This window comes from Streptomyces sp. NPDC051907 (genome assembly GCF_040681075.1).
GTDB lineage: Bacteria > Actinomycetota > Actinomycetes > Streptomycetales > Streptomycetaceae > Streptomyces.
Genome location: NZ_JBFAYB010000083.1, coordinates 1 through 43,062, shown reverse-complemented (window position 1 = coordinate 43,062; position 43,062 = coordinate 1). Strand labels below are relative to the sequence as shown.

At 69.8% G+C, this 43,062-nt stretch carries 31 protein-coding genes; 18 read left to right on the top strand and 13 right to left on the bottom strand.

The annotated features are described in order from the left end of the window. Positions 1-1,169, bottom strand: a 1,169-nt coding sequence (locus AB0M39_RS31810) for an FtsX-like permease family protein (protein ID WP_365369852.1), incomplete at its 3' end; no start/stop codon positions are given. Beyond that, positions 1,166-1,873, bottom strand: coding sequence for an ABC transporter ATP-binding protein (locus AB0M39_RS31805; protein WP_365369850.1), 708 nt, complete (start codon positions 1,871-1,873; stop codon positions 1,166-1,168). The genes AB0M39_RS31810 and AB0M39_RS31805, both read right to left, overlap by 4 nt. A 228-nt stretch (positions 1,874-2,101) precedes the next feature. Here AB0M39_RS31805 and AB0M39_RS31800 point away from each other — a divergent pair, with 228 nt between their 5' ends. Then, positions 2,102-3,394 carry a histidine kinase gene (locus AB0M39_RS31800; protein ID WP_365369848.1) on the top strand — a complete coding sequence of 431 codons (1,293 nt, stop codon included), beginning with the start codon at positions 2,102-2,104 and terminating at the stop codon, positions 3,392-3,394. Beyond that, positions 3,391-4,161 carry a response regulator transcription factor gene (locus AB0M39_RS31795; protein ID WP_365369846.1) on the top strand — a complete coding sequence of 257 codons (771 nt, stop codon included), beginning with the start codon at positions 3,391-3,393 and terminating at the stop codon, positions 4,159-4,161. Before AB0M39_RS31800 ends, AB0M39_RS31795 begins: the two co-directional genes overlap by 4 nt. Positions 4,162-4,239: 78 nt before the next feature. Here AB0M39_RS31795 and AB0M39_RS31790 read toward each other — a convergent pair whose 3' ends face one another. Both AB0M39_RS31790 and AB0M39_RS31785 read right to left on the bottom strand, forming a co-directional pair. Next, positions 4,240-5,430 carry a damage-control phosphatase ARMT1 family protein gene (locus tag AB0M39_RS31790; RefSeq protein WP_365369844.1) on the bottom strand — a complete coding sequence of 397 codons (1,191 nt, stop codon included), beginning with the start codon at positions 5,428-5,430 and terminating at the stop codon, positions 4,240-4,242. A 211-nt stretch (positions 5,431-5,641) separates the two neighbouring features. Next, positions 5,642-6,112 (bottom strand): hypothetical protein, encoded by a 471-nt coding sequence (locus AB0M39_RS31785; protein ID WP_365369842.1) that lies wholly within the window; start codon positions 6,110-6,112, stop codon positions 5,642-5,644. A 136-nt stretch (positions 6,113-6,248) separates the two neighbouring features. Here AB0M39_RS31785 and AB0M39_RS31780 point away from each other — a divergent pair, with 136 nt between their 5' ends. Beyond that, positions 6,249-7,253 carry an alpha/beta fold hydrolase gene (locus AB0M39_RS31780; protein ID WP_365369840.1) on the top strand — a complete coding sequence of 335 codons (1,005 nt, stop codon included), beginning with the start codon at positions 6,249-6,251 and terminating at the stop codon, positions 7,251-7,253. Between the two features lie 89 nt (positions 7,254-7,342). Here the strand turns inward: AB0M39_RS31780 and AB0M39_RS31775 are convergent, their stop codons facing one another. Next, positions 7,343-8,536 carry an FAD-dependent oxidoreductase gene (locus AB0M39_RS31775; protein WP_365369838.1) on the bottom strand — a complete coding sequence of 398 codons (1,194 nt, stop codon included), beginning with the start codon at positions 8,534-8,536 and terminating at the stop codon, positions 7,343-7,345. Between the two features lie 103 nt (positions 8,537-8,639). On the opposite strand from AB0M39_RS31775, the gene AB0M39_RS31770 reads away from it, so the two are divergent. From AB0M39_RS31770 to AB0M39_RS31755, 4 genes are all read left to right on the top strand, one after another. Beyond that, positions 8,640-9,263 carry a TetR/AcrR family transcriptional regulator gene (locus AB0M39_RS31770; RefSeq protein WP_365369836.1) on the top strand — a complete coding sequence of 208 codons (624 nt, stop codon included), beginning with the start codon at positions 8,640-8,642 and terminating at the stop codon, positions 9,261-9,263. Between the two features lie 224 nt (positions 9,264-9,487). After that, positions 9,488-10,900 (top strand): MFS transporter, encoded by a 1,413-nt coding sequence (locus tag AB0M39_RS31765; RefSeq protein ID WP_365369834.1) that lies wholly within the window; start codon positions 9,488-9,490, stop codon positions 10,898-10,900. Positions 10,901-11,001: 101 nt separating this feature from the next. After that, positions 11,002-11,766: a response regulator transcription factor gene (locus AB0M39_RS31760; RefSeq protein ID WP_365369832.1), complete on the top strand. Its 765-nt coding sequence runs from the start codon at positions 11,002-11,004 to the stop codon at positions 11,764-11,766. Beyond that, complete coding sequence (locus tag AB0M39_RS31755; RefSeq protein WP_365369830.1) at positions 11,763-13,178, top strand: HAMP domain-containing sensor histidine kinase; 1,416 nt, start codon at positions 11,763-11,765, stop codon at positions 13,176-13,178. The genes AB0M39_RS31760 and AB0M39_RS31755 overlap by 4 nt, the downstream gene beginning before the upstream one ends. Positions 13,179-13,219: 41 nt before the next feature. On the opposite strand, the gene AB0M39_RS31750 is transcribed toward AB0M39_RS31755, so the two are convergent. Beyond that, positions 13,220-14,188, bottom strand: a complete 969-nt coding sequence (locus tag AB0M39_RS31750; RefSeq protein WP_365369828.1) for a TAXI family TRAP transporter solute-binding subunit — start codon at positions 14,186-14,188, stop codon at positions 13,220-13,222. 55 nt (positions 14,189-14,243) lie between these two features. On the opposite strand from AB0M39_RS31750, the gene AB0M39_RS31745 reads away from it, so the two are divergent. After that, a complete protein-coding gene (locus AB0M39_RS31745; RefSeq protein ID WP_365369826.1) occupies positions 14,244-14,600 on the top strand; it encodes a YciI family protein in 357 nt (118 codons plus the stop codon). Here AB0M39_RS31745 and AB0M39_RS31740 read toward each other — a convergent pair. Further along, the gene (locus AB0M39_RS31740) at positions 14,536-16,200 is read right to left on the bottom strand and encodes a sigma-70 family RNA polymerase sigma factor (protein ID WP_365369824.1); all 1,665 of its coding nucleotides are present in this window, start codon (positions 16,198-16,200) and stop codon (positions 14,536-14,538) included. The two genes, AB0M39_RS31745 and AB0M39_RS31740, sit on opposite strands and share 65 nt — an antisense overlap. A 224-nt stretch (positions 16,201-16,424) precedes the next feature. Then, entirely contained in the window at positions 16,425-17,393 is a 969-nt protein-coding gene (locus AB0M39_RS31735) for a dihydrodipicolinate synthase family protein (protein WP_365369822.1), read from the bottom strand. A 381-nt stretch (positions 17,394-17,774) separates the two neighbouring features. Between AB0M39_RS31735 and AB0M39_RS31730 the strand changes: the two genes are divergently transcribed. After that, positions 17,775-19,658, top strand: coding sequence for a hypothetical protein (locus tag AB0M39_RS31730; RefSeq protein WP_365369820.1), 1,884 nt, complete (start codon positions 17,775-17,777; stop codon positions 19,656-19,658). Between the two features lie 667 nt (positions 19,659-20,325). Beyond that, entirely contained in the window at positions 20,326-21,825 is a 1,500-nt protein-coding gene (locus AB0M39_RS31725; RefSeq protein WP_365369818.1) for a hypothetical protein, read from the top strand. A gap of 146 nt (positions 21,826-21,971) precedes the next feature. Here the strand turns inward: AB0M39_RS31725 and AB0M39_RS31720 are convergent, their stop codons facing one another. Next, on the bottom strand, positions 21,972-22,907 hold the full coding sequence (locus AB0M39_RS31720) for a hypothetical protein (protein ID WP_365369816.1): 936 nt from the start codon (positions 22,905-22,907) through the stop codon (positions 21,972-21,974). A gap of 445 nt (positions 22,908-23,352) precedes the next feature. Beyond that, positions 23,353-24,819, bottom strand: a complete 1,467-nt coding sequence (locus AB0M39_RS31715) for a sigma-70 family RNA polymerase sigma factor (RefSeq protein ID WP_365369814.1) — start codon at positions 24,817-24,819, stop codon at positions 23,353-23,355. 755 nt (positions 24,820-25,574) lie between these two features. Here AB0M39_RS31715 and AB0M39_RS31710 point away from each other — a divergent pair. The 4 genes from AB0M39_RS31710 to AB0M39_RS31695 all read left to right on the top strand — a co-directional run bounded on the left by AB0M39_RS31710 (position 25,575) and on the right by AB0M39_RS31695 (position 31,505). Next, positions 25,575-26,471, top strand: a complete 897-nt coding sequence (locus tag AB0M39_RS31710) for a hypothetical protein (protein WP_365369812.1) — start codon at positions 25,575-25,577, stop codon at positions 26,469-26,471. 584 nt (positions 26,472-27,055) lie between these two features. Then, positions 27,056-28,561, top strand: a complete 1,506-nt coding sequence (locus AB0M39_RS31705; RefSeq protein ID WP_365369810.1) for an alpha-lytic protease prodomain-containing protein — start codon at positions 27,056-27,058, stop codon at positions 28,559-28,561. A gap of 216 nt (positions 28,562-28,777) precedes the next feature. Then, positions 28,778-30,295, top strand: a complete 1,518-nt coding sequence (locus AB0M39_RS31700) for a S8 family serine peptidase (RefSeq protein ID WP_365369808.1) — start codon at positions 28,778-28,780, stop codon at positions 30,293-30,295. A 151-nt stretch (positions 30,296-30,446) separates the two neighbouring features. Then, positions 30,447-31,505, top strand: a complete 1,059-nt coding sequence (locus AB0M39_RS31695; RefSeq protein ID WP_365369806.1) for a hypothetical protein — start codon at positions 30,447-30,449, stop codon at positions 31,503-31,505. Here AB0M39_RS31695 and AB0M39_RS31690 read toward each other — a convergent pair. Beyond that, positions 31,502-33,502 (bottom strand): carbohydrate binding domain-containing protein, encoded by a 2,001-nt coding sequence (locus AB0M39_RS31690; protein WP_365369804.1) that lies wholly within the window; start codon positions 33,500-33,502, stop codon positions 31,502-31,504. The genes AB0M39_RS31695 and AB0M39_RS31690 overlap by 4 nt on opposite strands. A gap of 182 nt (positions 33,503-33,684) precedes the next feature. Next, positions 33,685-34,734, bottom strand: coding sequence for a LacI family DNA-binding transcriptional regulator (locus AB0M39_RS31685; RefSeq protein WP_365369802.1), 1,050 nt, complete (start codon positions 34,732-34,734; stop codon positions 33,685-33,687). A gap of 486 nt (positions 34,735-35,220) precedes the next feature. Between AB0M39_RS31685 and AB0M39_RS31680 the strand changes: the two genes are divergently transcribed. Genes AB0M39_RS31680 through AB0M39_RS31665 form a run of 4 tightly spaced genes read left to right on the top strand, consistent with a single transcriptional unit; the run spans position 35,221 to position 40,662 of the window. Beyond that, the gene (locus AB0M39_RS31680; protein WP_365369800.1) at positions 35,221-37,488 is read left to right on the top strand and encodes a glycoside hydrolase family 95-like protein; all 2,268 of its coding nucleotides are present in this window, start codon (positions 35,221-35,223) and stop codon (positions 37,486-37,488) included. Positions 37,489-37,544: 56 nt separating this feature from the next. Continuing rightward, positions 37,545-38,834, top strand: a complete 1,290-nt coding sequence (locus tag AB0M39_RS31675; protein ID WP_365369798.1) for an extracellular solute-binding protein — start codon at positions 37,545-37,547, stop codon at positions 38,832-38,834. After that, positions 38,831-39,736 (top strand): sugar ABC transporter permease, encoded by a 906-nt coding sequence (locus AB0M39_RS31670; protein WP_365369796.1) that lies wholly within the window; start codon positions 38,831-38,833, stop codon positions 39,734-39,736. Before AB0M39_RS31675 ends, AB0M39_RS31670 begins: the two co-directional genes overlap by 4 nt. 23 nt (positions 39,737-39,759) lie before the next feature. Continuing rightward, a complete protein-coding gene (locus tag AB0M39_RS31665) occupies positions 39,760-40,662 on the top strand; it encodes a carbohydrate ABC transporter permease (protein ID WP_365369794.1) in 903 nt (300 codons plus the stop codon). 74 nt (positions 40,663-40,736) lie between these two features. On the opposite strand, the gene AB0M39_RS31660 is transcribed toward AB0M39_RS31665, so the two are convergent. Further along, positions 40,737-42,653 (bottom strand): glycoside hydrolase family 97 catalytic domain-containing protein, encoded by a 1,917-nt coding sequence (locus AB0M39_RS31660; RefSeq protein WP_365369792.1) that lies wholly within the window; start codon positions 42,651-42,653, stop codon positions 40,737-40,739. Positions 42,654-43,062 lie beyond the last annotated feature (409 nt).

Below are 43,062 nucleotides of genomic sequence, written 5' to 3'. Positions count from 1 at the left end.
GCAAGGCGCCCGCGCCCCGCCGAAGCGGTGCGCCCGACGGCGAGCGCGTCGACCGTGCGCAGCCGGCCGGCCCGCCAGGCGCTCGCCCACGCGGTTGCCGCCACCAGGCCGAGCACCCCGGCGATCACCACGAAGTCGACCCAGGGGGCGATGGCCAGGGACGAGGCGCCGTAGACCTCTTCGGTCTCTGCCAGTACGGGCACGGCAAGCAGATGGCCGGAGGCGACGCCGAGGGCCGTGCCGACCGTGGCCGGGATCAGCGCCTGGCCGACGTAGGCCCGTACGACCTGGGCAGGGGTGAAGCCGACGGCCTTGAGGATGCCGATGCGGCGCGTTCCCGTGCCGACGGCCGACGCGACGACGTTGCCGACGATGAGCACCGACATGACCAGGCCGAGGGCGCCGAACGCGATGAGGAACGGGACGTAGAGGGCGGTGTCGCGCTCGGCGCTCTTCTTGACGGTGAGCCAGGACTGCTCGCCGACGGCCGCTCCCGGGGCCAGGGTCGCCGTCACGGCCTCGCGGCCCGCGCTGATCTGCGCGGCGGTGTCCGCGTCGGCGAAGCGGTAGAGCATCTGGAGACCGCCGCCGCCGGGCGCGGTGAGCGCCGGCATCTGGGACGGAACCACCCAGGCGTCGGCGGTCTCGGTGACCGAACGGGCCACACCGACCACCGTCAGCGTCGGGTCGCCGGGCAGATCGGGGAAGGCGATCTCCACGCCCATGGTCGGGATGAGCGCGGATCCGGCGGACAGCACGATCTCGCCGGGGCGGGTGGGCCACCGCCCGTCGAGCAGCGTCACCTCGTCCACGGCTCGACCGGGATCGCCCCGGCCCACCACGGTCATCGGCCACCCGGGGTTTTTCCACCCGTCCGGCCGCGGGGTGAGGGTCGCCGTGCGGAACGGCCCGGCCGCGCTGCTCACCCCTTCGGCGTCCCGGGATCGCGACAGCTGCGCGGCACTCGCCTTGCCCGCGTCGAACTGGAGGGACAGATGCGCGCCCTGCTGCCTGGCGAAGGCGTCCTCGAAGGGCGCGCTGGAGACCACGAGCAGCGATCCGCCGAGGATGGAGGCGGCCACCGCCATCATCGTGGCGAGCCCGACGACCAGCGTCTGCACCCAGCGGCGTCCCACCCCCGAGCGCACCACCGTGCCGAGCGCGCTCATCGGACGTTCTCCGGGGCGGCGGTGTGCGAAGGAGCGTCCTCGGCGATCCGGCCGTCGGCGATCCGAACCGTGCGGTGCGTGCAGGACCGGGCCAGAGCCAGGTCGTGGGTGACCACGACGATGGTCTGGCCCTCGGCGTTGAGGTCGGTGAGCAGCCTGCTGACGTCGTGTCCGGCAGCCGTGTCCAGGGCCCCGGTCGGCTCGTCGGCCAGCAGCAGCGGCGGCCGGTTCATCAACGCCCGGGCCACCGCGACGCGCTGCCGCTCGCCGCCGGACAGCCTGCCCGGGTAGGCGCGGGCGTGCCGGTCGATGCCGAGGGCCTCCAGGAGCTCGGCCGCCCGGCGGTCTGCCTCGCCGCGTGCCACACCCGCGAGCCGCGCGGGCAGGACGACGTTGTCGGCGACGGTCAGATCGTCGAGCAGGTTGAAGAACTGGAAGACCATCCCGATCGTCGATCGCCGGTAGAGCGCCGATCCGGCCTCGCCCAGCTGGTCCACTCGCACGCCGTCCACGGTGACGGTCCCCGTGTCCGGCCGGTCCAGGCCCGCGATCAGATTGAGCAGGGTGGACTTGCCGCTGCCGGAAGGGCCGAGGATCGCGACGGCCTCGCCGGGCAGCACGGTCAGCGACGCGTCGTGCAGTGCGGGCGGGCCGTCGTCGTATCGGCGGCTCACCCCGCGCAGTTCGATCACCGGCGTGGTCATGAAGGGCTCCTTGGGTACGGGCAGTCGGTGCGGGCAGGTGGTGCCGTGAACGCTAGGAGCGGACCCGGCCCGCCCGCGTCCCCCGCCCGAACCCTTTGCCGTACCGTGCGCGGACGAGCCCCGCAGACGTCCTCCCTGCGATGTAGGCGGCTGATGTATCCGGTGCGTTGGGAATGGTCGCCGGGAGGGATTCGAAAGGGCCCGTGCGGCGGCGACAATGATCGGGTGATGGACGTACGCACGACGCTGGAGCGGATGCGGGAAGTGATCCGCGACGCCAGGCGCCCAACCGGCCCGCCGCCGCGGCCCGCTCGGCGGGCCCGCCAGTTCGACGCGCTCCTGGCGCTGGTGATCGGCGCCGCCACCGTCCACTACGCCGTCGACAACTCGGAGCAGCCCGTACGGGATTTCGCCCCGGGTGTGATCCGCCATGCGCCGCCCACCGGTCTCGGCGGCCTGGCCCTCATGGCTACGCTCGCGCTCGTCGCCTCGGCCGCCCTGGCGCTGCGCCGCCGCTATCCGCTCGCCGTGCTGTGCGTCGTGACCGCGGCGGCTCTGCTCACCCCGTACGACGTATCGCGGCTCACCTTCTACGCGTTCGTCATCGCCGTCTACAGCGCCGCCGTCTACAGCCCCTACCGGGAGGCGACCCTGGCGACGCTTCCGGTGGCGATCCTGCTGGTCGGCACGACCGGGAACTCGGACACCCCGATCGTCCCCAACCAGTACATCGCCCTGCTGATCCTGGTTCCGATGGGAGTGGCCGCCCTCGGGGTGCGCACCTGGAGACTGCGGACCGACGAGGGCCGCACGCGTCTGTCCGCCCTGGAGCGCGAGCAGAGCGAGGCGCTGCGCCGGGCCGTCGAGCACGAGCGGGCCAGGATCGCCCGCGAACTCCACGACGTCGTCACGCACAACGTCAGCGTGATGATCATCCAGGCGGGCGCCGCCCGCAAGATCATGAAGACCTCCCCCGAGCAGGCGGGCGAGGCGCTGCTCGCCGTCGAGGCGGGCGGGCGAGCGGCCATGACCGAACTGCGTCACGTCATGGGACTGCTCACCATGGCCGGCCCCGGCGAGGGGACGGACGAGAGCGCGGACATGGCGGGTACGGAGGCGGAGCTGGCCCCGCAGCCAGGCCTGGGCCAGCTGGAGGTCCTCGTCGGACGGGTCCGGGACGCCGGACTGCCGGTCGAGCTGACCGTGACCGGCCCGCCCTGTCCCCTCCCGCCCGGCCTCGAACTCGCCGCCTACCGCGTGGTCCAGGAGGCTCTGACCAACACCGTGAAGCACGCGTCCGGCGCCACCGCCGCCGTCATCGTCGAATACGGCCCGGACCGGCTCCGGGTGGAGGTCACCGACACCGGTGGACACCGGGGCGCGGGCGCGCCCACCGGAAACGGCCGGGGCCTGATCGGTCTGCGCGAGCGCCTCGCCGTCTACGACGGAACCCTGAGCACCGGACGACGTCTGACCGGCGGCTACCGTGTGGAAGCGCTGATCCCCCTGGAGGCACCGTGACCGAGCCGCTGCGCGTGCTCCTCGCCGACGACCAGACCCTGGTCCGCACCGGATTCCGGATGATCCTCGGCGCCGACGGCATGGACGTCGTCGCCGAGGCGGCCAACGGCGCCGAAGCCGTCGAGGCGGTCCGCCGCACCCGGCCCGACGTGGTCCTGATGGACATCCGGATGCCGGAGATGGACGGCCTGGAGGCCACCCGCCGCATCCTCACCGGCGCCCCCGGCGAACCGCGCGTCATCATCCTGACCACCTTCGACCTCGACCGGTACGTCTACGCGGCCCTGTCCGCCGGCGCCAGCGGCTTCCTCCTCAAGGACGTGACCCCCGAGCACCTGACCGCCGCCGTCACCACGGTCCGCACCGGCGACGCGCTCCTCGCTCCGGCCATCACCCGCCGCCTGGTGCAGCGTTTTGCCGGAGGCGAACATCGATACAGCGCCGGAGGCGAACATCGGCACAGCGCCGGAGGCGACCATCCATACACCGCCCAGCGCGGCAGCGAGACCGCCGCCCTCCACCGCGACCTCGCCGCGCTCACCCCACGCGAACTGGAGGTCCTCGGCCTGCTGGCCCGAGGACTGAGCAACGCCGAACTCGCCGGCCGCCTCCATCTGGCCGAGACGACCGTCAAGACCCACGTCGCCCGCATCCTCGGCAAACTGGGGCTCCGTGATCGCGTCCAAGCCGTCATCGTCGCCTACGAGACAGGGCTGATCAGCACCGGCCAACGGGAGGCCGCCGAGCAGTCTGCCGATCAGAGGTAGCCCGAGGCCGAGGCCTGGCCGGCCCCCGCGCCGTCGTGCGACGGAGTCCGAGCGGTCCCCGCGCCATGTGACGCGCTCTCATCTCCTGACGTGGACGAGGGCATGCGTGCCGCTGGTCCGCCAGGCGCTGCCCGTCGCATCCAACTCCGTCAGAGTCTGTTGGTCGAGACCCGTGACGACGTCGGACTTCAGTGTCCGCAGCGCTGCCACAGGTCCGGGGAAGTACGCGGTGGCCTCCGAGAAGGGGGTGGTGGCCGGCCAGTGCCGGTCGCCGACGAGCCGGCGGTAGTTCAGGTCGCCCTTCATCACCGTCAGGGTGGCGGAGGCGAAGTCCTCCTGGAGCTGAACCGGCATCTCCTGGTAGGGGAACGGCGCGCAGGCGAACGGATGGGCGCGCAGGACGAGGCGGCCGTCGGTCACCGCCTGCCGCAGCCGCTTGCCGATCTCCGAGGCCCGCCCGGGAGCGTCGGACATGCGGGCCAGGCAGTCGAGCACGTCCGAGGAGGTGGCGTCGGAGACGTAGTACGGATAGGGCTTGATGTGCAGGCTGATGTGCGTGGCGCGGTCCGTGGTGAGCAGATGGTCGGCGAGGACGAGGTCGGGCAGCAGCTCCGGGCCGGCGTTGTCGGCGACCAGGCACACCTTCCCGGGCTGTTGGCCTGCCAGCAGGCCCCAGAGCTCCGCCGTGTCGTCCGCGACGAGCCCTGTCACCCGCTCGCCCAGGCCTGAGTCACCGGCGGACAGTTGAAATCCGAGGTCGGCCCGATTCCCCCACAGCGACGCCTGTACGAGCAGGGTGTCCTGCTGCTCTGCCGGGACGCGGGGAATCTCGTCGAGGGCGGCGAGCTCGGAGTCGACGGTCGCGCCCATCAGCTCGGCGTGCTTGAACGGTGCGAACGGGTCGATGCCGTGCCACGGTCCGGGAGCGAAGTAGCCCAGCGCGGCCAGCAGTTTCCGGTAGAAGTAGCTCTCCGCCCATAGGAACGGCACGTCTGCCCAGCGACGCCCGATATGGCCCTGGCCCCATCGCTGCCACGGGGCGGCATCCGGTTCGGTCTCGTCGAGGGGCTCGATGACGCCTCCCTCGTCGATCTCGCGCAGAAGGGCGTCGAGTGCGTTCTGCTGTTCCGCGGGGTAGGGGGTCGCCTTGCGTACGCGCTCGATCAGCGCGGGGTGGCGGTCATGGAGTACGCCCCAGGCGAAGGAGCCGACGACGTTGCTGACGACGACGGGGGCGTGGCCTGCATCGGCCGGGGTTTCTGGCGACATTCTGGGCGGACTCCCTCTACGGACGCCGGGGACGGGTGCGGTGTGCACACGGCGGTTTCACCGTACGCCGTGCCGTCGCAGAGCCCGGAAGGCTCGGAGGACCCGGAAGCCAGGGGGCTCGGAGGCAGGGGGCTTGGAGGCCGGAAGTCTCTCGGACAGCCGTGCGGCCGGGAGAAGGTCGGCTGACGGGCCGGGAGAGGGCCGGCTGACGTCACGACCAGGAGACCTGGCCCCACCTTCCGGCCGTCTGGACCTCGACCAGTTCGAAGCCGTCGTGGTGACGTACGACGTGATGGGCGTCGTCGGAGGCACTGCTGCGGACGAACCCCACCCATCCCACCGTGGTCGCCTGCCGAAGGAGCCACTCGACCACCTCCATCACCACCCCGAACTCGTCCTCGTGGACGCATGTCCGGACGGTCAGGGCCCATGGAGCACCGCCGCCCGGATCCGACCGGTCCAACGCGCGGACCAACGCGGCGGTGTCAGACCCGGCGAAGGCATGACTGGCCGAACCGCCGGCGAAGACCTGCCATGGACAGCCCCATGTCTCCCAGTCGGCCGACTCGAGCGCCGGCGGTATCTCGGCCTGTCCCAGCAGCCACCTGACCTCGTGCAGGACCGGCTCGGAGAGTTCCGGCGAGAGGTCCACGGCCAGGAACACGTCGTAGTAGTCGCTCACAGCATGGACACTAGCGTCGGCCTCGGACAGGGGGCGGGCGCGAGCGGGCCCTCCCCGTCCCCGCCGAGTCGGCGATCCCCTGCTCGATGGCCGAAAGGAATCGATCACAGGAGTGCGTACTTCTAGAGTAAGGATCATGAGTGACTTCAGCGACGTGAGTGGCACGAGTGAGAAAGCTGACGCCCAGGGGCAGTCTCGTCGCGGCGTCCTGAAGGCCGCCGTGGCGGGGGCCGGCGCCGTGACAGCGGTGGGAGCGGGGGCCTCGGTCGCGCACGCGGGCGGACGGCGGCGCGGTGCGCCCACCTTCGTACTCGTCCACGGCTCGGGGAGCAACTCCTTCAGCTGGACGCCCGCCTTGGGCGAGTTGGCCCTCCGCGGGCATCGCGCGATCGCGGTCGATCTGCCCGGGCACGGCCTCGGCGCGTACTTCCCGGAGTCCTATCAGGCCCCCCAAGACCTGGAGCGGCTGCGTACCGAGCCGTCCCCGATCGCCGAGGTGACGCTGGCGGACTTCGCCGCGCATGTCGTGGACGTCGTACGGCGGGCGCACCGCAACGGTCCGGTGATCCTGGTCGGCCAGAGCATGGGCGGCGTCACGCTGAACGCCGTCGCCAACCAAGTGCCCGAGCTGGTCTCCCACTTGGTGTATGCCTCCGCTTTCTGCCCGACGAAGCACACATCGGTCATGCAGCTGGTGATGACTCCGGAGGCGTCCTCCAGCGCGATGTTCCAGATTCCCAGCGTCCGGACGCCGCCGGAGCTCGGCGTCAGCCGGGTCAACTGGCGCTCGGGCGACCCCGCGCTCTTCGCGGCGGCGAAGGAGGCGCTGGCCGCCGACTGGTCGGACGCCGAGGTGCGGGCGCTCCTCAACATCCTGGAGCCGGACGAGTCCGCCGCCGTCCCGGCCGCCGACGCCCGGGGCCTGCCGGCCACGTGGGGACGGGTGCCGCGTACGTACATACGGTTCACCGAGGACCGCGCGATCCCGCCGGCGTTGCAGGACCTGATGATCCGCGAGGCGGACGAGGTGACACCGCGCAATCGCTTCCGCGTGCGGTCGATAGCGGCGCCGCACTTCGGACCGCGCGACCCGGCGGTGTGGGCGGACGAGCTGGATCTCGTGGCGCGGCTGTGCCGCTGAACTCGTCGCCCAGCGACGGCAGTCAGGGGCGGCACCTGAGGGCGGTGTCCCGGTGTCGCCCTCGGGTCGGGCAGTCAGCCCGCTGAGGGTCAGAGCCGTGCGCTGAGGACCTGGGGCTCTCCGTCCGTCCGAGCGGTCGGCAGTTCGCCGCTGTCGTAGGTGTAGAGCCAGGCCGTGGCCTTCTCGTAGAAGAGGCGGACCCCCACCGGCATCATCAGGTCGCGCATCCGCCGTGCGAGCGGACCGGCCGTCTTGGCGTCGCGGTTGGCCGAGGCCGCTTTGACCATCTTGGCGATGCGGGCCGAGCGGGCAGCCTCGTACGCAGAGAGCGCCTCTGCCACCGACGGCTCTGCGGCCAGCGACTGCGCCAGGACCAGTGCGTCCTCCAAGGCCATCGACGCGCCTTGGCCGGCGCCGACGGGGTGTCCGGCGTCGCCGAGCAGCGCGATGCGGTCGTTGTGGCGGACCGGGACGGCGTCGAGCCTGTGCATCAGGGTCGGGCGGTGCAGTTCGGTGGTGGCCTCAAGGATCGCGGACGGTAGGTGTTCACGGCGGTAGAGCCCGGCGAGGCGTCGCAGCCATTCCTCCTCGGTGAGGCCGAGCTCCGGCTGTTCGGGGCACGAGACCTGGGCAGACCACCAGACCTTGCCGCCGGGGGCGGCGAGGTGGATGAAGGCGCCGTTGCGGGCGAAGGTCAGGTTGAAGGCGCCGGGGTCGGTCTCGATGCCCTCGGCGACGCCCGTGATGCTGTAGAGACCGGCGTACTCGGGGGTGGGCGCGTGCGGGTCGAGCAGCGACCGGGTGGCCGACCAGATGCCGTCCGCGCCGACGAGCAGCGAGGCGTGGGCCGTACGACCGCTCGCGAAGACCGCCCGTACGCCCTCCTCGGTGGCGACCGCGTCCACCATGCGCTCGCCGGTGACGATGACCGCCCCGGCCGCCAGCGCCTGCGCGCGCAGCGCCTCGACCAGCGTGCCCCGCATGAGGGTCACGCTGTGCAGCTCGTCGCCGCTCAGCCGTCCTCGGGGGACATCGCCCAGCAGCCTGCCCGAGCTCGACCACATGCGCTGCCGCGGCACATCGATGCCGGCCTGCTGCACCTGCTCCAGCACGCCGAGGGCCCGCAGCACCCGCAGGCCGTTGGACGCCAGGCTCAGGAACGAGCCGACCTGACCGGCGGGTTCGGCGTACGCCTCGTACACCGTGACCTCCATCCCGAGCCGCCGCAGTGCTATCGCACTCGCCGCTCCGGCCACTCCGCCGCCGATGACGATGACGTTCATACACACTCCATGAATCGACATTCACTGAATCTGAATTCACCGAACTGGAGTTCACTATGATGACGGAGAGGCCACACGTCAAGCCCGAGAAGGAGCCCGCCCGATGGGCGTACGCAAGGAGAAGGCCGCCGAGACCGAGGCGGCGCTGAAGGACGCGGCACGGCGGCTGTTCGCCGAGCGCGGCTATCTCGACACGAAGATCACCGACATCACCCGGGAGGCCGGACGTGCCACCGGCTCCTTCTACGCCCACTTCGCGGACAAGGGCGCCATCCTCCAAGCCCTGCTGGAGGACCTGAACGCGCAGGCCGACGCGGAGATCGGCGCGGACGGCCACCCGGCCGATCACGATCTGACCGACCCCGAGCAGCTGAGGGAGCATCTGGCCGTCACCTGGCGGGTGATCCGCGACCACCTGCCGGTGGTCGTCGCCCTGATGCAGACGAACTTCGCCGGCCCGCCCGCCGAGGGCCGCGCATGGGCGAGTCTGGCCCAGGAGACGAGACCCTTCCACGACCACCTGGAGTGGCTCCGCCGGCGCGGCCACCAACTCCCGGGCGACCCCGCGCTGATCGCCGCGGCGATGGGAGCCATGGTCTCGACGCTCGGGTTCGCGGTCGTCACCGCCGGAGAGGACGGCCCGCAGGCGACCGACGAGGAGATTCTCGACTCCCTCACCGCCCTGCTGCTGCACGGTCTGGCGGGCCCTGCGCCGGGCACGAGCTGACCGGCTTCGATCCAGTCGGCGCGGCAGTCGTCGGGGACACCCTCACGGGAGAGTGAGGGGGCCTCGGCCGTCCCATGGACCGCAGCCGTCGGGCTTTCTTAGCGGAACGTTAGATCTGTGTGTCGGACCTTGTCCGGGTGCGACGCCCGACCGCATGCTCTGGGCACTTCCCCACCGCCGGGGCTTTTCCCGTCTCTCATCAGGGACTTCCGTCTGGAGCCGCCATGTCTTCGTCCGTCGCCATGCCCGAGACACCGCCCGAGACACCGCCCGAGGACGAGCGCAGGAAACGCCGTCTCGCTCTGATCGGCGGATCGCTCGGCAATCTCGTCGAGTGGTACGACTGGTTCGTCTACGCCAGCTTCGCGATCTACTTCGCCGACTCCTTCTTCCCCGGCGACAACCCCACGACGCAGCTGATGAACACGGCCGGAATCTTCGCGGTCGGCTTCCTGATGCGCCCCGTCGGCGGATGGGTCCTCGGCCGCGCCGCCGACCGGCACGGACGCAAGAGCGCGCTCACCCTCACCGTCACCATGATGTCGGTGGCCGCCCTGCTGATCGCCGTCGCCCCGACCTACGGCCAGGCGGGCTACTTCGGCGCCCTGGTGCTGCTGCTCGCGCGGCTGCTCCAGGGGATGAGCATCGGCGGCGAGTACGCGGCCAGCGCCACGTATCTGACCGAGGCGTCGGCCCGCAATCGGCGCGGCCTGGGCTCCTCCTTCCAGTATGTGTCGATGACCTGCGGCCAGCTGCTCGGTCTTGGCATCCTGATCACGATGCAGCACACGCTCACCACGGCCCAGTTGGAGAGCTGGGGCTGGCGGATTCCGTTCGTGCTCGGCGCGCTGTTCGCCGTGGTCGTCTTCTGGCTGCGGCGGCGGCTCCAGGAGACCGACGCGTTCAAGGAGCAGTCGTCGGGCGAGGACGCCCACGACGACAGCACCCGCGGCACGCTGAAGGCCCTGTGGGAGCACCGGCGGCAGGCGGGTCTGGTCATGGCGCTCACCCTCGGGGGCACCGTGGCCTACTACACGTACACCACGTATCTCACCAAGTACCTGGTCGGCAGCGCGGGCATGGAGAAGACGACCGCCACCCTGGTGAGCTTCACCGCTCTGACGCTGTTCGCCGTGCTGCAGCCGTTCGCCGGGATGCTGTCCGACCGGATCGGCCGCCGTCCCCTGCTGATCACCTTCGCGGTGGGCTGCACCGTCGGCACGTACCCGATCATGACCGCCCTCGGCTCGGCGTCCTCGTACTGGTCCGCGCTCGGTCTGTCCCTGCTGGCGCTGGTGATCATCACCGGCTACACCTCGATCAACGCGGCGGTCAAGGCCGAGCTGTTCCCGACGCGGGTGCGCGCCCTGGGCGTGGCGCTGCCGTATGCGATCGCCAACGCGCTCTTCGGCGGCACGGCGGAATACGTGGCGCTGTGGTTCAAGAAGAGCGGCCACGAGACGATGTTCTTCTGGTACGTCTCCGGGTGCGCGCTGATCTCCCTCGTGACGTACGTCCTGATGCCGGACACCCGCGACGCCGCGCTCAGCCGTGCCGAGGCCGAGTCCGACGCCCGCCTCTCCAAGGGGCAGGGCGAGGCTCAGCCGGCGCCGACGCCTGTCGAAGCCGCGCGCTGATCTCCCCGGTGACCTGGGGCAGCCGCTCCCGTAAGCTGCTCCCCCAGGTCACCGGGTCACGGGTTACGGGTCACACGTCCAGGGTCACGAGGAAACTCTCTATGCACGCGCTTCTCGTCGAGGACGACGACCGCATGGCCCAGGCGCTCGGCACCGCCCTCGCCCAGCGCGGGCACACCGTCCGCCGGGTCGGCCGGGCCCTGGACGCCCTGCGGCACGTCCGCGAGGCCGAGTTCGTCCTGCTCGATCTGGGCCTGCCCGACCTGGACGGGCTCGAACTGCTGCGGCGGCTGCGCACCGTCTGCGACGCGCCGCTGATCGTGGTGACCGCGCGCTGCGAGGAGCGCGACATCGTGCAGGGGCTGCGGGCGGGCGCCGACGACTATGTGGTCAAGCCGTTCCGGATGGCCGAGCTGATAGCCCGGATCGACACCGTACGCCGCCGGACCGGCGCGCACTCCGGCCGTTCGGCCGCCCGCCCCGACGACGGCACGGGCCCGGCCGCCGGGCCGCCCGTGCGCAGGGGTGACGTCGAGGTCGACCTGGCAGGCCGCACGGTCACGGTGGCGGGCGGCGCGGTGCGGCTGACCCGCCGCGAGTTCGACGTACTCGCCTTCCTGGCGGCCCGCCCGGACGAAGTGCACTCCCGCGAGGAGATCCTGGACCGGATCTGGGGCGACGCCTTCCTGGCGGCCTCCCGCTCGCTGGACGTGCATGTGGCCGGCATCCGCGCCAAGACCGGCCGCTCGGGCCTGGTGCGCACCGTCCGCGGGTTCGGCTACCAGCTCGGCTCCCCGACACTGCCCGCCGAGCAGGACCGGCCCGACGGGCAGGACGAGCGCGACGAGCAGGACGCTCAGCGATGAGACGCAGGCTCCTCGCCGTGCTGATGGTGCTGATGGGGGCGGCTGCGCTGCTGCTCTCCGTCCCTCTGGCCGACGCCTACGCCCAAGGACGGACCGAGCACCTCCTGCTCCAGCGCCGCTCGGAGGCCGTGCGGTTCGCCGACCTCGCCGACCGGATGCGCACCGACGCCGACCGGGTGGAGCTGTCCGCCGAGATCAGCCGGTACGCCCAGCTGTACGGAGCGGGGGTCGTCGTGGTCGACACGGCGGGAGCGACGATCGCGCGCGCCGGAGCGGGAGCCTCGTTCGACGCCGTCTCCGACGCCGCCGCCGACACCGCTTCGAAGGCCGCGTCGGATGCGGCGGACGCCCGTCGCCGCGCTCTCACCGGCCGCTCCACCGACCGGCTGCCGACCCTTCGCCCCTGGGGTCCGAAGACCGTCGTGCTCGCCGAGCCGGTGGGCCGGGACGAGCGGGTCAGCGGGGCGGTCCTGATGGCCGTGCGCACCGACGCCGCCCGACAGGACGTGACGCTCCGCTGGTCGCTGATCGCCGCGGGGGCGGTCGCCGCCTTCGCGGCGGCGGCTCTGGTGGCGGCGGGCATCGCTCGCTGGCTGATGCGGCCGGTCCGCGATCTGGACCGGGCGGTGGAGGGGCTGACCGCCGGAAGCCTCCAGGCACGGGCCGTCTCCGACACCGGACCGCCGGAACTGCGCCATCTGCGGCAGCACTTCAACACCATGGCGGAGGCCATGGCCGACTCCATCGGCCGTCAGCGCGACTTCGTCGCCGACGCCTCCCACCAGCTGCGCAATCCGCTGGCCACCCTGGTGCTCCAGCTGGAGAACGTCGAGCCGCACATCGCCCCCGGGCCCGGCCGGGCCGAGCACACCCGCGCCCTGGACGAGGCGGAGCGCCTGGAGGAGCTGCTCGACGGCCTGCTGGCCCTGGCGCGGGTGGAGTCCGGCACCGCGGAGCTGACCGACCAGGACGTCGCGCAGGCGGTACGGGAACGGGCGGCGGCCTGGACTCCCGTCTTCCGGGACGCCGGGCTGGAGCTGACGGCTGACGGCCTCCCGGAGGACCTGCGAGCACGCGCCCTGCCCGACGCGGCGGGCCGGATCCTGGACGCCCTCCTCGACAACGCCGTCAAGTTCGTGCCGCGCGACGGACATGTCGAGGTCCGCGCCGCGCAGGAGGCGGACGGGACTGTCGTCGTACGGGTCGCCGACGACGGCCCTGGAGCGCCAGAGGAGCAGCTGCCCCTGCTGCTACGGCGTTTCGCGCGCTCCCCCGAGCACCAGAACGTCCACGGCAGCGGCCTGGGGCTGGCCATCGCCGACGAGATCGCACGCATCAGCGGCGGCGGGCTCGAAGTCAGCGGCAACACCCCGCACGGCCTGGTCGTCGAGCTGCGGCTCCCGTCCTCCTGACCTGGCCTCCTCATGGACCTCCCTCACCTCCTGGCGAGGTCTCAGCCGTACACCGACCGGTAGTAGTCGACCGCGCCCGAGTGGAGCGGCACTCCCCCGGTGGAGATCGCGAACCGGGGCTCCAGCCGCGCCCCGGCCGTCACCTCCCGCAGCAGCTCACGCCACCGGTCGAAGACCACCTGGAGCAGGTCGCGTACGTCGTCGGCCGGAACGTCGTCGCGCGCCAGCAGGTAGTTGCCGACCCCGATGGTTCCCACCGGCTCCGCCAGCCCGTACACCCCGGCCGGAAGCGTGACGGCGGTATAGACGGGGCCGTAGCGCTCGCGCAGCGCGCCCACGCTGCCGTCCAGCGGCAGGAACCGCAACGGCAGCTCGCGCGCCAGCTCCGACAGGGCGGGTGTGGGCACGCCTCCGGACCAGAACAACGCGTCGACGCTGCCCTCCCGCAGCGCCTTCGCCGAAGCGGCGAGGCCCAGTTGCCGCTCGTGCGCCGGGGATGGGCCGCCGGTCAGCCCGGCTGCCGTCAGCAGTCGCCCCGCGACCACCTGCACACCCGACCCCGCCGCTCCTGCGGCGACGCGACGCCCGGCGAGGTCCTTCACGGATCGCACCGGCCCGTCCGCCGGAACGAGGAGGTGCGTGTAGTTCACATAGACCCGGGCCAGCGCGGTCACCGCGGCCGGCCGGGAGAACGACTCGCGCCCGAGCACCGCGTCCTCGGCGACGTCCGCCATCGACAGCGCCAGCTCGACCGAGCCGTCGTCCAGCTTCCGGAGGTTGTTCACGCTGGCCGCGGTGCTCACCGGGACGATCTCCAGCCGGCGTCCGCTCGCGGCGACGGCCTGCGCCAGGGCCTTGCCGAACGCGTTGTAGGGACCGCCTTCCGGCCCGGTCGCGAGCCGAAGTCGCCGCACCGGCCCTGAGTCCCCCGAGCACCCTGCCAGCACCGCCGCGACAGAGCCGAGCCCAGCGCTCATCACGCGTCGGCGGCTCACGACTGCGGTGGTCACGGCCGAAGCGTAACCAGTCTCCCGCGGAGACCGCGCCCCCGGCGCCGATGGACCGGTGGACCGGTGGACGCCGGAGGAGATCTCGGCGCGCATGCAGTACATGCAGGACTTCGCGGACCGGCTCGAGAAGACCGGCGAGTTCGTCGGCGGCCAGGCGCTCGCCCCCGAGGGAGCGTGGGTCCGCTACGACGGCGAGGGCCGCCCGCCGGTCAACGACGGCCCGTTCGCCGAGACCAAGGACCTCATCGCCGGCTGGATGATCATCGACGTCGACGGCTACGAGCACGCCGTCGAGCCAGCCCTCAGCCGCGATCGACGACTGAGGGCCGCGCCCAGAGGCTGCGGGATCACTGCGTCGCCGCGCCGTAGCCGTCGAGGCGGTAGCGCAGGCGCGGCGCATCGTAGTAGTTGACCGACATGCCGACCTCTGCGTTCGTGCTGGGCGGTGGCGGGCCGTCCTCCCACCAGTCCTTCATCCCCAGCTGCCTATTGCTCCAGGGACGGTCCTCGCGTCGGGCGAAGAGGTAGTAGCTCCCATCGGCGTGCGGGTGTATTTGGAACAGCTGTCCGCTGCCCTGCGAGCGGCAAGGACCTGTCGGGACGGGAACATAGTCGGACTTAGCGTAGTCCTGCTCGCTTACCAAGCCGTAGTCGACGCACTGGCCTGTTGCGCTGTTGCGCAGGTACTTCAGGTTGGGGTCGTCCTTGTAGGCCACCACCTGCCACACCTGCTTCGCGCTGCTCCCGCAGGGATTCTGGACCACCGCCTGACCGGACGGCTCGGCGCACCCCTGGCCCGCGTTCGCGTTGGCGAGCCGACCGGACCAGACCGCGGGGCCGATGGCGTCGCCGACAGGGCTGGGTGTGGGCGACGGCTTGCGCGGCTTCTGACTGATGGGCTGGGGCTTCGGCGTCTTGGTCGGCTGTCGGCTGGGGGACGGCGATGCGGACGTTTCCGTCGCACGCGGCAACGTCCGCGTCTCGACGACGATGGAAGGCGCCCGCTGGGGCTCGCTCCGCGAGGGCTGCTCGGAGTCCGAGTCCATCACGAACAGGAGGATCGCCCCGGCGACGGCGACGGCGACAGAGCCCGCGAGCACACCTGAGAGCATCTCCCGGCTCGTCCACCATGCCGGCCCTCCGTCCGGCGCCACTGGGGTGGGCGTCGTGGCGACTGCGGTCGCCGTCCCCCCTTCGGCGAGTCGCGCGGCGTAGTTCGAGCCGGCCCACAGCAGGACGCCGGCGGGCAGCACGGTGGCGAGCTTCTCGTTGAGCCGGGCGAGGTCGGCGAGCGCCTCCCGGCACGGGCGGCATATCGCGAGATGACGCTCCAAGTCCACGCTTCGGCGGCGTCCGGAGCGGCGCACGGCCGCGCCGAGCATGGAGCTGTAGTGACGGCACTCGTCGGAGTCGGAGACGGTCTCGATGTGGGCCGTGAGGTACGCCTCGCGAAGCCCCTCGCGAGCGCGCGCGACCAGCGATCCGACGCCGCTCGCTCCCACGCCCAGCAGAGCGCCAACGTTGTCATGCGACTCTTCCTCCACGACCGTGTGCCACAGGACGGCCTGCCACCGCTCGGACAGCGTGCGGAATGCCCGCAGGACACGGCTGCGCTCCTCCAGGCGGAGCACCAACTCCTCGTTGCTCTCGGACAGGTGGGCGGCCCGTGCGTCGGCGAGCCAGTTCGCGAAGTCGGGCTCCAGCCGGCTGCGGCGCGCGGAATCGGCCCAGGCTGCGGCTGTTCGACGGACCACGGCGAGGAGGTACGGGCGCCACGCGGCGGTCGGACCGGTGCCTGAGCGCACTGCCTGGAGGGTACGGGCGAACGCTTCGGAGGTGAGGTCCTCGGCGGTCTGCTCGTCACGGCAGCAGGTCAGCGCGTAGTAGTGAACAGCGGTCCGGTGACGCCGGTAGAGCTCCTCCAAGGACTCCGCCGACTCCTCGGGCGAGGACTGTCTGACGTCCTCGGCGAGTTCGGCGTCGGACTGCTGGGAGTGTCGTTCGTCGAGCATTCTTGAACAGACCGTCCATTCGACATCTTCAAGGTCAATCTCAGCCGCCGAGCCGACAACAGAAGACCCCTTGGCTCAGGCGGAAGCATATTCATGCTCTCGCACTTGAGTACCACTGGCACCGAACACCGTTACCACATAGTGAACATGCTGCGACTTCGCTCTCCGCAGGCACCGCGCGGCCGGCCAGGGCCGAACGCACCTGCTCCGGCCGGGGGTCGGCGTCACGACACCTCCCAGGAACGGGCGCCGAGCACCTCGGCGGCCCCCGCGCCGGGCCCCGCACCAGGCAACTCGAACGCGCGCTCCACCTCGGCCAGGACCGCGGCCAGCGAGGCGGTCAGCCTCGGCCCCGCACTGATCAACGGCATGCGCACCGGTCCGGCGGGCACACCCTGGTGGTTCAGCAGGGCCTTGACGGTCGTCGCGGTCGGAAAGCGGGTGCGCGTCAGGGCTCGGATCAGAGGCAGCAGCGACCGGTTCGTGTGGGCGGCGCGTGCGACGCAGCCGGCGTCGTACGCGTCCAGAACCGCCCGCACGGCGCCGACGGCCACATTGCCCGCCGTGCTGACGCATCCCACCGCGCCGACGGCTGCGAGGGGGAGGTTGAGCTCGTCGGCGCCCGAGTAGTAGCTCAGGCCGCTCTCCCCGATGACCGAGGCGCTCTTGCCCAGATCGCCGGCGCAGTCCTGCACACCGAGGATGCGGGGATGCTCGGCGAGTCGCAGCAAGGTGGCGCGGCTGAGTTCCATGCCGGCCTGTTCGGGGTCGTCGCAGACGAGTACGGGCAGGTCGGTGCAGGTGGCGATGGTACGCATATGGTGGAGGATCGCCTGCCGCAGCGGCGGGTTGAAGTGCGGGGGAACGACGAGCAGACCGTGAGCGCCGGCGCGTTCGGCCGCACGCGCCAGCCGCGTCGCGCGCAGGGTGTCGCCGCTTCCCACACCTGCGACGACCACGGCGCGGTCTCCGACCGCGTCCACCACCGCCCGCAGCAGGGCGTCCTTCTCTGCGTCGGTCGTGGTCGGCGCCTCGCCTATGGCCGTGTTCACGAGGATCCCGTCCGCGCCGTCGCGGTCGACGAGCCGGGCGGCGAGCCAGGCGGCCCCGTCCGCGTCCAGCGATCCGTCCGCGAGGAAGGGGGTGACCATCGAGACGGTGACGCGGCCGAAGGGGTGCGGGAGATGGCGCATGGGAACTTTCCGTAGTCGATGAGGCCGCCGGTCCCGGTCTGGCACGGCCCTATGAAGAGCGCGGCCAGCGGCGGGAATCCCGCCTCTTTGTCCATGCTTTACCCATGCTTTACCCGTGCATCGACCGAAGCTCCCGGGCGGCCTGCCGCGGACAAGGGCGGACGACAGCCGCAGGCCGGTGTGGATCGTGCGCGAGGGGACGTTCTTCGAGGCGCTGAGGCATGCCGCTCATTGACCAGTACGCGTTCGGCGCATGGTAACGATGTTCACTCCTGGCCCCCCAGTCTCGTCTCCCAGCCCCATGACGGTGATACTAGTTCAGCATTACCGAACATCATTAGCGATCGGGCATCGCCGTGTGTGCCCTGCAGGAGAACCTCCATGAAGGCTCATGGCCGCACCGAGCACGATCCCGACCCGTCCGGACCGCCAGGCCCTGAGACCGAGACAGGCTCACAGTCGAGAAGGCGTCGAGGCCTGGGTCGGTGGCAGCAGCGGATCGCGGACGAGGACCTGGTGAAGGCCGCCCGGGCGGACATCGACGCCGCCTCCACGCGCCGAGGAGAGGGGCCCCCGACCCCACCCCCTGCCCGGCCGGACCACTCCCCGGCCCGCCGGGCACTCGACGAGCTGCGCCGCAGACACCGAGCGGCCGTCGTCGCCTACGCGCGTCTGCTGTGCCCGCTCGGCACCGACGCCGACGAGCTGGCCGCCGCCGCCTTCGACAAGGCGGTGGATCCGGAGCACGCACCCCTCGATCAACACGTGTGGCGCATCAGCCTGCTCGAAGCCGTCGGCCAGACCGCGTTCGACTGGGTCGCATCCGGGCGCGGCGACGCGCTGTTCGAGAGCTTCCGCCGCTTCGCGGAGGCCGCACGGGAACCGGCCGGGGGCCCGGTCCGGCCGCCGGCCGGGACAGCGGCGCCCGCCGTCGCCGACACGGCCCTCGTGCTGAGCGTCTTCCGGCGGCTTCGCCCCAGGCATCAGGTCACGCTCTGGTACGCCACCGCCGAGTCGGAGCCCGCGGAGCACATCGCCGTACTCCTCGGGACCGTCGCGTCGGCAGTCCCGGCCCTCACCTCGCAGGCCCGGCGTCAGTTCCGTGAGATCTGCCTGGACGAGCAGCTCAGCGCGAGCACCGACAGCGACTGCCTCCTCTACGCCCGGCTGCTCTCCCTCGCAGTGCGCCAAGCCGAGCAACCTCAGCCGCTGTTGAGCGACTTCGCGACGCATCTGGCCCACTGCCCCAGGTGCACACAGACGTACCGCGTCCTCCACGACCTCGAGCCGACCCTGCAGACCCTGCTCCCGAACGCGATGACGCTCTGGCGGGGCGCCGACTACGCCGCCGCTCGCCGTCGAGCCGCCGCCCAGGACGGCTCGACGGCACGGCGCACGCCACGCAAGGCCGGCCGCATACGCCGAGCGCTCCCCATAGCCGTCGGCGTCGCCGCGGCTCTCACAGCTGCGGTCGTCTCGACCACGGACGACGACGCCCGTACCGACGCACGGCGCGTCGACCACGCGAGACAGGCGGACGCCCGACCCGTACCGCCCCCGACCACCTCGTCGAGCCCGCCGCCCACCCCGACCTCCGCCTCCCCGTCCCGGCCCCCTCGCCCGGAGACATCGCCTCCCGCGCAGCGGAAACCAGCCCTGCCCTCCCCACAGCCCTCCGCCTGCACCGGCCCGTCCCACGCGGGGCTGCGCCCACCGCTCGACGAGTCGGACCTGCCCTCCGCCGTACTCGGTTTCACCCACGACCTGCGCGGAGGCTGGACCGTGGACAACTCCCGCATGCCGGCCGGCGGGGTCGGCGAGTGGCGGGGCTGGGCCGTGGCCACGACCGAGTTCTGGGAGCTCGCGGGTCCCGGACAGGGCAGGGAGGACTTCACCCGTGCCGACGGGGTGATCGCGGTCGCCGACCCCGACGAATGGGACGACATCGGGGAGCCGACCGCGTACGGCGCCTTCGACTCCACCCTCGTCTCCCCGCGCTGCCACGTCACCGGCGGCGCTCCGCTGACCATCGGCTACGCCACCCACTACCGACAGCACGCGGACCAACGCGGAGAAGTCCTGGTCTCCTTCGACGACGGACCGGACCAGGTGGTCAAGAGCCATCGCGTGGACGCGCTGAACCAGCAGCAACTCCTCACCGTGGCCGTCCCGAAGGGCGCCCACACCGCCACGGTGAAGTTCCGGCTCCGGGACGCCCGCAACGACTGGTACTGGGCGCTGGACCGCATCCACATCGACGGCTGACGGGAAGTGGTCACCAACTGAGGTGGTTCTCTTGAACGTGTCGAGCCTCTACGACCAGTCCCGCAGTCCCAGCGCGCTGGTGAACCAGCAGTTCAACTGCCAACGCACCCACGCACCGTGACGTCTGTGGGACGTGATTACAGCGATGCAAGGGGCGATGCGCAGGGACCTTGGTGTGGGATCGGGAGATCCGGTGACTTCGGAACGTGCGGACACAGATCTGCCTGACGAGCCGTAGACCCCCGTCCACGGCCGAGACTCACTGTCCGACCGAGCCCTGTCACGTCAGCAGGGTTCGGTGCGGGTCAGCGGTCCCGCGGGCGGCTGTGCCAAGCCGCGCGGACGGCCGCCACCCCCAACGCGCCTGGCCTGCGGCACGGGAATCATGCGCCGCACCCCTGGCCCAGGCTTCGTATATCGCATATGTTTACCCTCGCTCAGACGGACCGATGACTATCGGTCGACACGACGCATGCCACCGGGCACGTGTAGGGGTACCGGGCCATACGTGGGCGTGCCGGCGCGCCAATTCCGCTGTGGCTGCGCAGCCGGGAAAGACAGTCATCGCGACTCGCTCGGGGGCGGGTTGCGCACCGACCGCACGGCCGTAGGGATCGCGAGCCGCTGAAACTCCCTTTGATCGACCGCCGTTGGAGGAGAGACACCCATGCCGTCCCACCAGCCATTCCCCCGCAGGACCGTGCTGCGCGGAGCTGCCGTCACCGGTGCCGGAGCAGCGATGTGGCCGCTCTTCGGACAGTCCAGCGCCTCCGGCGCGCCGGAGGCCAAGGCCGGCACGTACACGATCCGCTTCGACAAGTCCCCCCGCCAGACCATCTGGGGGCTGGGCTTCGAGATCCAGTCGGATTCGATCGGGTCCGGCAACAACGGCATGGACGACAAGGTCGTCAGCGGTGTTCCGTACGACCTGAGCGAGGGCGAACGCGACCGGTTCTACCGGCAGATGCTCATGGGCGACGCCGACCGGGGCTTCCGCTACTGCCGGCTGGCCATGGGGCTGTACCACCGTGGGCTGGACCCCACGAAGAAGCACATCGTCGACCGCTACAAGGGCCAGACAGACCTGCTGGCCGACATGATCAAGCGGACGGGGATCGAGGGCGTGTCCGCGGAGTACTGGTCGCCCGCTCCCGGCTGGAAGAAGAACAAGTCCTACATCGGCGGCAAGCTCGCCTCCTTCTCGCCCGAGGCCCTGGACGCTCTCGGCGACGCCATGGTGGGCGACCTGGACTACCTCGCCGCCCGCGGTGTGCCGATCTCCATGTGGGGACTGCAGAACGAGCCCCGCGACGCGACCAGGTACTCGTCCTGCGTGTACACCCCGGACGAGTATGTGAAGACCTTCAAGGCGGTCGCACCCAAGATCAAGAAGAAGTACCCGAAGGCGATCGTCATCGCGGACAGCCAAGACGGCTGGAAGGGAAAGATAGGCGCGGCGATCAAGGCCGATCCGGAGGCGGTACGCCATGTGGACGCGTGGACGTTCCACCGCGTGGGGAAGCCGAGCACCGAGCAGATAGAGGTGGACTTCACCTCCGGCCGGGTCGGCAAGCCCGTGTTCAACAACGAGTTCGAGTACCTGAACTACGGCAGTGTGAAGCCCCTGCACACCCTCCGTACGGCACAGTCGATCATGAACTGGATGACGTTCCAGAACGCGCCCTCCTGGTTCTGGCTGCACGCCCTCAAGCCCACGTCCAACGCGGAGGCGACCGGCTACGCTCTCGGCTACTGGCGCTCGCCGCATGGCAAGCACCTTGACCGGTTCCCCGACCTCAAGCCGCGCCACTGGGGCTTCAACCCCCTGAACTGGAACGCGGTGGCCGGATTCCTTCGGTATATGCCGTGGGACTCCGTCCGGTACCACGTCGACGAGCCCACGAGCAGCGAGGGCAAGCCGGACGCCCGCCACCGGATCATGGCCTGGCGAACCCCTCAGGGCGACCCCGCCTTCGTCGTCACCAACGCCTCCGAGACGGATCCGTTCACCTACACCGTCGACACTCAGGGCCGGGGTGCTTTCGCTGGCCACCGGTACGGGCCGCGAGCCGAGACGAACAATGTGAGCATCGCCTCCCAGAAGGGACCGAGGCTCACCGTCACCGTCCCCCCGCTGTCGATCGAATTCTGGACTCCGGGCTCCTGAGCTCCGCGGTGCGGCTTGTCAGCAGGGGCACAGCTGAGGTCCGTTGAAACCACCCGTGCCCCGTCGGGCTCCGCGTCGACCGCGAGACCGACGGGGCTGCTCGGGCGGCGCCGGCGGCCGTGCGGCCGGCAGAGGCAGTCGACAGTTCAGCGAGAGGCGCCTCGGACGCGGCGGGCTACGGGACGGGGGTCCCCATCGCGGAGAGCCAGTGCCTTCATCTGCCGGTAGCGTCCATCGTCCCACCACCCCAACAACATGCTCGGCAGCTGGAGCCGGAGCCCTCCGTCGAGGTCGCACAGGTCCAGGTCCGCCTGGGAGCAGGTTCGGCAGTGCGAGGGGTGCTCCGCCATGGTCATGCCCGGCGCGGGGGCGACGAAGATCGTCCGCTCCCTCGCATAGGCGAGGCACATCGGGCGGTAGTTGACCGAGCGCTCGTAGGCGCCGAGATAGAAGTTCCGCAAGGCGTGACGGGCTTTGTTTCCCAGCAGCTTGACTCGACTAGGCGGGAGGCCCAGCACATCGCCGATCAGCGTGGGCTCGTCCACGTCGACGGTCATATGCCACAGAGCTACCTGCCAGCGCACGGGAAGACACCGGAAGGCGTCGTACAGCGCGGTGGGAGTCTCCAGAGGCCAGGATCCGCCCGAGGCGACCCAGTCCTGGAATTCCGGAGCGACCACACCGACCCCGGGATCGTCGTTGCAGATCTGGACGGCCACCGTCCGTGCCGTGGCGAGCAGGCGGATGCGGTTGATCAACAGCATGTCCTCGCGTTCGGCGGCTTCGACCACCCGACGGAATGTCTCCTCCGTGGCTTGCTCCACCGTCGTGTGGTCGGTCAGGCATGTACTCAGATAGCTGCACACGGCAGCCTGGTGGCGGCCCACCAGAACGCTCAGCGCCTCCCTGCTGCCTTGGCAGATGCGTTCCACGACAAGTGTGTCGCCGACCACCGACCAGCGCTGTCGTAGAGCCAACAGCTTCAGATGATGGACCACCTCCTGTACGCGCTCGCCCGTGCTGGATGCCCATGCCGGGTGAGCCGAGCTGACGTTGGCGAGCCCGAAGGCGTCGCGCTGCACTGGGGTGGCTGTACGTGTGCCGCTGGTCGGTCTTTTTTTCGGCTCGGGAGAAGAGGACCGACGGTGAGACGAGCGCCGTGCACGGGCGTCCGCTCGGGCCATGGATTGATGTCCTTATGATCGTGGGCTTGTGACGGTCGGAAGGAAGCAGCACTCAACCCCGGGAGTGAGCGGCGCATGAGCGCATCGCCCTGCGGCCTGTCCGCCGTGGCACTACGAGCGCAGACCCCTGCGACGGCGGTGACGGTTGGAGTTCCGGCCCCGAAAGCGGCGCCCTTCCCATCTCCTTTCGATGACGATGCTTCCATCAGGAGAGACTGGGAAGCCCTCGCGTCATCCTGCCGCTTTGCTATTCCTTTACCGTGGCGGCGAGTTGGCCCGTCTCGCCGGGTCCGTCCACGGTCGTGCGTCGGCCTCAGGTCAGGTCAGGTCAGGTCAGGTCAGGTCAGGTCAGATAGGTCTTTCCGTCGTTGCCGACGGCGACCATCGAGCTGTGCTCCAGGCTGAACTGGATCTGCCACCCTTGACGGGCGTCGCCGCTGTCACAGGTCACCTGCTCGTCGTCCTGCGCACCTGATCCAGAGCTGCGCAGGCACAGGCCGGTCGCCGAGTTGCGCATGAGCATCTTGGCTCCGAGGAACTGCCCCTGCTCCCACTGTTGCGCCTTGCTGCCGTCGCAGGCCTTCGCCTGTACTGCGGCGCCTGCCTCCGGCGCGGCCGGCTCCAGGCACAGCGTGTTGGAGGGGGATCGCAGCGTGGAACCGAGACCGAAGACGGGCTCTTGCCGGGGGTTGGACCGATTGCCAGAAGGCGATGGCTCGTCCGTCGCGGGCGTCCGAGGCTTACTCGGCCGTGGAGCGGGCGGCGAAGGCAGGGGGGCGGGCGTCACGGGCGCCGGCGCGGAGGACGTCACCTGCGGCGGTTTCGGCGTGGGCAGCGGATTCTCGAACGGAGTGAAGAAGAAGTAGCCGCCGACCGCGAGAGTGATCGACGCCCCGGCGGAGATCGCCCCTTTGGTGAGAGCGGCTGTGGCGCCGGACCCGACCGCTGCCGCCGGCTGGTCCGACAAGGTGGATGCGGCTGCCCACGCGGTCGAGGACTCCTGTCCCACGGCCCCCTTGGCGATCAGAACCCCCACACCCTCGCCCAGCAGGATCGCACCTGGCAGCACGGCCCTCAGCCGGGAGTTGAGGTCGGTCAGGTCGAGGAGGGCCTGGCGGCATTGAGCGCAGCCGGCCAGATGGCGTTTGAGATCCTTGCCCGGCCGTCGGCCCTTCCGCCGCACGGCGATCGCGAGGAGCCGGCTGTACGGTCCGCAGCCGTCCTGCTCCCCGTTGTGCACATGGACGCTGAGGTATGCCTCGCGCAGGCCTTCGCGGGCCCGTTCGGCCAGGGACCCGACTCCGCTCTCGCTGATCCCGAGGCGGGCCGCGACCGTGGCCGCGGGCTCGCCTTTCACGGCCGTGTACCACAGCACGGTCTGCCAGCGCTCGGGCAGCCGTTGGAAGCTCTCGACGACCAGGCGGTTCTCCTCCTGGTCGAGAGTGAGCTCCTCGCCGCCGGGCGCTTCGTCGACCCGGTCCTCCAGGTAGTCGCTGGGTTGGGCGCGGCTGCTGTCGGCGGCCCAGTCGATGGCGATACGACGGACCGCGGTCAGCAGGTAGGGGCGCCACGGTCCGCGGGGGCCGCCGCCTCTGCGGGTCGCGTCGATGGTGCGCGCGAACGCCTCCGAGGTGAGGTCGTCGGCCGTGTGGGGGTCCCGGCAGCAGGAGGCGGCGTAGGAGCGCACGGCCTTGCGGTGACGTGCGTACAGCTCCTCGAGCGCCTCGCCCCCGATCTCGCCCCGGCGCAGGGACGCGGCCAGTTCCTCATCCGTACGGATCACGGCGGACTGCTGCTGTGCTGTAGACATCCGGCACCTGACTTCACATGGGACAGGCCCTGGGCGGACCCACGGACGAGAACGAAGGAAACTACGGACGGCGACGCCGGACCGTTCATGCGCGGCAGTGCCTCGACCCGGGCGGGCGCTGACAGCTGAGGTCTCGGGTGTGGGCCACATCGTGGTCACGGAAACCATGCCGGAGTCAAGGTAAAGCATTGGCAAAGCATCGGGACATCACCCCGGAGGAGCCGTCTGACCTCACGAAAGGCCGCGAGAGCAAGGCACGGGCAAGGCAGTCCACTTGCGGCCCATCGCAGCAGAACGGAGAGCGAGATGACCCAGACCAGCCACCGTCGCCGTACGGGCGCGGCCGGCAGACCGTTCGCAACCAGGCCTTCGCGTATCGCTGTTCGCGGCCACAAGCCGCTCATCGGCCACGATCTCTCTCTCGACCTGCGCCAGTCGGAGACACTCCACGTGCCGGTCTGCGCAACCGCTCGTCCACCGAGGGATCCGCGGGCCTGCGCCCCGCTCAGTCGCGGGCATCGGGGCGGGTCGGAACGAGGCACACCCGCCCGTCGCTCCAGAAGGGAGAGTCCCCACACCGATACCCATGGTTGCCGCGGGCAGGAGTCGCCGTGATCAGCACCGCAGAGACCCGGAAGGCGTGGCAGCGACTACGGGAGGGTTGCTGGAGTCCGCCGGGACGGGCGGCCGCGGAAGGCGCACGCAGCCGCACCTTCGTCGCGTGCCTCCACCAGGCGGAGGAGTGCTTTCGGCACATGCCCATGTCTCCGTCCATCCGCCTCCTGAACATCTTCCACGGGTTGAGCCAAGCCGGCCGCGCCATAGCCGCCGCGGCTACGGGCATCGACGGCGAAGACTGGCAGCTCGTAGCGCACGGCATCCGGGCCGACGGCTTCGACGACCGGCTCGGCGACATCGCGATCAGCACCGACTCACCCGGTACCGCCGGCAGCTTCGTCCGCCTCAGCGAGTTGCTGACCTCCCCTGTATGGCAAGCCCACCCGGTCCGTCTGGAAGACATCTGGAACACACTGCCAGTCGACCTCGCCCATCCGTTGGCCGGCGGGCGGCGCCACACCCCCATCGCAACCACCCGCGCCACGGCGGTCGCTCACGACCCACCCACATCGAAAGCCGTCGTCGGTCCTCGGGAGTGGCTCACGATCCTGCCCCCCGGCGGGGGAAGCGGCGGCTGCCACAGCCCTGCGGGTTGCCGGAAGGCCGAACACCTCTCCACGACGGCAGACGAAGGGGCCGGTCGGCCGACCCGGATCCAACAGGCTCCACCCGTTCACGGCTTCCGTCCTCCTGGGATTCCCGACATGGGACGCCCGACGACCTGTGGTTCGACGCAGGGGCCAGCAGGCTGCACACAGGCAGACCTCTGCTCGGGCACCCGCTCCTACCTGGGTCTGGACTACCGCTTCCCGGTCATCGACCCACTGCCGCGAGAGCTGCACCCTCTGATGGCGTGGTGGGCCGTCCTCTACGCGATGTGCCGACTCGTCAAGCTCGAGCCGGCGACATGGGCCGGCCACACGAGCCACGTCAACGGGGGCCATGCCCTCGCCATCGAGCAGCTGCTGACTGCTGCCCGCGCCCACCTTCCGGTCCTCATCGCCGACACGCTCGACGACGTCGCCGGAGCCTGAAGGGCCGCCGAAACACCGGCCGCCCGGATCAAGGGACCGAACACCCCCGGCGCAATTCCCCCGCTCCACTACACGACAGGCCACCGGCTAAAGAACCTCTATCGGGCTGCGCCCTGTCGCGCCTTAATTCGGCACGCGCATAGGAATTCCCTCTGCGCCGCATCGAGACGACGAGCTTCGCTGCATTTAAAGCAACGAAGCCCTTCGTCCTGCCCAAATTCACCTCTGCCAGCCCCGGCAACCGGTGTTCGGACTGATTCTCCAAATTTTCTCCACTCCAAACCGGGCTCCACCGACGAGGAGTTGTTGCTGGTCAGACAGCAACTCTGCGCGAAGCAACCCCCCCTTCGAGGACTGCGCAAGGCAACAGGGTGCAGCTTGAAGGGGGTTGCGAATTCGTTACCGAGGGGACTAAGAATTCTCTCAACCCCAACGGCTCCGGAAAACCGAATCCGGATTGCCTTTCGGTATGCGCCCGTTCCGGGCCCGCCGAAACTCCCCTGGAGGTCAAGACATTGTCCCGACAGCGACGAGCCAACCATCAACGCCTGAACAAGAAGACCGGCGTCATTACAGCCGCAGGCTTGGTTGCTCTGGCCACAGCAGGGGTCCTGCTGCCCCATGCCAACGCGGGAACCACCGCCCCGGAGCCTGATCCGCTCCAGCTGAGCATCAACAAGGCGACTCTTCTCGCCCAGAGTCTGACATCCGATCTCGGCGCCGAGGCGGCGGGCTACTACTACGACGACGCGGCGGACAAGCTGGTCGTGAACGTGCTCGACGAGGAGGCAGCAAGCAAGGCGGAGGAGCAGGGGGCCGAGGCCCGCATCGTCAAGCACAGCGTCGGCGACCTGGAAGCTGCCGCGCAGACGCTGGCCAAGTCCCCGGTCGCCGGCTCCGGGTGGTCCATCGACCCGAGGACCAACAAGCTGTCCGTGGTGGTGGACGAGACCGTCACGGGCGAGGAGTGGCAGAAGCTGACGCGTCAGACCGACAGCCTCGGCGACCGCGTGGAAGTGAAGAAGGTCAGCGGCAAGTTCAAGATGTTCGCCGAGGGCGGCGACGCCATCTGGGCCGGCAAGGGACGCTGCTCGCTGGGCTTCAACGTCACGAAGGACGGCAAGCCGGCCTTCCTCACCGCCGGACACTGCTCGATGGCCGGCGACGACTGGGCGTTCGATCAGGGCGGCCAGCCGGCGGCGAAGATCACCGAGAAGAGCTGGCCCGGTGACGACTACGCCCTCGCGATGTACAACGATGCCCAGGCCAAGGCGCCCAGCCTGGTCGATATGGGCCAGGACAAGATGCACAAGATCAGCGGGGCGGCGGAAGCGGTGGTCGGCATGCCGGTCCAGCGCATGGGATCCACCACCGGTCTGCACGACGGCAAGGTCACCGGCCTCAACGCGACCGTCAACTACCAGGGCGGCTACACGGTCAACGGGCTGATCGAGACGGATGTCTGCGCCGAGCCGGGTGACAGCGGCGGCGCGATGTTCTCTGAGGACAAGGCCGTAGGCCTGACCTCAGGTGGCGGCGGCGACTGCAAGACGGGAGGAACGACGTACTTCCAGCCGGTCACCAAGGCTCTGGAAGCCGTGGGCGCGAAGCTGGGCGAGGACGGCGGAGGCGGCGACGAGTGCGGCGGCCAGCCGCAGGACCCCGCCAGGCCCAGTGAGCCCGGCACTCCCGAAGAGCCGACCACACCGGGCTACGTCTCGGACGACGAGCCTGGCCAGCCCGGTGAGCCGAGCGAGCCTGGCCAGCCTGGTCAGCCCGGAGACCCGCAGGAGCCCGGCCAGCCCGGTCAGCCGAGCGAGCCTGGCCAGCCTGGTCAGCCCGGCCAGCCGAGCGAGCCGAGCGAGCCCTGCGACCCGCAGGAGCCCGGCGAGCCGAGCGAGCCCGGTGAGCCCAGCGACCCGAGCGACCCGCAGGAGCCCGGCCAGCCCGGCCAGCCCGGCGAGCCCGGAGACCCGCAGGAGCCCGGTCAGCCCGGCCAGCCCGGAGACCCGCAGGAGCCCGGCCAGCCCGGCCAGCCCGGTCAGCCTGGCGAGCCGGGAGCCCCTGGTGAGGGCGAGCCGCTGCCATAAGTCCCCCATGGCGGGCCGGCTTTCAGGAGCCGGCCAGGCCGTCCAGGGATAAGGCAGCGCGCTGAGGAATCACCGAACAAGCCGGAGGCGGGCCTCGAAGCACGCCCGCCTCCGGCGCATTGGACCACCACAGACGAGCCGCAGCAACGCAGCACCGCACCTTCAAGGCCCGCCCATATCGCTCACCACTCCCCCACCCCTCCCTCGGAGACTCGTATGAAACCCAAGGTCGCGCTCACCAGCGCCCTGGTCATCACGATCGGTCTGACCATCGGAGCAGGAATAGGCGCAGCAGTCCCAGACGCAGCCTCACCGCAGAAGGACGGCTATATCGTCGTGATGAAGGACGGTGCCGCAAAGGCACAGACCTTCGCCGCTGCGCAGTCGGACATCGACGTGACGTCGACGTACACCTCAGCCCTCAACGGATTCTCGGCGAAGCTCACCGCGGACGACGTCAGCAAGCTGCGGAGCGATCCGTCCGTGGCCTACGTCGAACCCGACGGCCGAGGACGCATCGCCGGGCAGGAGGTCCCGAACGGCGTCAAGCGCGTCCGTACGCTGGAGAACAAGGCGCTCAAGCACGGTGACGGCAAGGACGAACGTGTCGACGCCGACATCGCGATCCTCGACACGGGCGTCGACTCCGACCACCCCGACCTCAATGTGGTCAAGAACGTCAACTGCAGCAAGGTCGACAAGTGCGTCGAGGGCTCCGGGGAAGACGACGAGGGCCATGGCTCGAACGTCGCCGGCATCGCCGCGGAGCTCGACAACGACAAGGGCTACACCGGGGTGGCGGCGGGCGCCCGCATCTGGTCGGTCAAGATCCTCGACGAGAAGGGCCAGGGCAGCACCTCCGAGATCGTCGGGGGCCTGGACTGGGTGACCGCCCACGCCGACACCATCGACGTGGTGAACATCAGCGCCGGCTACACAGGCGAGACGAGGGCCATCACGGACGCCGTCAATCGCGCCGTGGCCAAGGGGATCGTGGTGGTCGTGTCCGCGGGGAACGACGGCAAGGACGTGACGTCCGCCTCTCCCGCGAAGATTCCCGACGCCATCACGGTGTCCAACCTCGCCGACGGCGACGGCAAGCCGGGCGGCCAGGGCGAGTTCGGCTGGTGCAACAAGGAGAACAAGAACAAGGACGACACGCTGTCGCAGAACAGCAACTTCGGCAAGGGCGTCGACATCGCCGCTCCCGGCGAGTGCATACAGGCCGCGGGCATGAACGGCGAGTACTCCAACTGGAGCGGTACGTCTCAGGCCGCGCCGCATGTCGCGGGCGCAGCAGCCCTGATCATCAGCGGTTCCGAGAAGCCCAAGGATCGCGCGGGCGTGATGGCCGTACGCGACAAGCTGCTGAAGGCGGGTCAGGACAACTGGGAGGACACCTCGGGCGACGGCGTCAAGGAACCGCTGCTCGACGTTCACGACTCCGGAGTCTTCAAGCCGAAGTTCGCCAGCGGAGACGAGCCCGGCCAGCCTGGTGAGCCGACCGAGCCTGGTGACCCGACCCAGCCGGGCGACCCGACCCAGCCTGGTGACCCGGCCGAGCCGGGCGACCCGACCCAGCCGGGCGACCCGACCCAGCCTGGTGACCCGGCCGAGCCGGGCGACCCGACCGAGCCGGGCGACCCGACCGAGCCCGGCTACCCGACCGACTACCCGACCGAGCCGGGCGACCCGACCCGCCCTGGAGATCCGACAGGGGCGCCCGCGCCCTAGGAACTGAAGCGAGCACATCGGGTACAGGCGGGGCCGTTGCCCCACCACCGCTTTACCTCCCCCGAACAGGCCAGGTCTGACGTCCCCCTGCGGCAGACCTGGCCGACGCCGCGGGCCGCGCTCCGGCGCGCGGCCCGCGGCCATCAGTCGTATGAGCGAGGACGACATGCATCTCCCCACGCGATCCGCTCCGGCCTGGAAACTCCTGCGTACGTACCGCGCACACCCCCCGGCGACCGTGCGCGACAACGCCGAACGACGCCAGACCTTCGTGTCTGCGCTCTGGCGCATGGAGGACCTCTTCCACCGCGCTCTGACGCTCCCGCCGGCGGCTCGAACGCTGCCCCTCCTCTACGGCCTGTGCTGGGCTGGCCGCGCCATCGCCGCCTCGGCGCCCTCCCTGACCGGCGCGGACTGGCGACTGGCCTCGCACGGCCTGCGCTCCTTCGCCGTCGGCCCGGCCGCCCTGCCCGACCTGGTGCTGGTCACCGACTCGCCTGGTTCCGCAAGCGGCTTCACCCGGGTGAGCGAGATCCTGCGCTCCCCCGTGTGGGGAGGTGTACGCGTGCAACTCGAAGACGTCTGGGACGGCATCCCCGTCAATCTCGACCACCCGCTGAGCAGCAGGGACCGCACAACGCCCCTGTACGTCGACGGCGATGTCGGGGACGGACACAATCCCCTGCTCACCGTCGCCGTGTGCGACATCCCTCGCCGCGTAGTGCGCGCCAGGTCCCGTCAGGCGTTTGAACAGCATCTGGCCTCTTTCCCAGGCACCGCTCGTTGCCACGGGTACACCTGCCGAGGCCATGGCGAACACGCCATTCCCGCGTTCTCGTCTCTGGCGAGCGGCCGCGGCGGACTTCGGATGAGCTGGCTCCTTCCCCAGAGCGAGGCGCACACGTCGGGACGCCTCCGTCTGCTCCATTCCATGACCCATGCCTACGGCACCCACCGGTACTTCCTGCCGGTGGCCCCTCCGCTGCACACCCCGCTGCATCCGCTGATGGCATGGTGGGCGGTCCTCTGCGGTCTGGCGACGCTCGTCCACACCCATGGGGCGGCGTGGCTGGCGTACACCGGACCCGGCGGCTCGAGTACCGCCGTCGCGCACCTGCTCCGACAAGGGCCGCGCGATCTTCCGCTGCTCGTCGCCGACGCTCTCGGCCAGACCCAGTCGGCACCGGCGCGGCAGCACATCCGGTCCTAGCGCTCGGTGACGGACAGGTCGTCGCACCAGCCGAACCCCGGCCCCGTGCGTGCGTAGCAGTAGATCCTCGCGGTGGTGACGCCAGGTCCTGTGGCGAAGGTGACCGAGCCCTTGGTGTACGTGGTCTTGGTGAACACCGTACGAGCGGAAGAGCCGGCCGTGTCGTAGTCCTTGACGCCGGCCGACAGTTCGGCGCCGACCGAGACCTTGCCCCAGCCCGTCAGTCTGTAGGTCGTGCCGGGCTTGACGTGGATGATCTGCTCTGCGGCGGCCTGGGCGGGGCCGACCCTGGCCGCGTGGGTGCCGCCATGCTGGTGGGACGGGTCCATGCGCACGTCTCCGTAGCTGGTCCAGGGGTTGAGGGCACCGGTCTCGAAGCCGGCGTTGCGCACCAGGTTGACCGGGGTACAGATGCTGTCGTCGAAGGCGGATGCCTGGTGGAAGCCCCGATCGGGCCGGCAGGTCTGGGGCAGCGGCCGCCCGAAGTAGTCCTCGAGCCCTAGGGCGGGGATGGGCGCGCCGGAGGCGCGTGCGGGCGACCAGGGGGTGAGCCGGTAGTCGCCGGGTCTGGTGCCGCCGGGATGGGCGAAGCGGGGATCGGCGGTGATCTTCTCGGGGTCGGCGGGCTCGTTCTGCGGGTGGTTTCCGTGGAAGACGTTGCCGGCCCAGGCGAAGTTGGCCGGTCGGTAGGTCTTGTTGGGCAGTGCGTCGAAGCCCCCGGCGCCCAGGTTGTAGAAGATGTTGTTGGTCAGTCGGGCCTTGGTCGTGCCATAGCCGTCCTCGACGATGTGGGTGGTGGAGCCGGCAGGCATGTAGACCGTGTTGTGGTAGAGATCCGCGCTCAGCTCGCCGGAGGCTGTCAGCCAGCTTCCCTTGTCGTGGTGGCTGAGGTTGTAGCGCACGATCGTTCCCGTGGTCTCGGAGTCGGACCCGCAGTCTCCGCACAGGAGGATGAATCCGCCTTCGTTGTCGTGGCTGTAGTTGAACTGGAAGACGGCCCGGTTGCTTCCGTAGTCCGAGTCGAACGCGTGTCCGTCGCCGTTGTCCCGCAGCTTGCGGACGTGATGGACCTCGTTGTACTGGATCAGTGTGTCGTCGGAGTTGATGGTCCAGATGCCCACGTTGGCGCCCATGGGTCGCATCGCGATGTCGTACGCCGTGTTGTGCTCGACGAGCGCGTGGTCGGCGGCTCGTACGACGATTCCGTCTCCGCCGGTGTTGCTGATGGTGTTGCCCCGGAACACCAGGCGGGTGTTGGCTCGCCAGTTGCTCTTGCCGGCGCAGCCGTCGGTGTTGCCGTAGGCGGGCCGGCACATCCATGTCGTCCGGTTGGTCAGCCCCTCGCGGTCGACGTCGGCGATACGGGAGTCCTGGACCAGCACATCGTCGAAATGGGTCGGTCTGCTCGTTCCCGAGACGCGGAACTGGATGCCGTTGGACCACTTGGTCGCGTCGCCGTTCACGTCGTGCACGTACACGTCGTCGACGATGTAGTGAGTGCCGACGCCGTCGGGCAGGTCGGCGATCTCGACGAGAAGGCCGTTGCGCTCGCGTCGGGCGGCTCCCCTGTCGTGGAAGGTGATCTCGAGGCCGTGGATCTCCCACCCCTCGACGTTGTAGAGGTGGACGGCGGCTTTCTCGGTCGTGGCGCTGTCGCCCGCCACGACGGGGCGATTGCTGGAACTGCCGTATCCAGCCAGCGTGATCGGAGCGGTGGCGGTTCCCGAGCCCTGCGGCTTCAGGGTGCCCTTGCAGGTGGCGCCGCGCTTGAACAGTAGGTGGTCGCCGGGTCGGAAGACGTGGGCGTTCACGTCGTCCAGGTTGTTCCAGGGGCTGATCTGGCTGCCGTTGCCCGACGAGGAGGCCGAGCAGTCCACGTACCGGATGCCGCCGTCCTGGGTGGGGATGGCGGAGACGGCGGGGAGGGCGGAGATCAGCAGGGCGGCGGCGGTAGGCGCGTTGAGTAGGGCATGACGAAGTACGGGGAGCGAAAACATAGTGGGGACTCCCGGTGTACGCGAAGTTGCGGCGCTCGCAGAGTAGGTGCGCCCTATGGGCGCGTCAATCCATCGCGAATCAAACGATCGAAACTCGATCAAATGATCTATTCAGGGGTCACTGACAGGCGCGGAGCGGCGGTTCCGCCCGAGCGGCGTCCCCGCCCGCAGGGACGCGGGCTTCAGACCGCGGAGGCTCCTCCGCACGAGCCCCGGACGACCAATTCAGGGAGCAGTTCGAGGTGTTGAACCGGCGACGCCTCGACCCCGAAGCGCCCCAGGGCCATCCGCACCGCCGCTTCGCCCACGGCGCGCTTCGGCGGAGCGACCGCGGTCAAGGGAGGGGCGCCCAGGGAGGCGACGACGTCGTCGTAGCTGACGAGCGCTACATCGTGAGGGACGCTCAGGCCCTTGGTGCGCAACAGCGGAATCAGCTGGATGGCGTCCTGGTCGTTGTGTACCAGGACGGCTCTGACGCCTCGCTTCACGGCGTCCACGACCGTCGCCGCGGCCCTGCCGGCGTGCGCGAAGGAGTCGGTGACGTCGACCACGGGCTCCGCCGTCATGCCGAGCAGAGCGCATCCTTCGGCATAGCCACTGCGGACCTTCAGCGCCGTCCAGGTGTCCAGGCGAGCCGCCAGCAGAACACGCTCATGGCCGAGGGCCGCGAGATGGCGGAGCGCGAGAAGTGCGCCGTAGTGGTGATCCGAGCTGACCGAGTCGACTGCGAAGGCCGGGCTCCCGGCAGTCGGCCGACGCTCCAGCAGGATCGTCGGGACGGGCAGGTCGGCGACCCAGCCGTGTTCCCGGGTATCGTCCAGCGGCTTCCAGTTGGGGGTCAGGATCAGAGCCTGGGCGCCGGAGTCGAGCAGCGTCTCGACCTGCGACTGGTCGGCGCTCGCGTCGTACGAGGAGATGCCGAGGATCACTTGGGCGCCCGCGTCGGCTGCCGCGCGGCGCGCGCCGGTGATCACCTCGTCGAAGTACTGGCTCACGGTGGGCACGAGCAGTCCCAGCGTGGGACCGGCTTGCGGCGACAGTTGGGCGGCGAGGGACGAGACCGTCCCATGCGAGCGGTGCACGAGGCCGGATTCGGCCAGCGCGGCCAGATCGCGCCGGACGGTGACCGCCGGCAGGTCGAGGCGCTCGGCGAGCGCCACCACGCGGACCGTCCCCAGGCTCCGTACGGCGTCCAGAATCCGAGAGCGGCGCTTCTCGGCCGAGATCGACATGGCACTCCCCCTGCCGCGTTGGCTGCCCTGGGCGCAGAAGCCTACAGCTCGACCTCGACGCGATCTATCGCTCCGAGGCTGCTCGCCCTGTGTGCGGCGGAGCCAGGCGGCGCGGATCACAGCACTCCAGGACGTCGTCGGGGCGGCTGCGCTCCTGGGCGCGCCCGCGTCGGAGTGCGGGCACAGACCTCAACGTCCCGTGACAGAAGGCCAGTTGCCGCCGGAACGATCAATCGATCAATTTCGATCATTTCTCTTGACTCGATCATTTGATCAATCTAGGGTCCGCGATGGACTTGCTTTGCTCCTAGAAGCTGCCCGGCAGCCGATGACGCACCCCAAGTGGCAGACCACCGGGGACGATCCGCCCCGCCGCCACGCCGGCGGCGGGGTGACCCCGCTCTCGGGCGGGCAGCAGGCCGTCCTACCGCCTCGTCCTGGTACCACCTCTCGCAACGCTCAGTGCCGAACCCGAGTAGAGGAGCCATGACCCACACCGAACCACCACGCTCGCCGAGCCCCTTCGTGCTGGAGGACCGGCTCGAAGACCGCGACGGATGGCGGGAGTTCCTGAGCGGACTCGACCCCGTGTGGCGGACCGTCCCGAGCGGCTTCCACGACGGCCCCTTCCTCGGCAACGGCGGCCTCTCCGTCTCCCTCCGCGTGCCGGAAGGCTCCACCAGGCTGCATCTCGTGCTGGGCGACAGCCGCGTCCGCGACCACCAGGACGTCGGAGGGCCGCTGTGGGGCGGGACGAGGCTCCCGATCGGCAGCCTGGTCCTCCAGACCGTCGGCGAGGTGACCGCGGTGGACCTGCGGCTCTCCCTCTGGAACGCGGAGCTGACCGGCACGGTCACCACCACCCACGGAACACTGGCCGTCCGGGGCTTCGTCCACGCCGTCATGGACCTGCTCGTCGTCAGCTGCCGCCCTCTGGAAGGCACAGAGCAGGCGTCCTGGACCTTCGCCCCCCAGCCCGCCCGCCCACCGCGAGAGTCGTTCTACCCCGACCAGCGCCCGGACGGCCTCAAGACCAACCCGTCCCCCACCTCGACCATCGCGGACGGCGCCGACCGTCTCTGCACGCAGGACCTGGCCTGCGGCGGCCGTACCGAGACACGCTGGCGCACCCGGACCGAGCCCGACGGTGTGACCGCCACGCTCTTATGCACCGTCGCCCACAGCCGTCTCGAGCGCTCGGCCAGCAAGACAGCCGCCGCCACCACCGCCCAGGCCGACCGATGGAGCACCGAGAGCCTGGCGGCGACTCACCGCTCCTGGTGGCACGCCTACTACCCCCAGAGCTTCCTCTCCATCCCCGACGGTCGACTGCAGAGCTTCTACTGGCTCCAGTTGTACAAACTCGCCTGCGCCACCCGCGCGGATCGGCCGGTGCTCGCCACTCACGGCCCGTGGCTGGAGGACACCCCCTGGCCCGCCGCATGGTGGAATCTGAACGTCCAACTCGCGTACTGGCCCCTCTACACGACCGGTCATACCGAGCTCGACTCGCTGCGCACCGCGCTGGAGAGCGGCGAAGCGGGCCTTCTCGCCTCGACCCCGTCCCCGTACCGAGCCGACTCACTGGTCATCGGCCGCTCCACCCAGGACGACCTGCGCAGTGAGCCGGCGGGAGTCCCCGGACACCCCGATCCCCTTCCCGAGATCGGCAATCTCACCTGGGCCCTGCACAACGCCTGGCTCGCCTACCGCCACACCATGGACGAGGCATACCTGCGCGACACGGTCTTCCCGCTCCTGCGCCGGGCTGTCGGCTACTACCTGCACTTTCTGACCGAGGACGACGCCGGCGTCCTGCATCTGCCGCCCACGTACTCGCCCGAGTACGGGACCACCGCCGACTGCAACTACGATCTCGCCCTTCTGCACTGGGGCTGCCGCACCCTGCTCGACGCCGCCTTCCGGCTCGGCGTCACCGATCCCCTGGCCCCCCGGTGGCGGGACGTCCTCGACCGCCTCGCCCCGCCGCCCCAGGACGCCGACTGGGGCCTGCGGATCGGCCGCGACCTGCGGCTGACGACGTCCCATCGGCACTACTCGCACCTGCTGTGGTTCTACCCCCTCCACCAGCTCGACGTCACCGACCCCGACGACCGCAGGCTGCTGGAACGGTCCATGGACCACTGGCTGGGACTCACCGGTGAACTCCAGGGGTACAGCTTCTCCGGCTCCGCCTCCATGTACGCACTCCTCGGCGACGGCGACGCGGCACTGCGGCAGCTCGACGTGCTCCTCGACGACTACGTCGAGCCCAACACCATGTACGCCGAGACCGGGCCGGTCATCGAGACTCCGCTGTCCGCCGCGCAGAGCGTCCACGACATGCTGCTGCAGAGCTGGGGCGGTGTCATCCGGGTCTTCCCGGCCGTGCCCCGCGCCTGGGCCGATGTGACGGTGCACAACCTGGTGGCGGAGGGCGCCTTCCGAGTCAGCGCCTGCCGGCGGGGCGGCGCCACCCGCTGGATCCGTGTGCGGAGCGAGGCCGGGGAGCCATGCCTGGTGGCGACCGGCGGACTCCCAGGAACACGCCAGGTGCGCGCCCTCGGCGCCACGGAAGAGCCGATCGAGTGGACGCGACGCCCGGACGGCCTGCTGGAGATCGCCCTGCCCGCAGGCGCCGAGTGCTTGATCACCAGCACCCGCTACCGCCAGGCAGTCACCGTCGAACCAGTCGCCGGCCAGAGCTTCACGCGATGGGGCCTGCCAGGCGCCCAGCAGGCCCCTCTCGCATAGTCGGCCCGCCCCTTCGCCCGTACCCACTCCACCTGCACAGAGACGGGAACCGCCCTATGAAGATCACGCCCCGCATCAGACGCACGCCGGTCCTCGCCGCCGTGGTGGCCGTCCTCGCCGCCGGCACGCTGGCCGGCTGCGGCTCTGGCTCCGACGACAGTGAGAACACCTTCAGATACTGGTCGATGTGGAATCAGAACGAACCCCAGGCCAAGGTCATCCAAGCGGCAGCCGACCAGTTCACCAAGGACACCGGCATCAAGGTGTCCATCCAGTGGCAGGGCCGCCAGGTCATCCAGAAGATCACCCCCACCCTGAAGAACGGCGCGGCCGCCGACCTGATCGACAATTCGGTCAACGCGCTCGGCGCCGTCGTCTCAGCCGGCCAGCATGCCGATCTGTCCCCTGTCTACTCCGCGCAGATCCCCGGTGAGACCCAGACCGTCGGCGAAGCGATCCCGGACAAATACAAGTCCTTCCTCAACGACAAGGACGGCAAGCCCTTCATCGTGCCGTACTCCGTCGCCACCGAAGGGGTGTGGTTCGACGCCGGCAAGTACCCGGAACTCGCCTCGAGTCCTCCGAAGACCTGGGACGACCTCGTCGCGAGACTCGATGCCATCAAGGCCAAGGGCGTCGCTCCCATCACCCTCGCCAGCAACGATCCCTACTGGACGCTGCTCACCCTGCAGCGCCAACTCGGCACGGACGGGGTGCGCGCCCTGGCCGCCGACAAGACAGGCGCCGCGTGGGACGACCCGAAGGTGCGCGCCGCGGCCGCCAAGGTCGAGCATCTGCGCGACAACTACTTCGTCAAGGGATACGAGTCGACCCAAGGAACGCAGGCCGAGGCCCCCTGGTCCCAGGGCAAGGCTGCCCTCTACCTCAACGGGACCTGGTTTCCGAGCGAGAGCAGGCCCAACGTCTCCCCCGACCTCGCCTACGGCCAATTCCAGCTCCCCGCGATCGACGGCGGGAACACCGCGGTCGGCGTCAACTTCTTCGGGTTCGCCGTTCCCAAGACCGCCAAGCACTCCGAGGAAGCCCAGAAGTTCATCGCGTACTTCATGAACAAGCGGCATCTGTCCGGCATCGCGACCAAGGCCATGAACATCACATCGCGCGCCGACATCCCCGCGCCCAAGGAGCTCGCCTCGGCCGCCAAGGCGATCAACGGGAGCGACGTCTACCCCGACCAGGCACGGCTGTTCGTGGACTACGCGGCCTGGGCCACCAAGGCCTACACCCCGAACGTGGTCCGGTTCATCCAGGGCGTGACCACCGCGGACGAGTTCGTCGCAGAGACCAAGCAGGCCTCCATCGACTTCTGGGACAACGCTTCGTGAGCGCCTCCGTCGCCTCACCGCTGGAGCGGCGCCAACGGCGGCTCTTCGGACCGTTCCTGACGCCGGCCGTGGCTCTGTACACCGCACTGTTCATCGGGCCCACGCTGTACTCGGTCTACACCAGCTTCACCGCATGGGACGGGATCAACTCCCCGCAGTGGGTCGGCACCCGCAACTACACACAGCTGCTGCGCGACCCCGCCTTCCTCTCCGCCTTCGGCAACACCCTCAAGATCATGTTCGGGGTCGGCGCGGCCGTCTTCGCCCTCAGCTTCGGCTTTATGCTGATGCTGCGCGAGATGCGCGGCCATCACCTCATCCGTGGCGTGATCTTCCTGCCGCACATCGTCTCCTCCATCGTCCTGGCCATCTTCTGGGGCTCCCTGCTCAACTACGACGGCCTGCTCAACGGCTTTCTCGGGGCGTTCGGGGCGGATCCCGTCGAATGGCTCAGACCGAGCTGGTCCATGTCCGCCATCCTGATCGCCCTGGTGTGGATCAACACCGGGTACTACGTGACGATCCTGATGGCGGGCGTCGACCGGATACCCGAGTCCTACTACGAGGCCGCCCGGCTCGACGGCGCCAACGCCTGGCAGCGCTTCCGCCATGTCACCCTCCCGCTGTCATGGGATGTGACCGCCGCGGCCGCGGTGCTGTGGACCGTCACCTCAGTGAAGATCTTCGAGTTCATGCTCGCCTTCGGCAGCAACCAGGGAGCGCTGCCCCCCACCTATCAGTGGAACAACGCCCTCTTCGTCTACGGCGAGACGGTCGGAGGCATCACCCCGCTCCATCAGTTCGGCTACGCCACGGCCTCCGCCACGACCACGCTGCTCTTCGTCGCCGTCCTCGTGGTCGCGCTGCGCCGCCTGATGCGACGCGAAGCGCTGCAGTTCTGACCTCCGGCAGGAAGGTGCCTTCGATGACTGCCCTCGCGTCCCCGCCCGACACGCACACGACTGCCGTCCCAAGCCGCAGGACCCGTCGAAGACGGCTGTCCTCCGTGCTCGGACGGCTGCCCGGGACGGCAGCCGTCTGGCTGTTCACCGGCTTCTGTCTGTTCGCTTTCGCCTATATGCTTCTCAGCTCGCTCAAGAGCAGCCGGGACATCGTCGAGCACCCCTGGTCCCTGCCCACCACCCTGCATATCGAGAACTGGTCGACGGCCTGGAGCGACGGCGGATTCGGCCCCGCCTTCATGAACTCCACCGCTCTGGTGGTCTGCGCGGCGGTGGTCACCGTCGCCGTCGCCGCACCGGCGGCGTACGTCCTCGGCAGACGCTCGGGCCGTCTGTCCAGCGGCCTCAATGTGTACTTCGTCCTGGGCCTCGGCATCCCGATGCAGGTGATGGTGCTGCCCCTCTACGCGCTGATGAACCGGCTGGAGCTCATCAACAGCCTCGTCGGCCTCTTCACCCTGTACGTCGTGGTGTCCCTGCCGTTCACCGTGTTCCTGCTGACCTCGTTCTTCGCCTCGCTGCCGGCGGAGCTGGAGGAGGCCGCCGCCCTGGACGGCGTGTCCGCCTCCATGACCTTCTGGCGGATCATGCTCCCCCTCGCTCGCGGCGGCCTGGTGACCGCGACGCTGCTCAACGCGATGTCGATGTGGAACGAAACCCTTCTGGCCTTGATGTTCATCCAGACCAACGACAAGTTCACCCTGCCGCTGGCGCTGCTCAACTACTTCCAGCAGCAGCAGTTCACGGGCGCGGACTTCGGCGCCCTGTTCGCCGGCGCGTCGATCTCCATCCTGCCGATGATCGGGCTCTATGTCTGGCTCGGCCGCAGAATCACCGAGGGCATCACCATGGGCACGGGAAAGTGAGAACCGCCGCCGGGACCAAGGGAGGTCCCGGCGGCGATGTGGGCGAACTTCAGTTGCTCACCGACCAGTTGTCGCTACCCCTTGCCGCCCTTGCCACGCTTGACGGGCCGGTCGCAGGTCTTCAGGTTCGGCTTGTCGGGACACGCCACGGCGACGAAACCCCCCTTGCCCGGCACCGGAACCGCAAGGGTGTCTCCACGGTCCACCCGGCGGGTCTCCCGGATCAGCCCGTCCTTGCCGTCGCGGATCGTCTCCACCAGCCAGCGTCCGCCGCCGAGGAAGGTCAGCGGTGTGCGCTCCGTGTGAGCGCCGCCGGTCAGGTAGGACCCCATGAACCAGCGGCCCTGGCTCCGTCGGGCGAGGGTGGCGCCGCCTCCCGGCCTGCCGGACAGCAGCCGGGTGTCGTCCCAGACCGTGGGCACCTGCTCCAGGAAGCGCTCCATCTCAGGGTGCTCGGCGTAGGTCTCCAGCGATCCCGCGAAGTTCTGGAAGCCGGACTCATAGACGACGGACAGGGCCAGCTCGGCCGCCGTGGAGTGCGGATGGCTCTTTCGCTGGAGGGCCATCGGGGTGTAGTCCATGGACCCCACGACGTTCCTGGTGAAGGGATACGTCGCGATATCACCGGCGGTCGGTGCCCGCCACCCGCCGTATTCGGCGCCACGCACGGCCTCGAGGGTCATCACATGCGGCCAGGTGCGCTGCATGCCGTTGGGGACGGTCGAGCCATGGAAGTTGACCAGCAGCTTGTGGTCGGCGGTCGCCTTGAGGACGTCGTCGTACCATCTGAAGCGCTCTTGGGACTCGGAGCCGATGAAGTCGATCTTCAGCCCGGCGACGCCCCAGTCGTTCATTCGCGACAAGACCGTGTCACGCTCGGCCGCGCTGTCCAGATCGTCCCACCGCATCCATGCCAGGATCTTGACTCCGCGCGAGGAGGCGTATTCGACGAGCTCGGGCATCCACTTCTCGTCCTTCCACCCGTCGTCGACCAGGGTGTACGGCCAGCCGTGCTCGGCGGCGTAGTCCACGAACTTCTTCTGCGCCTCCAGGCTGCGCTGGACGGGCTTGCCGCCCGCGAGCCACGACCAGGCGACCTTGCCCGGCCGGATCCAGGAGGTGTCCTCGATCCGGGAGGGCGGGGCGATGTCGTCGGTGAACGTCGACTGGACGACCCCCTGGAGGCTGCCGATGACCGCGGCTCGCCAGGGGGTGGTCAGCGGGCCGTCGACGGAGACCTGGCCTGTGGCGAACGCGACCGAGTATCGCCCGCTGCCCGACTGGTGGCTCAGCCGGCTGCCGGCGTAGCGGCCGTTGACGCCGGACTCCGACAGCAGCACATACGACTTCCCCGTCCGGAACAGCGCCGGGTATCCGAAGAAGCCGCCGGCCGCACCGGAGGCCGTGCTCTCGCCGTGGTGCTGCTCATGGGAGGCCTCGTACTTCGTCAGCCAGGCCGTCGCGTCTCCCGGGAGCTGGAAGGCCGACCTCTCATGGCGGATGGTGCCGCCCTTCGTGTCCGGCAGCACGTAACGGTATGCGACGCCCTGGTCCGAGACGCGGACTACCAGGTCCATACGGGCTCCGCCGGCCCCGGTGAACGACAGTCGGGTCTCGTTCATCGTGGCCAGGTGCCTTTGGCGCTTGCCGGTGGTCGCGGTGTACTGCTCGGTGACGGTGCGATCGCTGCGGCCCCCCAGCCGCAGTCCTGTGGACAGGTCGGCCTTGTCGGTGACCAGCCCGACGGGGGCCGGCTGCAGGACCGTCGCACCGCCGCGGCGGACCGCGAGGGTCAGGGCCCCGGCGTCGTTCAGCGAGACGGTGGCGGTGAGCGAGTCCGACGACGACCGAGGCTGCTTCACCTCCCAGGTCCCGCTGCCGCCGGCGCCCATCGCCTCGGGGGCGGAGACGGCCGCGCCGCACAGCAGTATGCCGATCAGCACCGCGAGGGTCGGCTTGGATGGGAGCAGAGCACGTCGCTTGCGCTTCATGTTCGCCTCTCGTATACGACGTTGGTCCTGCCATGAGCACCGCGATGGCGCGGGCGGCCGCAAAGAAGCCAAGCTCAGACGAAATCTCACAGGAACCAACATTTTCAGTTGACGGGTACTGATCTATCGCGCCCGTAACCTCCCTGTAAAGATACGTACATGACTTTTCTTCATCCTCATTTGACGGAGAGTGTCGTTTGATCTTGTTTACTCGTGTTGCCCCGTGTTGACTCAACGGTTAGTCAGACCTGGCCCGGGAGAGGCGCCGGCCAGGTGGGACGGAACCCGGATCGCAGAAAGACGTCGTCGCGCCGCACCGCTTCAACCGCCCCTCGGTGCGGTGGAGTCGCGGTCGAGTGGCGACGCAGCTCGGCGGCGGGGGGCTCCCGGGGGCGCGGGGCCGGGGCGG

Excerpts from the sequence above, each read along its gene's own strand:
- AB0M39_RS31780 (WP_365369840.1), top strand. The coding sequence starts at position 6,249 with ATGAGTGACTTCAGCGACGTGAGTGGCACGAGTGAGAAAGCTGACGCC.
- AB0M39_RS31715 (WP_365369814.1), bottom strand. The coding sequence starts at position 24,819 with ATGTCTACAGCACAGCAGCAGTCCGCCGTGATCCGTACGGATGAGGAA.
- AB0M39_RS31695 (WP_365369806.1), top strand. The coding sequence starts at position 30,447 with ATGAGCGAGGACGACATGCATCTCCCCACGCGATCCGCTCCGGCCTGG.
- AB0M39_RS31735 (WP_365369822.1), bottom strand. The coding sequence starts at position 17,393 with ATGCGCCATCTCCCGCACCCCTTCGGCCGCGTCACCGTCTCGATGGTC.
- AB0M39_RS31790 (WP_365369844.1), bottom strand. The coding sequence starts at position 5,430 with ATGTCGCCAGAAACCCCGGCCGATGCAGGCCACGCCCCCGTCGTCGTC.
- AB0M39_RS31660 (WP_365369792.1), bottom strand. The coding sequence starts at position 42,653 with ATGAAGCGCAAGCGACGTGCTCTGCTCCCATCCAAGCCGACCCTCGCG.
- AB0M39_RS31730 (WP_365369820.1), top strand. The coding sequence starts at position 17,775 with ATGAAGGCTCATGGCCGCACCGAGCACGATCCCGACCCGTCCGGACCG.
- AB0M39_RS31685 (WP_365369802.1), bottom strand. The coding sequence starts at position 34,734 with ATGTCGATCTCGGCCGAGAAGCGCCGCTCTCGGATTCTGGACGCCGTA.
- AB0M39_RS31710 (WP_365369812.1), top strand. The coding sequence starts at position 25,575 with ATGCCCATGTCTCCGTCCATCCGCCTCCTGAACATCTTCCACGGGTTG.
- AB0M39_RS31680 (WP_365369800.1), top strand. The coding sequence starts at position 35,221 with ATGACCCACACCGAACCACCACGCTCGCCGAGCCCCTTCGTGCTGGAG.
- AB0M39_RS31800 (WP_365369848.1), top strand. The coding sequence starts at position 2,102 with ATGGACGTACGCACGACGCTGGAGCGGATGCGGGAAGTGATCCGCGAC.
- AB0M39_RS31675 (WP_365369798.1), top strand. The coding sequence starts at position 37,545 with ATGAAGATCACGCCCCGCATCAGACGCACGCCGGTCCTCGCCGCCGTG.
- AB0M39_RS31760 (WP_365369832.1), top strand. The coding sequence starts at position 11,002 with ATGCACGCGCTTCTCGTCGAGGACGACGACCGCATGGCCCAGGCGCTC.
- AB0M39_RS31765 (WP_365369834.1), top strand. The coding sequence starts at position 9,488 with ATGTCTTCGTCCGTCGCCATGCCCGAGACACCGCCCGAGACACCGCCC.
- AB0M39_RS31805 (WP_365369850.1), bottom strand. The coding sequence starts at position 1,873 with ATGACCACGCCGGTGATCGAACTGCGCGGGGTGAGCCGCCGATACGAC.
- AB0M39_RS31755 (WP_365369830.1), top strand. The coding sequence starts at position 11,763 with ATGAGACGCAGGCTCCTCGCCGTGCTGATGGTGCTGATGGGGGCGGCT.
- AB0M39_RS31700 (WP_365369808.1), top strand. The coding sequence starts at position 28,778 with ATGAAACCCAAGGTCGCGCTCACCAGCGCCCTGGTCATCACGATCGGT.
- AB0M39_RS31770 (WP_365369836.1), top strand. The coding sequence starts at position 8,640 with ATGGGCGTACGCAAGGAGAAGGCCGCCGAGACCGAGGCGGCGCTGAAG.
- AB0M39_RS31775 (WP_365369838.1), bottom strand. The coding sequence starts at position 8,536 with ATGAACGTCATCGTCATCGGCGGCGGAGTGGCCGGAGCGGCGAGTGCG.
- AB0M39_RS31690 (WP_365369804.1), bottom strand. The coding sequence starts at position 33,502 with ATGTTTTCGCTCCCCGTACTTCGTCATGCCCTACTCAACGCGCCTACC.
- AB0M39_RS31740 (WP_365369824.1), bottom strand. The coding sequence starts at position 16,200 with ATGCTCGACGAACGACACTCCCAGCAGTCCGACGCCGAACTCGCCGAG.
- AB0M39_RS31725 (WP_365369818.1), top strand. The coding sequence starts at position 20,326 with ATGCCGTCCCACCAGCCATTCCCCCGCAGGACCGTGCTGCGCGGAGCT.
- AB0M39_RS31665 (WP_365369794.1), top strand. The coding sequence starts at position 39,760 with ATGACTGCCCTCGCGTCCCCGCCCGACACGCACACGACTGCCGTCCCA.